Origin of the sequence: Streptomyces sp. NPDC005963, from assembly GCF_040638655.1 — a bacterium.
Taxonomy (GTDB): Bacteria; Actinomycetota; Actinomycetes; order Streptomycetales; family Streptomycetaceae; genus Streptomyces.
Genome location: NZ_JBEXVD010000038.1, coordinates 1 through 56,318 on the forward strand (window position 1 = coordinate 1; position 56,318 = coordinate 56,318).

Consider the following 56,318-nt stretch of genomic DNA (forward strand, 5'->3'; position numbering starts at 1 on the left):
TCCACTCCCTCGCCGACTACCTCGCCAAGGTCAGGCCCGACCACCACACAACCAAGCAGGTCTAACACTGGGGATTTCAGGCGCATCACACTAGAGAGCACTCCCCCACGGCCGGCCTTCGGGCCGGCCGTTTCCCGTGGGTGATCGACGCGCCGTCGCTCCCGCCCGCAACGCCCGATGTGCCCGCCCGTGCCGGGCACATCGAAGGTCAGCAGCCGTCTTGTTCCCTCCAGCTCAGTCGTGCCAGCGCCAGTCGACGACCTCCGGAAGGTCCGTACCGTACCGTCGGATCCAGTCGGCGTGCCGGCTGCGGACATCGGCCATCGCCTGGCGCAGCACGGCGGCCCGCGCGCCCAGCCCCGGCACCCGGTCGACCACGTCCATCACCAGGCGATACCGGTCCAGATCATTGCGGACCACCATGTCGAAGGGGGTCGTGGTGGTGCCCTCCTCCTTGTAGCCGCGGACGTGGAGGTGGGCGTGGCCCGAGCGGCGGTACGCCAGCCGGTGGATCAGCCAGGGGTACCCGTGGTAGGCGAAGATCACCGGCTTGTCGCGCGTGAACAGCGTGTCGTACTCCGCGTCGGTCATCCCGTGGGGGTGCTCGCCGTGCGGGAGGAGCCGTGCCATGTCCACCACGTTGACCACGCGCACGGCGAGTTCCGGCGCGTGCTCGCGCAGCAGTTGCGCCGCGGCCAGGGTCTCCTGCGTGGGTACGTCACCGGCGCAGGCGAGCACCACGTCCGGCTCCCGGCCGGCCACCTCCGTACCGGCCCAGGGCCAGGTTCCCGCGCCCCTGGCGCAGTGGGCGCGGGCCTCGTCCAGGGTGAGCCAGTCGTTGCAGGGCTGCTTCCCGGCGACGATCACATTGACGTAGTCCCGGCTGCGCAGGACGTGGTCGGCCACCGAGAGCAGTGTGTTGGCGTCCGGCGGGAGGTAGACCCGTACGACCTCGGGGCTCTTGTTGAGGACGTGGTCGACGAACCCCGGGTCCTGGTGGGAGAAGCCGTTGTGGTCCTGCCGCCAGACGTGCGACGTCAACAGGTAGTTGAGCGAGGCGATGGGACGCCGCCAGGGCAGTCTGCGGGAGGTCCGCAGCCATTTGATGTGCTGGTTCACCATGGAGTCGACGATGTGGGCGAACGCCTCGTAGGACGAGAAGAGGCCGTGTCGACCGGTGAGGAGATAGCCCTCCAACCAGCCTTGGCACAGGTGCTCGGAGAGGACCTCCATCACCCGTCCGTCGGGTGAGAGGTGCTCGTCGGTGGGGAGCGTCCGTTCCTGCCAGGCCTTGGCGGTGACGTCGTAGAGGGCTTCGAGACGGTTCGATGCGGTCTCGTCCGGTCCGACGACCCTGAAGTCCCGGCGCCGCGCAGTCCGTTCCATCACGGCGGCGAGCAGCCCGCCGAGCACCCGGGTCGGCTCGTGCAGGGTGTCGCCCCGGCGTTCCTCGTCGACGTCGACCGCGTACGGGGCCAGGTCGGGCACGGGCAGTTCACGCAGGAGGAGCCCTCCGTTGGCGTAGGGCACCGCCCCCAGTCGCCGGCTGCCGCTCGGTACGCACGACAGGACCCGGGGTACGGGGCGCCCCTCCGCATCGAAGAGTTCTTCGGGGCGGTAGGAACGCAGCCACGCCTCCAACTGCCGCAGGTGGTCGGGGTTCTCGCGGACTTCGGAGAGCGGTACCTGGTGGGAGCGCCAGGTCCCTTCGACGGGCGTGCCGTCGATCGACCGCGGACCGGTCCACCCCTTGGGCGTGCGCAGAACCACGACGGGCCAGGTCGGCCGTTCGCGCACGCCGTCCCTGCGGGCGGCGCGCTGAATGGTCTCGATGCGGTCGAGGGCGGTGTCCATGGCCAGCGCCATCGCACGGTGTACGGCAGCGGGTTCGTCACCGGTCACGGCGATGGGCTCGTACCCGTAGCCGCGCAGCAGGGCGTCGAGTTCGGGTTCGGGGAGCCGGGCGAGCACCGTCGGGTTGGCGATCTTGTAGCCGTTGAGGTGGAGCACGGGCAGTACGGCGCCGTCGTGCACCGGGTCGAGGAACTTGTTGGAGTGCCAGGACGCCGCGAGCGGACCCGTCTCCGCCTCCCCGTCGCCGATGACGCAGGCGACGAGCAGATGCGGATGGTCGAAGGCCGCGCCGAAGGCATGGGCGAGCGAGTAGCCCAGTTCGCCGCCCTCGTGGATCGATCCCGGTGTCTCGGGTGCCACGTGGCTGGGCACGCCGCCGGGGAAGGAGAACTGGCGGAACAGCTTCTGCATCCCGTCCCGGTCGCGCGTCACGTCGGGATAGGTGTCCGTGTAGGTGCCCTCCAGCCAGGAACCGGCGAGGACCGCGGGGCCTCCGTGTCCCGGACCCCAGACGCAGAGGGCCTGCGTTCCCCGCGCCCTGATGACCCGGTTGAGGTGGGTGTACACGAGGTTGAGGCCGGGCGACGTGCCCCAGTGGCCCAGGAGGCGCGGCTTGATGTGCTCGGGGGTGAGGGGTTCTTCGAGCAGAGGGTTGGCCTGGAGGTAAATCTGACCGGCGGAGAGGTAGTTCGCGGCACGCCAGTGCGCGTCGAGGGCCGCGAGTTCGGTGTCCCCGAGCCGGCCCGGGGCGCCGACCACGGTAGGGGCGTCGGTCATGGGGGTCCTCTCTCCTTCACGGTCGAGCTGCGAGGCCGCCGATGCGGGTCGGCAAAGCCGCGTGCGCCCGCGGCCTGCGTCGATGGTCGGTGGGTGCATGCCCCCGCCGACTACTGCTTGCCGTACCAGAGGGTGGTGACGTTGCAGAACTCCCGGATGCCGTGCGCGGACAGCTCCCGGCCGTAGCCGGATCGCTTGACACCGCCGAAGGGCAGGGCGGGATGGGAGGCGGTCATCCCGTTGAAGAAGACGCCTCCGGCTTCTAGGTCACGGGCGAAGCGTGCCGTCTCCCCCTCGTCGCGGGTCCAGACGTTGGAGCTGAGACCGAACGGCGTGTCGTTGGCGAGTGCGACCGCCTCGTCGAGATCGGCCACCCGATAGACCGTGGCCACGGGGCCGAACGCCTCTTCCCGGTGGATGCGCATCGAGGGGTTCACACCGGTGAGGACCGTCGGTTCGTAGAACCAACCGCGGTCCAGACCGCTGGGGCGACGTCCGCCGCACGCCGCCGTCGCACCGTGGGCCAGTGCGTCGTCCACCAGTTCCTCCACGTCGGAGCGCCCGGCTTCCAAGGCCAGCGGCCCGATCTGTACGCCTTCCTCCAGCGGATCGCCGACGGTCAGCTTGCGCATCCCCTCGGTGAACCGTTCGAGGAACGCATCGTGGACGTCGGTGTGCACGATGAACCGCTTGGCCGCGATGCAGGACTGGCCGTTGTTCTGGACCCGGGCCGTGACGGCGGTGTCCGCTGCCTCCTCGACGGAGGCCGAGGACATCACGACGAAGGGGTCGCTGCCGCCGAGTTCCAGGACGGTCTTCTTCACCTCGTCGCCGGCGATCGCCGCGACCGAGCGGCCGGCCGGCTCACTGCCCGTCAGGGTGGCCGCGGCGATCCGCGGATCGCGCAGCACGCCCTCCACCGCACCCGCGCCCACCAGCAGCGTCTGGAAACATCCGCGCGGCCAGCCCCCGCGGTGGAAGAGGTCATCGAGGTAGAGCGCGGTCTGGGGAACGTTCGACGCGTGCTTGAGCAACCCCGTGTTTCCGGCCATCAGGGCAGGGGCGGCGAAGCGCACGACCTGCCAGAGGGGGAAGTTCCAGGGCATGACGGCCAGCACCACGCCGAGCGGTCGGTACCGCACGGTCACCCGGGCCGCCCCGGCGTCATCGGCGTCCTCGGCCGAGGGGTGCTCGTCGGCGAGGAGTTCCTCGGCGTGTCGCGCGTACCAACGCATCGCCTTGGCGCACTTCGCCGCTTCCGCGCGGGCTGCTGCGATCGGTTTGCCCATCTCGACGGTCATGGTGCGCGCGATGTGTTCCCGGTCCTCGTCCAACAGTGCGGCGGCGCGGTTGAGCAGCCGGGCGCGTGTGTCGAAGTCCAGGGACCGCTGCTCGTCGAATGCCGCCCGGGCGAGGGTGATGCGCCGCTCGATCTCGTCGGGGCCGTGGGCCTCGAACGTCTTGAGGGTCTCGCCGGTGGCCGGGTTGACGGTGGCGATGGGCATGATGGCCTCTCCTGTGCTGCCGCCGGGCTGATCACCGCGGGCGGCTGGGGCGTACGGGTGATGTCAGCGGGACGCCGGTGCGCGGCTCTCCAGGCGCAACTGCACGTCCTTCTCCTGATCCCCGGCGGCCGTGCCCTCGTCCTTGACGTGGAATGCCTCGGCGAGGGTCTCCCTCATGCGGTCGACCGCCCAGTAGCCGCCCTGGAGCTCGGCCTCGACGGGTGCGCTGAGGGTGAGGGGTGTGGCGGTGGTCCTGGGCGCGGCCGTGACGTCGAAGGTTCCCGTCCACACGGTGGTGTGCCCCTCGGAGACGTGCTCCGCGTGTTCGTCGGCGGCGCGGTCGGACGCATAGGACTGCGCCAGGAGGCGAAAGACGGTGTTGGCGTCCTCCGTGGCGCAGCCGCTGATGGTCACCTCGACCGGTGAGCCGGTCTGTTCGGTGTGGTTCACCGTGTTCCTCGCTCTCCCTGAGGGGTGTCACTCAAAGGTTCGCCCGCCCGGGGTCAAGCTGCGAGTCGGGCGGGCCCTGACCCGTGGTCGCGATCAGCCGGACGGCTCGTCGGGAACGGGCTGCTCGGGGTGGACGGAACCGCTGCGCGGTTCACCGCGCCCGGCCCCCGCCTGGTCCGCTTCGGGTAGTTCGTCGTCGGACGGGCGCTGCCCGGGCGCATCGTCCCGACCGTCCCCGCCCGATTCGGAGCCCTTGTCGCCGTCTGACGGGGAGGACTCCTCGGAGGGGCCGGGCGGTGGCAGGTCCAGCGGGTCGTCCTCGTGCACCTGCTGATCGGGCAGGTCCCTGGGCACGGGCTGCTCCTGCTCCTGGTCGGGGTCTGGCCCTTGTCGGTCGCTCATGGTGGTGACTCCTGATGGGTGACTGGGGGCTGTTCAACGCCCCTACCGGCCTGCGTGGGGACCGAGGGTTGCGCCGGGGGTGCTCGGCTCGGTCAGGGGCTTCAGCCCACTCCCGCGCCCTGAATGCGTTCGCGAGGACCGTCGTAGCTGACGGAACGGCGCTGGGTGGCGTTCACCCCGCCCCAGACGCCGCTGCGCTGGCCGGTGCTTCTGGCCCAGTCGTAGCAGGCGACGGCCACCGGGCAGCGGGCGCAGATCGCCTTGGCCCGGTCCACCTGCTCGGCCTCGGGCCCCAGTCCGGTGATCGGGAAGAACAGCTCGGGGTCCTCACTCGCGCAGGCGGCCTCGCGCTGCCATTCCATCGTGTGGGGACCGTCCGGTGTGACGGCTCGAAAGCGCGGGGGCTGGCGCATGGGAATCAGTCCTCGCCCCGGACGACATGGGTCTCGGCTTCGGCGTCCGGGACGGCGTGATCCGGGCGGTCCGCGGGGCGCTCGACGCGCGCCGGGACACAGGTGCGTATCCGCTCCCCGTCCCCTGCCTTTCGCTCACCGGGCCGGTGCAGGACGTGGACACTGCCACTCGGCATCGATCCTCCTCGGTCGTCGGTCGCCGGCGCCTCGCCGACGCTTCGGATACCCGTCTGCCCCAGGAGTCACGAAGAACGCCGAATTCCCCGAATCCACCGCTGGTGGGGGGCGACCGGGCCGCTGGCCCTACCGAACGACGGGCCCGCCCGGGCACCGCGCCCTCAGAAGGCCCCCCGCGGAACGCCGGCCCGACGCGACCCGTTGCGCACCCACACCAACAGGACGACCGACACGATCGCGGCCAGCGCACACCAGGTGGAGACGAACTCGGTGCGCCACAACACGACGCACACCACGGCGCCCGCACCGGTGAGGATCCCCAGCAGCCGAAGGATCGGATCACCACTCAGCAGCAGGGCACCGACCGTCGCCAGGAGATAGCCGGCGACGACCAGGAGGGGTTGGGGGAGATCCAGAAGGTAGCCGACCCGGTTTCCCCTGATCTCGGCCACCACCGTACGGGTGGCGAGTGCATGGCAGAGCACACCTGTGGTCACCACCCCCGCCACCAGGGGGATCAGCAGTCGTGGCCGGGCAGTGCCCGGAGTGACCAGGAGGACGCCGATGGACACCCACAGCGGCAGCAGGGGCAGGGCGATCACCGCCCAGGTGAGGGTGGCCCATCCGGTGCCGCCGCCGTGCCGCCAGACGACGGATTCCACGACCTGATGGGCGCCCAACAACAGCGGCAGCGCGGCGAGCGGCAGTTCCCTCGGGGTGCGCACCCGTACGACGCAGTACACCCCGATGGCGCCGATGGTCGTGCCCGCAACGAGGTCCGCCGTGGCACTCCAGCACATGGGCTCACCCCGGACCGAAGAGAACTACAGGAACCCGAACACAGAGAAGATCCACGCAACACGATGGATTCAGCCATATCCCAAACGGGTCGTCCGTACTCCTCCGTGCACCGGGTGGGGAGCCGCTGGCCATCGCCGACGCGCCAGCTCGGCCGGATGCGTCCCCCGGTCAACCCAGTCGACGGTTGGCCAGTACGGGGACCGCCTTGCGCACGGTCTCCACCTCCGAGAGGTCCAGATCCGCCACCAGCAGCCCCGGGGCCGCTTCGAGCCGCTCGCGTACCGTCCCGTCCGGCCCGACGACCGTGCTGTATCCGATCCCCGCCGGGGTCTTGGGTGCGACCGCCAGGCCCGATGCACCCGGGTCGGCCTGGTCAACGGCCGCCAACCACACCGTGGCGTCGAGTGCCCTCGCGCGCACCAGCAGTTCCCACTGCTCGCGCTTGCCGGGGCCGGCTCCCCAGGAGGCCGGCAGCACGGTGAGGACGGCGCCGGCATCGGCGTGCGCTCGGAACAGCTCGGGGAACCGCACGTCGTAGCAGGTGGCCAGGCCGACGCGGACATCTTCCACATCGATCGTCACCACGTCCGAACCGGCGGCGACCGTGGCGGACTCCAGGAATCCGAAGGCGTCATAGAGATGGATCTTGTCGTATGCCGCTTCGACGCCCGGCCCCGTGGCCAGCAGTGTGTTCGTCACCTTTCCGTCCGGGGCGGGGGTGAACATCCCGGCTACGACGACCAGGCCCGCGTCCTGCGCGATCTGTCGGACCCGATCCGCCCAGGGGCCGTCGAGCGGCTGGGCCAGCGGCGCGAGCCGGGTGCCGAAGCACGCCATCGTCGCTTCCGGGAAGGCGATGAGCCGCGCACCGGCCTCCGCCGCACGGTGTGCCTCGTCCCGTACGACGTCGAGGTTGCGCTCCGGGTCGGGGCCGGTGGTGATCTGGCTCAGGGCGATGCGCATGCGGTGTCCTCGTGATGGGGAGCGGCGTCGGCGGACCGGTCACCGGGGGCGCCATGCACGGTATCCCCGCGGCGGGCCGCCTGGCGATGCTCACCCCTCAAGGGCGTTCGCTCGTCGGTACGCACAAGTCTGGAACCGGCCCATCCGCATATCGGCCGGTTCCGGGCTGCCCATGCCGGGCGCGATCAGCGGGAGCGCCCGCTCACGACGGTGGCTCGTGGAGCCCGAACGGCGAGCCCTGGTCGTCACGGCAGAAGGTGAACCGGCCGAAGCATTCGACCGTGGCCTCGTCCTCGCCCAGATCGAAGTCGTCGACGCTGCCGCCGAGCGCGATCACCCGCTCCCGTGCGGCCGTCATGTCGGCGACCCGGAAGAAGAGGTAGGGGGCGGCCCGTGGATCCCCGCTGTGGACCCCACCGGCGACGTTGGGGGTTTCGATCGCATAGCCGCCCCCGCCGGGCCCCGGAGTGAAGGACCACCCGAACAGCTCACGGTAGAAGGAGCGGGCCTTGTCGGCGTCGGCCACGCCCAGTTCGAAGAAGGAGATCTCACCGGCCATGACGGGACGGCCTTCCCTCGGTGACAGGTCCATCCACCGTACGACCGTCCCGGTGGGCCCGCATGCCCCGACTTCCCCGCCCCCTCGGACAGAGAGCGGCTCGCCCCTTGCCCCGCCGCCTCCACAACCGCTATAGCTCGGACGGAGTAGTCCATGAGACGAAGAGGATCAAGTCCTCACAGAGAGTGCAAGGTCACAGTCCGTGCCCCTGCTGCCCCGCTGTGTCCTTGTCCTAGCATCCGAGCATGACGGTCCTCCCCGATGACGGGTTCTCGCTGGCCGCCGAATTCCCGAACCCCTCCCACGAGCAGTGGCAGCGGCTTGTCGCCGGTGTCCTCAGGAAAACGGGCAAGGACGTTCCGGAGTCGGCAGCTGAGGAAGCGCTGTCCACAGCCCTGGAGGACGGGCTCGCCACCCGTCCCCTCTACACGGCGGACACAGCGGACACAGCGGTCTGTACGAAGGACGCATCGGGCATCGACGCGGGCGGCGGGGGGTTCCCGGGTTTCGCGCCCTTCACCCGCGGCGGGCGCGTCGAAGGCAACGCCCTCGCCGGCTGGGACGTCCGCCAGCGGCACGACCACCCCGACCCGGCTCGGACCAACGAGGCCGTTCTCGCTGACCTGGAGAACGGGGTCACCTCGCTCTGGCTCACCGTGGGCGACGGCGGCATCCCCCTGGACGCACTCGACCGGGTGCTGGACGGCGTCTATCTGGACCTCGCACCGATCGTGCTGGACGCCGGGGCGGACTTCGAGGCCGCCGGCCGCGAACTGCTCCGCATCCACGCGGAACGGGGCACACCGCCGACCGAGGTCCGGGGCAATCTGGGTGCCGACCCCCTCGGGCACTCCGCCCGTACGGGCGCTCACGACGAGGTGCCCGACGCCCTTGCCGCAGCGGCGCGACTCGCCCAGGAGTGCCGGGAGCAGTACCCCGGACTGCGGACGCTCGCGGTGGACGCGTTGCCCTATCACGAGGCGGGCGCATCGGCCGGCCAGGAGCTGGGCTGCTCCCTCGCGGCGGGCGTGGCGGTCCTGCGGGAGTTGACCGCGGCCGGGCTGAGCGTCGACGCGGCGTTGGGGCAGTTGGAGTTCCGCTATGCGGCCACCGCCGACCAGTTCCTGACCATCGCCAAACTGCGGGCGGCCCGGCGCACTTGGGCCAGGATCGCCGAGGCCAGCGGTGCGCCTGCGGCCGGAGCCCAGCGGCAGCACGCCGTGATATCGCCGGTGATGATGACCCGCCGTGACCCGTGGGTCAACATGTTGCGGAGCACGGTCGCCTCCCTCGCCGCGGGCGTCGGCGGTGCGGATGCCGTCACCGTGCTCCCCTTCGACCACGCGCTCGGACTCCCGGACGCGTTTGCCCGGCGGATCGCACGCAACACCTCCACGATCCTCATCGAGGAGTCGCACATCGGACGGGTCATCGACCCGGCCGGCGGCTCCTGGTACGTGGAGCAGCTCACGGATGAGCTCGCCCGGGCGGCCTGGGAGTGGTTCCAGGAGATCGAGGGCGCGGGCGGTCTGCTCGCCGGACTGCGCAGCCGGCTGATCGAGGAGCGGATCTCCGAGACCTGGCAGGCACGTCGCACGAAGATCGCCCGGCGCAAGGAGCCGATCACGGGCGTCAGCGAGTTCCCGCTGCTCGCCGAGACGCCCGTACGACGTGATCCCGCGCCGACCGGGCGGACCGGTGGCCTGCCGCGCGTGCGTCGTGACGTGGACTTCGAGGAGTTGCGCGCACGCTCGGACGCCCATGCCGAGCGGACGGGAGCGCGCCCCCGGGTGTTCATCGCCGCCCTCGGCCCGGCCTCCGCCCACACGGCGCGAGCGGCGTTCGCCACCAACCTCTTCCAGGCCGGTGGTATCGAGCCGGTCCACGATCCGGTTTCGGTCGATGCGTCTGACGTGGCAGCGGCGTTCGCCGCCAGCGGGGCCGAGCTCGCCTGCATCTGTTCCACTGATGCCCTGTACGCCGAGCAGGCCGCTCCGGTCGCCGGGGCGCTGAAGGCCGCCGGAGCGCAGTGGGTCTATCTCGCCGGACGGCCCGGGGAGTTGCGTGAGGCACATCTCCAAGCAGGCGTCGACGAGTTCGTCTTCGCGGGCGGCGACGCCGTCGCTGTCCTCACCTGCGCACTCGACCGGATGGGAGTGGCGTGATGAGCATTCCGGACTTCACCGGGATCGACCTGGGGACCCCGAGCTCCGCGGCCTCGCAGGACCAGTGGCGCACCGCCGTCAAGGAGACCATCGGCAAGGACGCTTCCGAGCTGGTGTGGGAGACGCCGGAGGGCATTCCGGTTCAATCGCTGTACAGCGGGCGGGACTTGGCGGGGGTGGACTTCCTCCACACCTATCCGGGGATCGCGCCCTATCTGCGCGGCCCCTATCCGACGATGTATGTCAACCAGCCCTGGACGATCCGTCAGTACGCCGGTTTCTCCACCGCCGAGGAGTCCAACGCCTTCTACCGGCGCAATCTCGCGGCGGGGCAGAAGGGGCTTTCGGTCGCCTTCGACCTGCCGACGCACCGCGGCTATGACAGCGATCATCCGCGGGTGACCGGTGACGTCGGCATGGCGGGCGTTGCGATCGACTCGATCTTCGACATGCGGCAGCTCTTCGACGGCATTCCGTTGGACCGGATGAGCGTGTCGATGACGATGAACGGCGCCGTGCTGCCCGTCCTCGCGCTCTACATCGTCGCGGCGGAGGAACAGGGCGTACCGCCGGAGAAGCTGGCCGGGACCATTCAGAACGACATCCTCAAGGAGTTCATGGTCCGCAACACCTACATCTATCCGCCGCAGCCGTCCATGCGCATCATTTCGGACATCTTCTCGTACACCTCACAGAAGATGCCGCGGTACAACTCCATCTCGATCTCGGGCTACCACATCCAGGAGGCCGGGGCGACGGCCGACCTTGAGTTGGCGTACACCCTGGCGGACGGCATGGAGTACCTCCGGGCGGGCAAGGGCGCGGGTCTGGACGTCGACGCGTTCGCACCGCGGCTGTCGTTCTTCTGGGCGATCGGGATGAACTTCTTCATGGAGGTCGCCAAGCTGCGGGCGGCGCGGTTGTTGTGGGCGAAGCTGGTGAAGACGTTCGATCCGCAGAACCCCAAGTCGCTCTCGCTGCGGACGCACTCGCAGACCTCGGGCTGGTCGCTCACGGCGCAGGACGTGTTCAACAACGTCACGCGCACCTGTGTGGAGGCGATGGCCGCGACCCAGGGGCACACCCAGTCGCTGCACACCAACGCGCTCGACGAGGCCTTGGCCCTGCCGACCGACTTCTCCGCGCGGATCGCGCGCAACACGCAGTTGCTGCTCCAGCAGGAGTCGGGCACCTGCCGGGTCATCGACCCGTGGGGCGGCAGCGCCTATGTGGAGCGGTTGACCCATGACCTCGCGCGGCGTGCCTGGCAGCACATCGAAGAGGTCGAGGCGGCCGGAGGGATGGCGCAGGCAATCGACGCCGGCATTCCGAAGCTCCGGGTCGAAGAGGCCGCGGCCCGCACGCAGGCACGGATCGACTCGGGGCGGCAGCCCGTCATCGGTGTGAACAAGTACCGCGTGGAGACCGACGAGCAGATCGACGTCCTCAAGGTCGACAACTCGTCGGTGCGCACCCAGCAGATCGCGAAGCTGCGGCGGCTGCGCGCCGAGCGCGACGAGGCGGTGTGCCAGGACAGTCTGCGGGCACTGACCGAGGCGGCGGCGCGCGGTGCGGGCCCGGGCCTTGAGGGCAACCTCCTGGCGCTCGCGGTGTCCGCAGCCCGTGCGAAGGCGACGGTGGGCGAGATCTCGGACGCCCTGGAGAAGGTGTACGGGCGCCACTCGGGACAGATCCGTACCATTTCCGGTGTGTACCGCAACGAGGCAGGAGAGTCCCCGGCCGTGGAGCGCACCCGGGCCGCGGTGGCGGCGTTCGAGGATGCCGAGGGCCGGCGACCGCGCATCCTCGTGGCCAAGATGGGTCAGGACGGCCACGACCGCGGGCAGAAGGTGATCGCCACGGCCTTCGCGGACCTCGGTTTCGACGTCGACGTCGGTCCGCTGTTTCAGACTCCGGCCGAGGTGGCACGGCAGGCGGTGGAGGCTGACGTCCACATCGTGGGAGTGTCCTCGCTGGCCGCGGGGCATCTGACGCTGGTGCCCGCGCTGCGGGAGCAGTTGGCCGCGGAGGGCCGTGAGGACATCATGATCGTGGTGGGCGGTGTGATCCCTCCGCAGGACGTGCCGACCCTGCACGAGGCGGGTGCCGCCGCCGTCTTCCCACCGGGCACCGTGATTCCGGACGCCGCATACGACCTGTTGCAGACGTTGGCCGCCGCACTCGGCCACGAGGTGTGAGTCAGTGCCCCCCGTGCGACCGACGATCGACGTCGACAGGTATGTGACAGGGGTACGGGAGGGGTCCCGGGCCTACATCGCCCGGGCCATCACCCTGGTGGAGTCCACCCGGGCCGATCACCGCGCGTTGGCACAGCAGTTGCTGACGGCATTGTTGCCGTACGCCGGGTCGGCTCGGCGCGTGGGCATCAGCGGAGTTCCGGGCGTGGGCAAGTCCACGTTCATCGATGCCTTGGGCACCATGCTCACGGGCCTCGGCCACCGGGTCGCGGTGCTCGCGGTCGATCCGTCCTCCAGCCGGACGGGCGGGTCCATCCTCGGTGACAAGACGCGGATGGAGCGATTGGCGACGGACCCCGCTGCGTTCGTCCGCCCCTCCCCCACGGCGGGGACGCTCGGTGGGGTGGCGAAGGCGACCCGCGAGACCATCTTGGTGATGGAGGCAGCGGGGTACGACATCGTCCTGGTGGAGACCGTTGGAGTGGGCCAGTCGGAGACGGCGGTCGCCAACATGGTGGACACCTTCCTCCTGCTCACCCTGGCGCGGACGGGCGACCAGCTCCAAGGCATCAAGAAGGGCGTCCTGGAGTTGGCCGATGTGATCGCGGTCAACAAGGCGGACGGTCCGCACGAGCGCGATGCCCGCGCCGCGGCCCGGGAGCTCGCCGGTGCACTGCGGTTGATGCATCCCGTGGATGCGGCGTGGACTCCCCCGGTGTTGTCGTGCAGCGCCCGTGAATCCATGGGCCTGGACACCGTGTGGGAGCGGATCGAGCAGCACCGGGCGCTGTTGGACTCGACGGAACGATTGGCCGCGAAGCGCCGCGATCAGCAGGTCGACTGGGCCTGGTCCATGGTGCACGACGCGTTGACCGATCGGCTGCGCAGCCATCCGCAGGTACGGGCCCTGACTCCCGAGGTGGAACAGGGGCTCCGGGACGGGCGGTTGACGGCGACCCTCGCGGCGGAGCGTATCCTGGACGCCTTCCAGCAGCCCCGGTAGCGAGCAGGCACTGGATGGAGCGGGCAGGGGGTGGGGTGCGGCCCACCCCCTGCCGTTGTGCGTGCACCCGGTCGGCTCATGGCGTCCCGAGCTGATAGAGATTGAAGCGGTAGCCCTGGATCTGACGGCGCATCACCGCCGCCATGGCGCTGAGCATCCCGCGTTGGGGTTGGGAGATGCGACGGCTGACGGCGGCGGGCAGCCGTGCGAAGGTGCAACTCTGTCTCAGGGTGAGGCCCGGGTACCACTGCGCCACTCGGGTGGGGTCGTCACAGCGCCACCGCGGCTGCGCGGCAGCCTTGCCCAGCACCTCGTGGCCGTCCTGGTCGTCAACCAGCCAACTGGAGGCGGTGTCCAGCGCGAGGTACGCCCCGGGCAGCCGCTCCACGATCATGCTGATCACGCTCCGCACGTCGGCCTCGTCGAGGGACATCAGTGCGGCTTCGGCGACCACGAAGTACGGGCCCGGGCTCCGATGCACGACGTCGAGCCACGCGGGGTCGGTGACGGAGGTGGCAAGGGTGCGCCTGCGCTCGGACCCGCCGTGGAAGGTGGGTTGCGGGGTTGCGGCAGGGGCGAGGTCGAACCAGTTGACCGTCCCGTTGTCGAGTCGTTCGAACCGGGCTGCAAGCCCGTCCCCGACGTCGACGACGGTTCCGGCGGGGTGACGGGTGAGAAAGTCGTGCACCCAGGTGTCGAAGAGGAGGGCGCGGACGTTGGAGCCGATCCCGCTGCGCGCACCCTCGAACCGGCTTCCGTCGTCCAGGACGTCGGCCGTCTCCACCGCACGGAGTTCCCCATGGACGCTTCGGAGCGCGGGGGTGGGAGCGAGGTCGACCCGCGGCGGGGCGAGCAGGGTCAGGTGCGGTTTGCCGAGGTCGGGCGCGCGTGCGGTCCGATGCTCCATGTTCATCTCTCCTGAGTGGTGTCGTCGATGCGGTGCGACGACGGAGCGCCAGTGTAGTTAGGTAAGCCTAACTTGCACCTCGGCGGGTGGTCGATTCCGTCCCGACCGGCCGTGGACGAGCGGCTCGGCGCAGGCCCTGACGCCCGGGGACGGGCCCGCGTCGACGTCGAGGCCGCGGTGTCCGGCCCGCCCGGTGGCCGGAACCGATCGGAACGGACGGGTAACGTGCGTCCGACAACGGCACGCCCCCGGAGTTGCCGACACGGCGCACACCGGGCGAGGAAGTGAAGGTGGCTGAGGGATGAGGCTCACGGTCCTGGGCGGCGGAGGCTTCCGGCTTCCGCTGGTGTACTCCGCGCTGCTGGGCGACCGCGCCGAGGGGCGGGTCACCGACGTCGTACTGCACGACGTGGACGGCGACAGGCTCACCGCCATCGCACGCGTCCTCGCGGACCAGGCCGAGGGCGTACCGGACGCACCGACCGTGTCCGTCACGACCGATCTCGACGACGCCCTGCGGGGCGCCGACTTCGTGTTCTCCGCGATCCGGGTGGGCGGCCTCGACGGTCGGGCCGCCGACGAACGCATCGCGCTGGCCGAAGGGGTGCTGGGGCAGGAGACCGTGGGCGCGGGCGGCATCGCCTACGGTCTGCGGACCGTTCCCGTGGCCCGGGAGATCGCCCGCCGCGTGGCCCGCTGGGCTCCCGACGCCTGGGTCATCAACTTCACCAACCCGGCCGGGCTGGTCACCGAGGCCATGGCGCGGGAGTTGGGCGAGAGGGTCATCGGCATCTGCGACTCCCCGGTGGGTCTGGGGCGCCGGGTCGCACGGGTGCTGGGGGTGGACCCGGACCGCGCCTGGTTCGACTACGCGGGCCTGAACCACCTGGGATGGCTGCGCGGAGTGTGGATCGACGGCCGCGACGAACTGCCCCGGCTCCTCGGGGACCCGGCGCTGTTGGGTTCCTTCGAGGAGGGCAAGCTCTTCGGAGCGGAGTGGCTAGGGTCGCTAGGTTCGATCCCCAATGAGTATCTGCACTACTACTACTTCAACCGCGAGGCGGTCCGGGCCTATCGCGAGGCGGACCAGACCCGCGGCGCCTTCCTCCAGCAACAGCAGGCCCGGTTCTACGACCGGATGGCGCAGTCACCGGCCGGAGCCTGGGAACAGTGGGACCGCACCCGGGCGGAGCGGGAGGCGACCTACATGGCGCACAATCGCGAAGCGGCGGGGGCGGGGGAACGGGACGCCGAGAACCTGGAGTCGGGCGGCTACGAGCAGGTGGCACTGGCGCTAATGCGGGCCATCGCCCACCACCAACGCACCTCGCTGATCCTCAACGTCCGCAACCGGGGGGCGCTGGACGCGCTGGACGGGGACGCGGTGGTCGAGGTGCCGTGCTTCGTCGATGCGAACGGTGCCCACCCGGTGGTCACCGCACCGCTGCCCGACGACGCCACGGGACTGGTGCGTGCGGTGAAGGCCGCTGAGCGGGAGGTGCTGGCCGCGGCCGAGAGCGGTTCGGCGGCGCGGGCCGTGAAGGCGTTCGCCGTACATCCGTTGGTCGACTCGGTCACGGTCGCGCGCCGGCTGTTCACGAACTACGCCGCGGCCCATCCGGGTCTGGCCTATCTGCGCTGAGGCACCTCCCCCGACGCCCCGGTGGACCCGATCGGCTCGCACGGGGCGTCAGCAGGGCCTGTGGCTAGCCGAGTTCCAGGGTCGTGATGCCGAAGACCCGATCGGCGCGGATGTCGGGAGCAGGCCCCGTGTACATCCGCACGGTGGGGAACTGGGGCGTCAGTCCGCGCTCGGTCGCCAGCGCGGCGGCGGCCGGCTGGGTGTCGGGCATGTCGACGGCCACCTCGTCCGAGGGCCCGAGGTCCGCGGTGAGCGCGTCCAGCACGGCCGCGGCGTCCTCGGGGGTGTCGGCGAAGAGGGGGCCGATCCGGAAGGTGTCCAGACCCGGCCTGATCACTCCGTACCCGGTGACCGTTCCGTCCCGGAGCCGTAGACGCGCGGTGTGCCCGGGGGCGGTGAGCCAGCGGGCCAGGAAGTCGCGCCGTTCGGCGGGGAAGCAGTGGCGGTCGTAGGCGGCGATCGCATCGAGGTGCCCAGGGGCGGCGGGCACGACTCCGCTTCCGACGTCGACCTTGCGCGGGACTCCCCCGTAACGGACCGTTCCGTAGGCGGGGACGAAGCCGGAGCGCTGGTAGTTGTCCTGCTGCGCCGGTACGGCGTCCAGGCCGACGAGCCGGTCCCCGGCATGGGGGAAGGCCGCCCGCCAGGTCTTCAGCCCCAGGCCCTGACCGCGGAGATCGGGGCGGACGAGGTAGTAGCCGAGGAAGGCGTAGTCGTCCGAGTAGTTGACGACGGAGATCGCGGAGACGGGTTCGTCCGCGATGCTCCCGATGAAGAAGCCCGCGGGATCGGTGGGGTGGAAGCACTCCACGTCACCGGTGCCGGGGTTCCACCCTTCGGTGGCGGCCCAGGCGGCGATGTGCTGCCACTCCTTCGGCGAGGCGCTGCTGACGGTGAGGACGTCGGAGGTCCGAACGGTCTCGTCGAGTGGACGGGTCATGGGCGAAATCCCTTCTGGGGTCGTCTCGATGGCCGGCGCGGTGCGTCCGGTCACACCAGGTCCATGGCGGCGACTTCGTCGGGGCTCCCGTAGCTGACGGGCCCTTGGAAGCGGCGGCGAGCGGCGGCGAACCACCAGGCAGTGGCCACCAGGAGGACCACCCCCAGGGCGATCGGCGCGTAGTTGAAGGTCGTCGGGGTGATCGGTGAGACGTGGGGCAGCATGAACAGCACGCTGCTGAAGACGATCCAGGCCACGGCGGTGCGCGCGACGGGTCTGCCCCAGCGTCCCAGGTGCCAGGGGCCGGGCTCGAATCCCTCGCCCAGCCGCAGTCTGAGGTAGATGGGCACGCCGTAGGCGAGGTAGAGGCCGACGACATTGACGCTGACGATCGCCGCGAACACGGTGTGCGACCACCAGGCGGGGGTGATCAGCAGGAAGGAGCAACCGGCGGCCAGCCAGACCGCCTTGACGGGTGTCCGGGTACGAGGTGATACCGAATGCCACAGCCGGGAACCGGGCATGGCACCGTCGCGCGCAAAAGCGAAGATCTGGCGGGTATTGCTCGTCATGTTGGCGAGGCCGCAGAACAGCATCGCACCGATGACGATGAGGAGGAGGAGTCGCGCGGTGCCCGTGCCCAGAGCATCGATCAGAATCCGTACGGGCGGCGCCGATGAACTCGCTGTAGTCGGGTAATCGCGGATCGCAAACACCAGGGCGATCATGAGAATGAGGCCGGCGGCGGCGGAGCAGCCGATGGCCCACATGATGCCCCTGGGTGTACTCACGGTGGACTTCACCGTCTCTTCGGACATGTGGAAGCTTCCGTCGAATCCGGTGAAGGTCCAACTGGTCACCAGCAGGCCGAGCATTGCGGCGTAGGCCGCATTGGAGAAGCCGGTGCTGTTCACGAAATGAGTGGTGAAGGCGGGTGATTGATGGTGGCTCGGGATCAGGACGAGGCAGAGGACGATGACCGTCACGCCGATGGTCAGCCACCATACGGAGATCCGGTTGAGCGCGGCGACGAGTTGCACGGTGTAGGTGTTGGCGAGCGCCTGGAGGAGCAGGATCGCCGTGGTGATGACCACGGTTCGGTGGCCTGTGACCTGGTAGCCGGGCCACTGCATGACGATGAACGCCTGGATGAAGGTGGCCGCGGCGTATCCGGTGGCCGCCGTTCCGCCGATCTGGCCGACGAAGTTCAGCCAGCCCGTGTACCAGGACCAGGCGCCGCGGTGCCGTTTGGCGAGTTTGCCCGCGGAGAAGTAGAGGGCACCGCTCGTGGGATAGGCGGATGCGATTTCACCCATGGCTGCCCCGACGAACAGGACCATGATGGAGACGCCGATCCAGCCGAACACCAAGATGAGCGGTCCACCCGAGACCATGCCGAATCCGAAGGCCGAGAAGATACCGGAGATGACATTGATGATGGTGAACGAGATCGCGAAGTTGTCGAACGTACGGAAACGCCGGGTGAGTTTTCGCGGATACCCCATCGCATGAAGTGTCGCGTCATCGTCGAGAACGACGGCGCCATCATCTCGATGACGTTTCCTCGGCCGGGTGGCAGTCATTCTCTCGGACACGACCGCGTCATTTTCCTTTCTGACTTGGCAAACGGGCAGATCAATGCTCAGTGGGAGCCGGGAACGGGAAGTCCACAGGCTCTTCTCGCTCGGGACAATTGGTCCTCGGGTGAACCGAAGACACTCCACGGCATGCGTGCGGCAAAGGGCCCCATGGCCGCGAGGACTTCACGGGCTTCGAATTCCCGCCGTCCCAGGTAGAGCGCGTGCGCGAGATAGGAGAGGTCGAGGACGGGCGTGAAGGGGTAGTCGCCGAGTCGGGGGAACCAGTGGGTGTAGCCGGCTGCCGCCGTCGCCACGCACTGCGGCTGCCGCCAGGCGTGGTGGGCCAGCAGCGAGTTGGGGTCGTACTCCTCGGCCAGGGCCACCAGGGGCAGGAGTCGCACGGAGGAGTTGAGGGGGGCACGGTTGCTCAGGAAGGCGGCCACGTCCCAGCGCGCGCTCGCCGTGCCGCCGTACCGGGTGAAGAAGAAGGCGAGAAAACGGTGGTGCGCCTCGCGGTTCCAGGGGTCGAGGCGCAGGATGCGGGCGAAGAGTTGCCAGGGTCCGGGCGGTGCGGTCAGCAGGCCGAGGGGGGCCCGGTCCATGGGACGTCTGATGCGGGTAACGGCCAACTGGGCGACCCAGGGGGTCGGATCCTTCGGCAGCAGGCGGGCGGCCCGTTCGGCTGCGGCGTTGGCGATGTCCACCAGGGCTTCGGTGTGCGGTCCCCCCTCGTCGGCCGAGCGCAGCGCCCGGAGCATGGCGACCCGCGCCCACAGCAGGGACGATTCGGGACCGGGCTCCTCGGCCAGCCAGCGTTCGGCCAAATCGGAGTCCGCCGCCTCGGACGCCAGCACCAGCGAACGGTGCGCCCTGACCTCGAAATCCCCTCGTGCTTCCCGGAGTGCCTCCTGAGCACCGAGGTATCGCCCCGCCCGTACGTCGATGCAAGCACGAGCGAGCTGGTGATCATCAGCTGCCGGATGCCAAACGTACTGCCCATGGAACGGGCCAGCGGCCACGGTCTGTCCCCCTTCCCCCCGGACGGCGCCGTCCGCCCGCATTCCGGCCGTGCCGGACAATGCCGGATCTCTGTGGATCACGGACTGCGGGATCACACCCTACTCAGGACCCAGTGACAGGGAAAACACTCGGTCGGCGAACGTTGGCCGGGTCTATTGCACATCACTGAGAGCGCTGGCATATGCCGTCTCTCATACACCTGGTGATAGCCGGCCGCTTCTAGAACATCTGCTCCATAGTGGGGGTGTCGGTTCGTCTGGGCGAAGCGGAAATGGGGCGCGGGAGACCGCGGGTTCGATCGGCAAGTTGACCGAGCGTCGAAATGGCGGGCGACTCACCCGTTCGCACGGAGCGACGACACCTCAAGGATGGACACTCGTTGGGCAGGCATGATCATCCAACGACACTCAGCGTTCATTTTCTCGGCCTGTATCGCCACGGCTCTCGTGGTCGGCCCCCTATCCGCCAGCGCAGGCGCCCACCTCGTATCGAACACCGTCACGGTCGATCAGGTGGGAAGGGTCGCCTCCGACGGGGCGATCACCCTCACCGGCACCTACCGCTGCTCGTCCCAGCGCCTCGGCCCGGTCCTCATCGGCTCCCAGGCGGTCCAAGGAGACACCCGGACCCATCTCGACGGGGTGGTGGCGACCTGCGACGGAAAGGAGCGCACCTGGCGGGCGACGGGCCAGGGCTCCGCAATCCTTCGCCCGGGGGCGGCCCGCAGCGAAGCGACACTGCTCCACCTGGACTTCTCGAACGGGCTGGTGCCCTTCCCCGCGGTCCTGGCATCGGACACCGGGTCGCTCACGCTCCAACAGAGCTGACCGGCCGTCGACTCACTCCCAGCGCGAGGCGAGTAGCAGCGCGATGTCGTCCGGACGGTCGGTCGCCGCCCTCGCCTCACGGATCAAGCGGTCGGCCGTCTCGGGCAGCGGGGACGAGCCGCACTCGGCGAGGGTGCTGCGCAGCCGCTCCACTCCGAGATCGATGTCGATGCCTGGCTGTTCCACCAGTCCGTCGGTGTAGAGGGCGAGCACGGCCCCGGACTCCAGGCGCAACTCGGTCACCGGATAGGTGGCTGACGCATCGACGCCGAGGACGACGCCTCCCGCCAGGTCGAGGACTTCCGTCACGCCGTCCGGGCGGTGCAGCAGCGGCTGGGGGTGACCGGCCCGTACCGCCTGGGTGTGGCCGGTCAGGGGGTCGACGACGATGTAGCAACAGCTCGCGAACTGCCCCGGGTCGAGATCGATGAGCAGTCGATTGGTACCGCTCATCACCTCCTCGGGAGCTTCCCCGCTCAGTGCGAACGCCCGGACCGCGCTTCTGATCTGCCCCATGGTGGCCGCCGCGGACACCCCGTGGCCCTGGACGTCCCCGATGACGAGGGCGAGCCGGTCACCGGTCTCGACGACGTCGTACCAGTCCCCGCCCACGTCCATGCCCTGAGTGCCCGGCAGATAGCGGCCGACGGTGGCAGCGTTGTCGAGTACGGGCAGTTGGTGCGGCAACAGGGCGTCCTGAAGTCCGCGGGCGAGCGCCGCCTCGGTGTCGTAGCGCTGGGCGCGGGCGAGGGCCTGCGCGATCAGTCCGGCGAGTGCGGTGAGGACGGCGCGCTCCTCGGGACTGAAGCCGCGCGGCTGGTCGAACCCGAGGATGCAGGAACCCACCGGTCGGCCGGAGGCGATCAGGGGGAGGAAGGCCCGGGCACCGACGTGGGCGTCCAACGGAATGCCCGGATACGCGGACCCCAGTTGCTCCATCGATTCGAAGAAGATGGGCCGGCCGGAAGTGAGCGTTTCCACGCCGGGAAGCCGCGAGTCGAGCGCCACCCCGTCGAAGCGGTCCAGGAAACCCTGAGGGAATCCGGTCTCCCAGGCGAGGAAGAGATGGCGCTCGTGCAGGAGGTAGATCGCCAGTTGTCGGCCGCCGAACGCGGGAAGCAACTCCTCGGTTACCACGGCTGACACTTGACGTGCCGTCACCGCCTCCGTCAGGGCGATCGCCAGCGCCACCGGACGGTAGAGCGCCGAGGCCCGGTCGGCCGGCGAGCCGGCTCCGGGACCGAGCACGGTTCCAGGTGCGGCATCGGGCTCGGGTTCCGGTACCTGGGTGGGCTCCTCGGCCGCGACGACGGTGGCCGTCAGTCCGTCGTGGCCCGAGTAGAGCGAGAACGCCAACCACTCCTGGGGCGCGCGGCGCGCCACGAAGTGGACGGGGGTGTCGGACATCAGGGCCGCGCGGAAGTGGTCTTCGTAGACCGTGTGTCCGAGCCAGGGCAGCGCGTCCCACAGGGGCCGGCCGGCCAGTTCAGTGCGGGCACGGCCCAGGAGCGTCTCCGCGCTGTGGTTGAGATAGGTGATCCGGCCGAGCCGGTCGAGGGAGAAGACTCCCCGCGGCAGCCGGTCCGTCGCCTCGAAGACGAGCGGGGCCGACCCGAGGTCGACCAGGCAACCGCTGAGCCGTACCGGGTCCTGCGCTCCGGGCTGCTGCTCCGTCGTGGTGGAGAGTTCGAAGAAGTACGGTCGGCCGTCCGGTCCGCGCACCTGGATCCTGCGTCGCGCTCGACGACCGGACGCGGCGATCTGACGGGCCAGGGCCCAGATGCCCAGCACGTCCTCGTGGAGCAGTCGTTCGGTCAACGCCTGTACGGTGCCGCCGAAGTGCGCGGGGTCGAGTCCCAGGATGGCGCACAGTTCGTCGTCGGCGGTCAGGGTTCCACTGTCGAGTTCCCAGGTGAAGTGCCCGATGCGGACCAGTGGCGTGGTGACGGAGGGACGTTGGACGGGCTGGGGTTCGCCGTCCCAGGTGACCGGGACGCCCCGTCGCTCCAGATCTCCGAGGGCCGACGCCAGCCGTCGGGCGACGTTGTGGATGCGGTGGCGGTCGCTGTTCTCGACCGGATGGCCCGGCGTGGCCCGCCTCAGTACGGAGAGCACCCCGAACTTCTCCTTGCCGCTGACGACCGGGACGTACAGCGAACTGAAGGGGAACGGCAGTCCCGCCATCAACTGCGGGAAGCGCCGCATGGACTCTTCGGCGTCGGCCAGATGGATCGCCCGCCCCGAGCGGTATGCCTCGGCGACCGGGAAGGGGCGGTTGGCGTGCATCCGCCACCAGGGGTGGAAGAGCCTGGCCGGCAGCCCGGCGAGCACGGCCAGTCTCAGCAACCCCTCCGTCGACGAGCGCAGATAGACGCCACCTGCGTATCCGCCGACGGCCTCCGCCGCGCTCACCGCGGCCTGGGCGAGCACCACGTCCAACTCTCCGGGGGCGCGGTGAACGCTCGGGGACGCCTCGGGGAACTCCTGCGCATCGGACCGCCGGGGCGGAAGGCGCCCCGCCTCGCCGTACCAGGTCATCTGAAGCGTTCCTCCGGATCACGGGGGACGGACGGACGGGGGCCCCGAAGACCCGCCCCAAAGTGCCCCGGCCCCGCCACCGAAGCCATCGCAGGGCGCCGGTCTACAACCAGGTGGACCTGCTCCTCCGCCTTGCGCTGCACGACACAGCCCCCGCTCGTTCGATCCTGACCGACCAAAGACACGCCCAAGCCCAATATGCTCCTCAGCCACCACACCGCGCATCTCATGACGGAGTGCGCAACCCGGATGCCCCACCACGGCAGCTGGTCCGGCGCGGCGGCGATCGACTGGTCCACGTCCACCGGTCCAGCCGTTGTCCGCTATCTGAGACAACAGGTAGGGGCCGAACGTACATCCGTCGTACGGCAAGGGCTCCTGGGCTATGTTGAGCCGGGAGTGGGACGAGAAGGAGTGACACCGGTGCCATCAGATCAGCAGACACGCGCACAGGCGTCTGCGATCACGCCGGGAAGACCGGCTCCCGACGTGGAGCCCGCCCCCACGGACAGGGTCCTCGCCCTGTTCGGAGGCCATCGGCTCTCTCCGGGGCAGCGGCGCATCGCGCAGTACATCACCGAACACCTCACCGAGGCAGCCTTCTTGTCGATCACCGATCTGGCGGATCGGGTGGGAGTGAGCCAGCCGTCGGTCACCCGGTTCGCAGCCTCCGTGGGCTTCAGCGGGTATCCCGCACTGCGCGAAGCACTGCAACCGATCGCCCTCAGCGCAGTGGCGGCCTCGCCGGAGTCGCGCGAGGAGAACCGCCGCAACGAGTTGCAAGCCGCAGTGGACGCCGAGATCGACAATCTGGAGAGCCTGCGCAGGCTGCTCGCCGACACCCAACAGATGCTCGACGTCGGCGGGGAACTGGCCCGATCGGTCCCCCTGACGGTCCTCGGGCTGCGCATCTCGGTCTCCCTCGCGGAGTACTTCGCCTACGCGGCCCGACGCATCCACCCCGATGTCCGGACGGTGCTCCGGGGCGGCAGCGTCGCCTACGACGCCCTCCTCCAGTCACGGGAAGCGGGCGGGACCTGGGTGCTGGCCTTCGCGATGCCGCGGCACGCCAAGGAGACCCTCGCGGCCATGCGGGCCGCGCGCAGCGCCGGGCTCCGCATCGCGCTGATCACCGATCTGGCCCTGAGCCCGCTGACGGACGAGGCCGACGTGACGTTCGCCGCCGCCACCGGCTCCCGCCTCGTCTTCGACTCCTATGCGGCGCCCGGCGTGCTCTCCGCCGCCCTGCTCCAGGCCATGGCGGACGCTGACCCCCAGCGCACTCAGGCACGGCTTGAGGGCTATGAACAGGCAGCGGAGCACCACGACTTCTTCCTGGAGGACTGACCCCCGCCGTCCGGGGGTCGGAGGTTCGTTGATGAACCAATATGCATGAATTTTTTCATACCCTTGATTACTCAACGGTATATATATTTACTGAACCGGTAACCGGAGGTCCTCGGACCCCCGGACCGGTCCCCCGCCATCGAGGATTCGGCAGTTCGCAACGATGCTCATCACCCCTCGTGCCGCCTTAAACGGTGCGTACCGCCTCCCGGAGCCGGGACCCGTCCCGTCCGTGGGCGACATCGGCGATGCCGCTTCCCCCTGGCCCCTGCGGGCCCACTAGAGCCGGACCCCACGAAGGAACGCTTGTCCTCCTCGCGTTGCCTTCGCGGTAGTCCGTGAGGGCACTCCGTCCCCTGCGGATGCCCCCTTCGGCGGCCTCGGTCTACCCCTGGATCGAGGCCGCCGCAATCACCGACGGGCGGGTTCAACCGCCTTGCGCGGCGGCGAGAGCTTCCACGACGTACGCCTCCGCTGCGGCCCAGTCCACACCGGCCGCCGCAAGGACCCCAGCCCCGTTCTCCTGTTCCAACAGCGCGAGCAGTACGTGCTCGGTACCGATGCGCTGATGGCCCAGTCGCAACGCCTCGCGATAGGTCAACTCCAACGCCTTGCGGGCGCCGGGACCGAAGGGCACCAGCGAGGGGGCCTCCTCCACCGCGGCGGGAAGGGCTTCGGCCGCCACCTGCCGCACCGAATCCAACAGCACCCCCTGGGCCCGGAGCGCACGAGCGGCCAGGGACTCGGGCTCGCTCAGCAGCCCGAGGACCAGATGGGCCGGGGCGATGTGCTCGTTGTGCGCCGCGTGGGCCTCGTTCTGAGCGGCTACGACCGCGTTCTTCGCGCGGACCGTGAACCGACTGAACCCCTGGCCGGGGTCGAGATCGGACGACTCGCCCCCCTTGGCGACGAACCGCTTCTGGGCGGCCTGACGGGTCACCCCCATGCTCTTGCCGATCTCCGCCCAGGAGGCGCCCGAGCGGCGCGCCTGGTCCACGAAGTGGCCGACGAGGTGGTCGGCCACTTCGCTGAGGTGGTCGGCGGCGATGACCGCCCCCGAGAGTTGGTCGAGTTCGTTCGTGTGGGCGTTCTTGATCGCCTCGATCAGATCGTCGAGGCGCACCGGATGGATCATCTGCGCAGGCTTCTCCATGCGTCAACCGTAGGTTGACAGAGAGATAGCGTCAACCTTGGGTTGACATATGGAGACGCCCGGTCAGACTGACGAACACCACTGCCGCATCCGTCCGTGCGGAAGCCCTAGGAAAGCGTGCCCGGAGCCGGTGGCACCGCAGTGCCCGCGGGTTGGAACCACGAGGACCCACCGGCCACGGCCCGCTCCACCTGGAAGCCCTCCCACGGCGGGAGCACGGGCAGGGCGTCCACGGAGAACCAGCCCACCTCCAGTGACTCATCGTCGTTCACCCGCGCCTCACCCCCGATTGCGCGGCAGCGGAAGGTGATGTCGAGGTACTGACAGCGATCCCCGTTGGGGTAGACGACCGGCTCCGGCATCGCCCGGACCAGGACCACGTTCTCCGGCACGCAGTGCACGGCGGTCTCCTCGTACACCTCACGGACGGCGGTGTCCGCAGGCTCCTCACCGGGCTCGGGGATCCCGCCGATGGTCGACCAGCGTCCGTCGTCGGCGCGCCTGCCCAACAGGATCCGTCCCCGTTCGTCGAAGACGACGGCGGACACTCCCGGCAGCAACAACAGCTGGTGGCCCGCGTCTGCCCGAATGTCACGGATGAAGTCAGGGGTTCCCATGGCGCGACCCTAACCCTCCCGGGCGGTTCCCCCGTCGCCAGCGGCCCGGGACGAACGCCTCGCCTGCACCGCGCCCACGGCCACCCGACCGAGACCGCCGGCCGCAAGGAGCAGCAAGAACACTTCGGGCCAGACCCCGAGCCGGGTGGCGGGAGTCAGCGAGGAGCGCAGCGGCACCTCGGCCACCAGTGCGTCCGGTGTGAACATCCGCGTCTTCTGGACGACCTCGCCGTCCGGCATGATCACGGCGCTGACCCCGCTGGTCACGGGAACCACCACGGACCGGCCGTGCTCGACCGCCCGCACCCGGGACATCGCCAACTGCTGGTACGTCATCTCGCTGCGCCCGAAGGTGGCGTTGTTGCTCGGTACGGAGATGAGCTGTGCGCCTTCCGTCACGGTGTCCCGCGCCATGTCGTCGAAAGCGGCCTCGTAGCAGGTGACCAGACCGACCTTGGTGCCGGCGAGGTCGAAGACACCCACCTTCTCCCCCGGGCCGAAGTCCCGGCGGACCCGGTCGACGTCCGAGCTGAAGATCCGCACCACGGAGCGCATGGGAATGTACTCGCCGAAGGGCTGTACGTGGCGCTTGTCATAGGTGTTGACGGGGCCGCGTTCCGGGTCCCACTCGATAAGGGTGTTGCGGAGCTTGCCGGTGTCCGGGGTGAGCACCGCCCCCACGACGGTCGGCACACCAATGGCCCGCACCGCCCGGTCGATCACCATGCGGGCGTCCGCGTTGCGGTAGGGATCGAGGTCGGACGAGTTCTCCGGCCACAACACGAAGTCGGGCTGTCCCACCTTGCCGGCCTTCACGTCCGCCGCGAGTTCCTCGGTGCGCCGCGCGTGGTTGTCGAGGACTGCGCGCCGCTGCGCGTTGAAGTCCAGACCCAGCCGGGGCACGTTGCCCTGAATCGCCGCCACCGTTGCGGTGCCGTCCTCGGCCGAGTCGTCGACGAGGGGCAGCGCGGCCAGCGCGGCGGTGACGGGCACCAGGACCGTCAGGAGCGCCGCGGCCATCGGGCCCTTCGGCAGGACGCCGGTGCGTCGGTACGCCAGCACGCGACGCACCGTTTCGAACAGGCCGAAACCGCAGAGCACCACGGCGAACCCGAGCACCGGCGTCCCGCCGAGCGCTGCGAGCGGCAGGAAGACCCCGTCCGCCTGACCGAACGCCACCTTGCCCCAGGGGAATCCGCCGAAGGGCACCCGGGCTCGCGCCGCCTCGCCCAGGATCCACACCGCAGCCGCCCAGACGGGCCACGCGGGCAGTCGGCCGACCCAGGCGATCCCCACGGCGGCCGTGGCGATGAAGAGTGCCTCCACCGCGGCCAGTGCGATCCAGGGGACGGGGCCGACCTCCTCGCCGGTCCAGATCAGCAGGGGCAGCAGGAACCCGAGGCCGCCGAGGTAGCCCAGACCGAACGCGGCCCTGGCCCGGCGCCCGTACAGGCTCCAGCCGAGGAGGGCGATCGCGGGCACCGCGAGCCACCACAGCGGACGGGGCGGGAAGCTCAGATAGAGGAGGACCCCCGAAAGCGCGGCGGCGCCCGGCCGCACGATTCGGCGGAGCAGTGGCCGCCGCTCGACGGGGGCGGACTCCGGTGCGTCGACGGGTGTCATGGTGGCGCTCACCTGGCGGAGTCTACGGCGAGGGAGCGTCCGGGCGGCAGGCTGGGCAGCGGGGGCGGTTACGAGAGCGCCTCGGGCACCCCTTGCAGCACGACTATGAGTACTCCCCTGCCCGGAGCGGACACACCGGTGCCGTACCGCCCGACAGTGGGGCGGTACGGCACCGGTGTGCGGTTCAGCCGAGCTTCTTGACCTGCGCGTCGATGATCGCCTTGGGCTGGTCCGCGGAGCCGGCGAGGCTCTGGGCGAAGAAGGTGGCGACGTTCGCACCCTTGCGGACCGCGACCAGGTGCGCCGTGGAGGGCTTGCCCTCCAGATCCAGGGTGAAGGCGTAGGCGAGCGCTTCGTCGCCGGCGGTGTAGGCGCCGGGCTCCACCTTGGAGATCTTCACCTTGTCACCGGGGACGTTCAGGGTGAAGCCGCCGGCACAGTCGGTGCCGGCCTTCTTGATGGCCGCGACCGCCTCGGTCGCGCCCTGGCCGTCGTACGAGCCCACGACGTCGCTGGTGATCGTGCCGGACAGGGCGTCCACAGCCGCCTTGAGCTTCTCCTCCGGCGACGCGTCCTTCGCGGGGTCCTGCGGAATGCCCATGATCTTGCGGCTTGCCGATGCGGCCGGCTTGCCGGGGGCGCGCAGGGACATGGCGTCGACGAGGAGGGCGCACTCCGTCTTGTCGGCGGTGGTTCCCTTGGCCGCGGCGAGATCCACCTTGCTGGCAGGAGTGATCTTGTGGTTGGCCAGGTCGGCCTCCGTCAGCATCAGTTTGTCCAACTCCGCCTGGGACAGCGCCTTGGCAGCCGGTGCGGCGGGCGCCCCCTTCGACTCCTCGGACTTCGCCTTGTCCTTGGCCGCGGGCTCGTCGGAGCCGCACGCGGTCACCAACAGGGCGAGCGAGACGGCGGAGGCGGCCAGGGCGGTACGGCGGATGGTGATGCGACGCATGAGAACGGCAATCCTTCGATTCGATGAACGACGCTCCCCCCTCGGAATGCGTCGTGGGCCGAATCTATGGCCCTCCGGGAACGAACGATCACCATACGGATCCCCCCGGGCAATCGTGATGCCAGTGCAATCGCACGTCCGCGGAATCGAGATCCTGATGTGTACAACCCTCCGGCTGTTGTCCAGATATGGGGTGCAACAGCCGATTCCGTGCCCCACAGGCATCAGCGCCCATGTCCACCCATCGGGACTTCCCTCACCCCAGTCCACAAAAACCGTGTCCCTGCCGTTACCGTGTGCGCCAGCCCTGCTGAGACTCCGCGTCGATACGGCAGGACACAACGGGGGTTCCGTCATGGATCGGGGGGTCGGCGGAGTGGCTGGACCAGGCGTGTGGAGCAGGCAAGAACGGGGGCGGGCGGCCGATGCGGTCGGGGCCGTCGTCCTCGGTGGCTGTGCCACGTGGTCGCTGATCAGCGCCGCGGGCCGGGACGCCAGACCCGAGGGCGTGCTGTTGGCCGTGTTCGCGGTGGCCGCCGGTTACGCCTGCGGAAGGATCAGCGGCACGCTCCTTCCGGTGGCCGCCGCATCGGCGATCTCCGTCGGCGCGCTCGGTCTGGCGATCGTCTCCCCGGTCGGTGTGCCCGGTGTCTACACGAGCGCCCCCGTCCAACCCGGACATCTGGGGGCCACCGCGGGACTGCTGGTCCTCGCGGCGGGCGCCGCCTGCTCCGCGGCAGCGGCAGCAGGTCCTCGTGCTGCACGTCGCGGGCTGCGGCTGCTGGCCCTCGCGGTCGTCGTTACAGCGGTCACCCTGGAGTCGGTGACCGGTGCGGTGGCCGCAGCGGGCGTCCTGCTCTGCGCGCTGGCCACCGCCCGGATGCAACGGCGGGCGCTGGCCCTGGTGGGACTCGCACTGGCGGCAGCCCTGGTGACCGCCGTTTCCTGGGGAGTGGCGAAGAACGCACTGCCCGATGGGCTGACCGGCTCGCTGAAGGGCGGGTTGACCCACCACCGGGTGGCCCTGTGGCACGACGCGGTGGAACTGGCCGAGGACGATCCCATTCGAGGTGCCGGGCCGGGACGTTTCGGTGTGCTGAGCCCGACCGCCCTGGATTCGGTGGGCTCGGACGGCAAGCCCCATTCGGCGCCCTTGCAGCAGGCGGCCGAGCAGGGCGTGCCGGGCGTGGTCCTGCTCGCTACGGCATTCGGGTGGTTGTTGTACGGGCTGTGGCGCTCCCCGCGACCCACGCCCGTGGTGCTCAGCGCGGCGGCGGCCCTGACGGCCCTGGCCGTGGTGGCATCGGCCAGCAACGCACTGAGCTTCGCTCCGGTGACGGCGGGGGCGGGGCTCCTTGCGGGGCTGGCGACCGCGCGGGTAGCGGGCAGCCACCCCCCGGAGGGCAATCGCAGCTCCCCGGCGGCGTTGGGTCTGGCCTCGCGGTCCTGACGGCCCCAGGTACTCCTCACACTGACGGCAGCTCCAGACGGCGGCGGGAAAGCGAGGGGCCGCGGGACGGTCCGTACCGTCCGGCCGTTGTGCTCAGCCTTGGACGGCCGCTGCGTGCCCCGGGTGCCCGGGGGTCAGCAGATCGCGCACGGCACGCACGGCGGCTTCGGCGTCGTCGACGGTCACCGTGAAGGTCCTGCCGTCGCCGAGTGTGAAGACGACGGCCTCCCCTCGACGGACGATGACCGCAGTGCCCCGCTCGGGACGCCAGCGATAGCCCCAGCCGCCCCACTGACGCGGAGTGACTCGGGGCGCGAAGTCCGCGCCCACCACGTGGGAGAGGGGAATCCGCCGGCGGGGCAGCCCCATGTGACCACAACGGACCTCGACGAAATCACTGTCGACGGTGACCGCCACATGGACGAAGGCCAGGGTTCCGTAGAGCATCAGCAGGCCGGCGGCGACACAGCCGACGACGGACATCACCAGGGGGACGATCCCCGCGGTCCAGTTGGAGTCGACGGCGAGTTCCACGCCGAGTGCGATACACGCGGCGCCCGCGACGGCGAGCAGCCACTGGATCCGATTGGTGGCACGGCCGGTCCACACCGCGGGCACGGGTTCGACGGAGTGCGCGGTGGGACGCATCGAGTCATCGAAGTGGTCCCTCATGCCAGCAGAGTACCCAGCTTCCCGCAGGTCGGCCCGTGTCCATGAGCAACGTCACCATGGCGCGTCTGCACTGCCGGAGCCCGTCGGTCGACTCAGCGCACCGGGGTGGCCGCATGCAGTGAACGGGCCTCCACATAGCTCATGGCCTGCACGGACAGTACGGACTCCCGACCGCTGTGCAGCACGGTGACCCTCCCGGCGGGGGCGGCGGCCCGTGCCCTGGCACCCGTACGAACCGCGCGGCGCAACGCCTGCGCCGCAACGGCCTCGGCCGAGCCGTAGAGGGCGACCGGCACCCCGACGGCCGTGCGGATGCGCTCGGCCACGAGCTCGTAGTGGGTGCAGCCGAGGACGATCGCCCGGACGTCGCGCGGGGTGAGCGCTGCGGCGGCGGCGATGGCACGGTCGATCATGGTGTCGTCCGCGTGCTGGACGCCGTCGGCGAGCCCGGGGCAGGGCACTTCGGTCACGGCGGACGCACCGGCGAAGTCCTTGATCAGTCGGCGTTGGTAGACGCTGCCGGTGGTGGCCGGCGTGGCCCAGATCGCCACCGGCCCGCCGCCCGCGGCGGCCGGCTTGATCGCGGGAACGGTACCGATGACCGGGACGGCGGGCTCCAGCTCCGCGCGGAGCGTGTGCAGGGCGTGCACCGAAGCGGTGTTGCAGGCGACGATCAGTGCGTCGGGGGCGTGGGAGACGGCGGCTCTGGCAGCGGCGAGGGCCCGCTCGGTCACGTCGTCCGGCGTGCGCGGTCCCCAGGGCATTCCCTCGGGGTCGGAGGAGAGTACGAGGTCTGCGTCCGGCCGGAGTCTGCGTACCGCAGCCGCCGCCGCGAGGAGGCCGATTCCGGAATCCATGAGCGCGATCTTCACCCGGTCACCATAGTCGACACCGCTGGTGGCGCCGTTTGCCTGCGGCAGACTTTCGGTCATGACCGCCCTTGCCTGGATCGCCGTCGGATCACTGGTCGTGTGGGGGTGGCTGCTGTTGGGCCAGGGGTTCTTCTGGCGCACGGACCAGCGGCTGCCCCACCGTGTTCCCGGGTCCGATCCTTGGCCCGATGTCGCCGTCGTCGTACCCGCCCGGGACGAGTCCGAAGTGCTTCCCCAAACCCTGCCGACCCTTCTGACCCAGGAGTATCCGGGACGGGCCCGGGTGATCCTCGTGGACGACGGAAGCACCGATGGCACGAGCGAGTTGGCCCGGGAGCTGGCCGTACGGTACGGAGGGCTGCCGCTGAGCGTGGTCCATGCGGGTGAGCCGGAGCCCGGCTGGACGGGAAAACTGTGGGCCCTGCGCCACGGGATGGCCGTGGCCCGGCCGGACGGACCCGAGTACCTGCTCCTCACGGACGCCGACATCGCCCATGCCCCCGACAGCCTGCGTGCCCTGGTCGAAGCCGCGCGCACCGGCGGTTGGGACCTGGTCTCCCAGATGGCACGCCTGCGGGTGGTGAGCGGTTGGGAGCGGCTGATCGTGCCCGCCTTCGTCTACTTCTTCGGTCAGCTCTATCCGTTCCGTCGGGTCAATCGGCCGGGGGCGAGGACCGCGGCGGCGGCCGGCGGCTGCGTGTTGTTGCGCAGGGCGGCGGCGGAACGCGCAGGTGTGCCGGAGTCGATCCGCCAGGCGGTGATCGACGATGTGTCCCTGGCGCGTGCGGTCAAGCGGTCGGGCGGGCGCATCTGGTTGGGGCTCGCCGACCGGGTGGACAGCGTGCGGCCGTACCCGCGGTTGGCGGACCTGTGGCAGATGGTGGCGCGCAGTGCGTACGCACAGTTGGCGTACAGCCCGCTGCTGCTGGCGGGGACCGTGGTGGTGCTCGCGCTGGTCTATCTGGTGCCGCCGATCGCCGTGTGTACGGCGCTGCTCACCTCGGATCCGGTGGTGGGCTGGGCCGGTGGGCTGGCGTGGGCGGTGATGGCGGGGACCTATCTGCCGACCCTGCGCTACTACCGGCAGTCCGTGTTGTTCGCTCCGCTGCTGCCGTTCACCGGGCTGCTCTATCTGTTGATGACGGTGGACTCGGCGGTGCAGCACCATCGCGGCCGGGGCGCGGCGTGGAAGGGGCGTACGTACGCCCGTCCCACGCCGGCGCCGGAACAACGCTGAGCGGACCGGCCCGCATCGCAACCACAACGCATACAACGGTCACAACGGCTCAGCAGGAGCGGTCACTTGCGACCCGGGGTCCAGTTCATTCCCCAGCCGTAGGTGTGGTCCATGGTCCGCTGGGGACTCACACCGCGTTCCGGGACGAGGAAACGGGCCTCGCGCTGGACGACGAGGTCGGAACCGGTGTTGGTGATCAGCGCCAGGGAGCAGACGGTGGAGGGGACCGTGCACTCGCCGAGCGAGAACTCGATGGGTGCCCCGTGTTGGGGTTGGAGGGTGACCGTCGCGTCGAGGTCGGCGAAACTGCGCGCGCCCTCGTAGATGGTGACGAAGATGACCACCCGGCGGAGTTGGTCCCGGTGGTCCAGGTTGATGGTCAGGTTCTCACCCGACGTACCGCCCGTGCGGTCGTCGCCGTCGAGGTGGATGTAGGGAGCCTGGTGCAGGGAACCGAAGGCGTTGCCGAGTGACTGGACGACGCCCTTGCGCCCGTCGGTGAGTTCATAGAGGGCGCAGAGGTCGAGATCGAGGTCGCCGTGCATGGCGATGGCCCGGCCGAGCTTGGCCCCCCAGCCCTTGAACTGCTTGCGCACCTCCCAGCTGAGGTTCACGCGCAACGCCCCGGAAGTGCCGCCCTGCTTGGTCAGGGAGACAGACGGGGTCTCCTTCGTCAGGGTCACCTTGGACAACCGTACGGGTGTGGGCGCGGCGGCCGGAGGGGTCGCGGGCGCCGGGGCAGCCGCAGGGGCCGCGGGGGCCGGGGCGGGGCTGCGGAGGTGCATGGTGGCGGTGGAGGTGCCGGGGGCGGTGTTGACGGGCGGCGGTGGCGTCGACGGGGGTTCGTCGACGCTGATCCCGTAGTCGGTCGCCAGCCCGGCCAGACCGGTGCCGTACCCCTGCCCCACCGCCCGGAACTTCCAAGCCCCTTGCCGCCGGTACAACTCGCCCAGCACGAAGGCCGTCTCGACGGTGGCGTCCTGGCTGTCGTAGCGGGCGATCTCGGCCCCGGTGGACGCATCGGTGACCCGGATGTAGAGCCCGGGCACCTGGCCGAAGGTGCCGCCGTCGGCCGAGGCCGCGAGCACGATCCGCTCGATGGAGGGCTCGACGGCGGTCAGGTCCACATGGAGGCGGTCGGTCACCGGATCGGAGCCGGACTGCTTCCCTTCGTGCCGGACCGCCCCGGAGGCGTGGGTCGGTTGGTTGTAGAAGACGAAGTCCGCGTCCGAGCGGACCTTGCCCGAACCGGAGTCGAGCAGCAGTGCCGAGGCGTCGACATCGGGAACGGCGGAGCCCGCCCCCCAGCCCAGTTCGACCCGGACCTGCGGTGCAGGCACCGGAGTGTTGCCCCCCTTGTGCATGGACATGCTTGCCCCCATCACGGGTTCCGACGTCAGAATTGGTTCACCGAGGCTCAAACCTAGCCCTCATCTGCCCCGTCAGGCTTCCACGGACCCACCGGTAACCCTCTCTCAGCTCGCCCTTTACACGATTCTGGCGCCATGGCGCGACCGTTTTTCCCGGGTTCGGTCCCATTGGAGCTCAGCAGTCGGTCATATCTCCGGAAACAACCCTCTTATCGGGCTCCCCAAATCCACATCGTGGGCTTAACTTATGTGCCATGACCTCCCCCCGCTCCACTTACGGCGGCGGCTACTACTCCGCTCCGTCGTTCGCTGACACCCCGATCTACGACTCGCTGGTCGCAGAGCGGGGCACGCCTCAGATCGCCCCGATCCGAGTGCCTGCCGCCTACGACACCGGCAACAGCTATCTGCCGGCGCTCCCCGCGGCGCTCCCCGCTCTTCCGGCCGGGCCTTCGGCTCCCCAGCCCGCCTACGGCTATGGGCAGCAGGCTCCGCAGCCCATGCCACTGCAACAGGCCCCCGCGCCGTACATCCCCCAGCAGCAGCCGGTGCCGCCCCGCGGCTACCCCGCCCAGCAGGGCTACCCGCAGCAACGACCGCCGGCCACGGGCTACGAGGCGATGCGCCCCGCTGCCCCTCGCCCGGCTCCGGCGCCCGGTCCGGGTTACACCGACCCGTACAACCGCCCCTACCCGGGGCAGGGTTACTAGGGCCGTTCCCTCCGGGGTCCTGCCGACCCGAGGACGGACGGTCCGTCAACCCTCTGTCGTTCCCGTCTTCCTCCGCCTCACCCATGCCCGGACTGCCTCCGGTCGGACGGCCCGTGGGTGCGAAGTGTTCCCTTCTGGTGAGGTCTGTGGGAACACGACACCCCCTGCGCACGTTGGAGAGAAGGGGCACGAAGGCAAGCGGGCTCGCCGCACCACACCAGGACGCAAGCGCTCCACCGGGACTCGTAGGATGCGTGTTGGTGTGGTGCGGCACCGTGCTGTCCAGACGGCAAAGGGGGTGCGGGCATGCATGCGGCACGGGGTGTGTGGCGTTGGCGCGGCAATCCCCTGCGCCGAGCCACCGATCAGATCGAGGCATGGATGGCGCTGAGCGCCGCCCTCCTCCTGGTCACTCTCGCCCCCGCCTTCGGTTGGCTGGTCGGCTCGGCCACCGATGACTCGCTCCGCCAGTCGATGCGGCTCCAGCGACAGCAGCGCCACCAGACGACCGCGACGGTGGTGAGTCCCGCCCCTCCCGCCAAGGCGCGCTCGTACGATCCCGACACCAGCGCGGCGGACCATCAGCAGCGTACGGTGACGGCACAGTGGCGCGCGGTCGACGGGCGCCGGCACACCGGGGCGATCGCCACGGTCGAGGACCGGCCCCGAGCCGGTGATCGGGTCACCATCTGGACCGACGATCGGGGTCATGTCGTCACCCGTCCCCTGGACTTGGCGACCGTCCGGGTGCACGCGGCACTGACCGGAGTCGGCGCTGCCATCTCCGCGGCAGGAGCGCTCGAATGCGCCAGACGGCTGGTGCTGTGGCGCCTGGTGCGGCGTAGACACGACCGTCTGGACCGGGCGTGGGCTGCCGTCGGACCTGATTGGGGACGTACGGGTACGGGCAGCTGACCTCCTGATTCGTCAACTCCCCACCCGTGCGCGCGCTACGGTGGGGAGACCTGTCGAGAGGTGTCCGGGCAGCGGGCCTGTCGCGCGTCAGGACGCACTCAGGACAGAGTTCGACACGGGCGCGGTCGTCGCGGGCGAGTCGGTCACGATGGAGGCAGGCCCGTAGGGGGCGTTCCCCTCCCCGAGGCGCGCCGAATCCGAACACACGAGGTGGGGGCAGAGCAGCACGATGGCACAGGGCACGGTCCAGGTGACCCACACGGGCACATCGCGGTGGCGGCGCCGCACGGGCGAGTACGCCTCCTTGGCGGCAGCCCTGGAGGCCGCCGGGGACGGCGACGTCCTCACCGTCGCCCCGGGGACATATCGCGAGAACCTCGTGGTCCAACGGGCGGTGACGCTGCGCGGCCCGGAGGGGTCGCTGGGCTCGGTGCGGATCGCACCGGCCGACGGCGTACCGCTGACGGTGCGGGCTTCCGCCACGGTGCAGGACCTGTATGTGGAGGGCCAGGACACGACGGCGCCCGCGTTGCTCGTGGAGGACGGCACCCCCGAGTTGATCGACGTGCGCATCTCGACCCGTTCGGCCTCCGGCCTGGAGGTGCGGGGAGCCGCCCGGCCCACCGTCCGCCGCTGCACGATCGACAATCCTGCGGGCGTCGGCATAGCCGTACTGGAGGGTGCCGGGGGCGTGTTCGAGGAGTGCGAGGTGGTCTCGGCCGGCCAGTCGGGCGTCTCTGTGCGCGGGGGCGGACACCCTCGGTTGGAGCGTTGCCGGGTGCACCACACCTCGGGCGCCGGCCTGGCCGTCACCGGTGAGGGCAGCGGTCTGGAAGCCATCGGGTGCGAGATCTACGAGATCAAGGGCGCAGGAGTGCAGATCGCGTCCCGTGCGACGGCGCATCTGACCGACTCCCGGGTACACCGCACGTCGGCCGATGGAATCACGCTCGACACCGATGCCGTGCTGACGCTCTCCGACTGCGACATCCACGACATCCCGGAGAACGCGATCGACCTCCGTTCGCGCTCCGTACTGACCCTCACCCGGTCCACGGTCCGACGTTTTGGCCGCAACGGTCTGTCCGTGTGGGATCCGGGAACCCGGGTCGACGCCAACCAGTGCGAGATACACGACAGCACGGGCGACTATCCCGCCGTCTGGATCAGCGACGGGGCGACGGCCGTACTGGACTCCTGTCGGGTGCACGACGTGCCGGACGCGCTGTTCGTCCTCGACCGGGGCTCCCGGGTCGACGTAGTCGACAGCGATCTCTCCCAGATCCGCAACACCGCCGTGTCGGTGAGCGACGGCGCGAGCGCACAGCTCGACGACTGCCGGATCAGGGAGGCGTCCACCGGCGCGTGGTTCCGTGACCACGGCAGCGGCGGCACCCTGAACTCCTGCACCATCGACGCGGCCCAGACGGGCGTCATCGTCACCAAGGGCGCGGATCCGCTGATCGAGCGCTGTACGGTCACCTCTCCCGCCGAGGCGGGGTTCTATGTGTCCGCCCAGGGGCGGGGCACCTTCCGGGGCTGTCGGGTGACCGGCAGCGGCGGCTACGGCTTCCATGTGATGGACGGCTGTCGGGCCACGCTCAGCAAGTGCCGCACCGAGCGGTGCGCACGCGGTGGTTACGAGTTCGCCGACCCGTCGTTGCCCGTCGTCGAGGAGTGCACGAGCGACGAGTCGGCGGTGCTCGCGTCCTCCGGCCGGACCGCCGCGGACCTCGGGGCGGATCGGCTGACGTCCACCCAGTCGTCGGGGCTGTTGGCGCCGGCGCCGTCTTCGATCACCACGACACCCGCCACGACGACCACGGCAGAACCCGAGGCCGTTCCGGCACGGACATCGGACGCTGTTCTCGGCGATCTGGACGCCCTCGTCGGGCTGGACAGCGTCAAGCGGGAGGTCCGCTCGCTGACCAACATGATCGAGGTGGGGCGACGGCGCAAGGAGGCCGGGCTGAAGGCGGCTTCGGTCCGCCGGCACCTGGTGTTCACCGGCTCTCCCGGCACCGGGAAGACCACCGTGGCCCGGTTGTACGGCGAGATCCTGGCGGCGCTCGGTGTGCTCGGCAGCGGTCATCTCGTCGAGGTCTCCCGCGTGGATCTGGTCGGCGAGCACATCGGCTCGACCGCGATCCGGACGCAGGAGGCGTTCGACCGGGCGCGCGGTGGGGTCCTGTTCATCGACGAGGCGTACGCGCTCTCGCCCGAGGACTCCGGCCGGGACTTCGGCAAGGAGGCCATCGACACGCTGGTGAAGCTGATGGAGGACCACCGGGACGCGGTCGTGGTGATCGTCGCCGGCTACACGGCCGAGATGGAGCGCTTCCTCACGGTCAACCCTGGCGTGGCCTCCCGGTTCTCCCGGACCATCACCTTCCAGGACTACGAGGCCGACGAGTTGCTGAGCATCGTCCAGCGGCAGACCGACGAGCACGAGTACCGGCTGGCGGAGGGCACGGGTGAGGCTCTGTTGAAGTACTTCGCCGAACTGCCCAAGGGTCCGGCGTTCGGCAATGGACGGACCGCCCGCCAGACCTTCGAGTCGATGGTGGAGCGCCATGCGGGGCGGGTCGCCGAACTGATCGAGGTCAGCACCGACGATCTGACGCTGCTCTACCCGGAGGATCTGCCCGAACTTCCCTGAGCCGGCTCCTCATGCGGGCGGGACTGGCTCGGAATGGTGGGGAGCAACCGCTCCAGCAGTCGTTGGCGCTCGGCGGCGAAGACCGGGTCGGCCTGGTAGTCGGAGTGGCCGCGGATCGGTTCGGGCAGCGGATGGCTGCGGGAGCGCCCGTAGACGACCGGATCGTGGAGGGGTGCGCCGTCGACGGGGCTCTGTCCGGCCGCGGGCGTCAGCAGCACGGGACCGCCTATGGGATCGGTGGGTCGCCAGAGGTTGCGCCAGCCCTCGACCTCGCCCCGGAGGTCTCCGAGTGCGGCGGGGCCGAAGTAGGCGGGGAACCAGCGCCCGTAGAGCCGCTCCAGCGGTGAGCCGTAGGTCAGCAGAGCGACTTGGTTGCGGGTGGCGGCCGGTAGTTGCCACACTGCCGCCGCGGCCAGCACGCTGCCCTGGGAATGCCCGGAGATCACCAACCGCCCACCGGTCTGCTCGGTCCAGGTGCACATTCGCCAGGTGAGGTCGGGCACCGCTCGTTCCGCGTAGCAGGGCGGGGCGAAGGGATGGGCGGCGCGGGGCCAGAAGGTGCCGACGTCCCAGAGGATGCCGATGGTGCGCCGGGCGGAGGCGTCCCGATAGGCGCGGCGGCCCCAGGTGACGAACAGTATGAAGCCGAAGCCGACCAGCCAGGAGCCCAGCGCCTGCGCGGTCTCGGCACAGGACTCGACCCAGCCGTCACCCGCGAACGCCCGACCGGGCACCTCGCCGCTGACCCAGGCGCCCAGGACGGCGCCCACCCCCAGGACGAGAGTGGTGCCGGCGATGATCCCCACCATCCGGGGCGCGGCGTCGGTGATGTCGGCGCGGGCCCGTGCACTGGCGATCCGTCGGGTGCGGCCCCGATCGGGTCGCCACACGTCGGTCGGGCGGGTCCGCTCCCTCGCCTCGTACTCGGCCTCGATGCCCGGCCCGGTTCGGCGCGTGGCGAGGAGGACGCGGACCGCGAGGACGGCGGCGGGCACGATCAGGACGAGCAGCAGTACGGGGATGACGGAAGCCTGCCAACTCAGCAGCACGGGCGGGCCGGGGATGCTGCCCTGCCCGTCCATTCCCGGAGTGCCGGGCCCGTCCAGCCAGTCGGCGACCCGCTGGGCGACGCCTCCGGTCATCACCCCGCCGAGCGCGCACGCGAGCATCGCGACCGCCGGGCCGGCGACTCCCCGCAGGGCCGTGCGCGGATGGCGGGCCCGTCGTTGGAGGATGGCGGCGACGATCGCCAGGGCCATGACCAGGACGACCTGGGTGAGCGCGATCAGTCGAAAGGCGGCGTCCCCGGGCAGCGTCCCCTGCGACGCCCACTCGGGTCGGGGCCAGCCGGCGTACAGCAGGGCGAGCACCCACAACCCGATCGCAACGGCGGGCAGTCGACGGACCGCGGCGCGGTCCAACCGGGCGTCGAACCGCCGTTCGCTGCGGCCCCGGCGGAAGACGACGGCGAGGACGGCGAGGAATCCGAGCGCGAGCAGGGTCTCCAACACCCCTCCGCAGATCGCCATCAGGACACTGTCAGCGGCCCGGTCGTGGCGGGCGGCGGCCCCGGTGACCGCGGCGGCGACGGTGAGCAGGCCGGCGGCCGTGTGGGCGGCACGCAGTCGTGCGACCAGTCGGCGGCCGTACCAGAACCCGGGTCGTCCGAGGGCGGACGGTCCTGCCCGCCGCGCACCCGAACCTGAGGCATCGTCCGTATCCGCGTCACCCGTCCCAGCCGGGCCGTCTGCTTCGGACGGGTCGTCTACTTCGGACGGGTCGTCCGTTTCATCGGTGTCATCGACATCGCGTGTGGCGCCTGGGTCGTCTGTGTCAGCTGGGCCATCTGGGCTATCTGGGGTGTCGGCCTCGATCGCCCCGATGACGGCGGTGCTTCCGTCGGGCTTCCCCTTCTCCGGGTGCGGGCCGGTTCCGGCCTCGCCGTCCGCCACATCGGCCCCCGTCGGCGGGCGCTGGGACTCGTACGCGTTCCACGTCCGATGGGAGAGGTACCAGAGCAGGCCCACCAGGGCGGCCGGAACCAGTGAGGCGAGGGCCAGCCGTCGGCCAGGCTGGGACCACCAGCCGCCCTGCTCCGCGGAGAGGAATCCCAACCAGGAGCGGCTGTTCGCACACGAAGCGACTCCGGCACACTGCCAAGCCACCAGATCGAGCGCCACCTCGCACGCGGCGGCGGTCAGCAGCACGGTGAGACTCAGCGCGACCAGGCGCACCAGGACCCCGTACGCCCTGCTCGCTCCTGGACGCCCGGCGGCACGCGGACGCATCCAGTGCGCCAGGTTGACGACCATGAAGGGCAGGAGCAACAGCCACAGGGCACGCGCGCTGTTGCCGGAAGTGAGGTTGGACCAGCAGTACGCCTCGGGAACGGGTTGATCACGCCCGCGCCCGGGATCTCTTTCGGCCGTCTCGTCATCGCAGCGCCGAAAGATCGCGGCCTTCTCGTCACCGGAGATCCGAACGGTCCGGGGATCGCCCAGTATCTCCTGGGGGCTGGCCCCGCCCACACCGTGGACCAGCAGTTCCAGCGCTGGTCCTTCGTTCCTCGGGGCCGACATCGCAGATGGCACCGGTGTGACTCGCTCTCTGGACGGGGGCGACGACCGCACGGCCGCACGCGTCGTTCCTCCTAAGAATCCCGGATGACGGCGTCTTGTCACAGCGCCCTCACCGAATCTCCGCGACATGGCGCCCGGGGCTCCGTGGGAGTATGGGGCGCCTCGAAAACAGGCGGCGCAGGACGACATGGAAGGACCGGCCACGGAAGTGACCGACAATCAGAACCTGCTCGCGGAGCAGCGGCGTGCCCTCATTCTCGACGAGGTGCGCAGGCGTGGCGGGGTTCGGGTCAATGAACTCACCCGCAAGCTCAGCGTTTCCGACATGACCGTACGTCGTGACCTCGACGCCCTCGCCCGACAGGGCGTCATCGAGAAGGTGCACGGGGGTGCGGTGCCCGTGGTCGAGGCCAGTACGCACGAGCCGGGCTTCGAAGCCAAGTCCGCACTGGAGTTGAGCGCGAAGGAGGACATCGCCCGGGCTGCCGTGACGATGGCCGTGCCCGGTACCGCGATCGCGCTGTCGGGCGGAACCACGACGTTCGCGCTGGCCCATCACCTGCTCGACGTGCCGGATCTGACCGTGGTCACCAATTCGGTTCGGGTGGCCGACGTCTTCCACACGGCGCAGCGCGGCGGCGCGGGCGGGGTCGCACGTCCCGGGGCGGCCACGGTGGTGCTGACCGGCGGAGTGCGGACCCCGTCCGACTCGTTGGTGGGCCCGGTGGCCGACCAGGCGATCCGCTCGCTCCACTTCGACGTGCTCTTCCTCGGAGTGCACGGGATCTCGGTCGAGGCCGGGCTGTCCACTCCCAACCTCGCGGAGGCGGAGACCAACAGGCGTTTCGTACGGGCGGCACGCCGGGTCGTGGTGGTCGCCGATCACACCAAGTGGGGGACGGTGGGGCTCAGTTCCTTCGCGCGGCTGGCGGAGGTCGACACGCTGGTGACCGATGCGGGGCTGTCCAAGGAGGCCCAGGAGCAGATCTCGGAGCATCTACCGGGACTCATCGTCGCCGGTGGCACCGATGTGCAGGGCGGTTGAGGACCGGTGGCGGTCTTCCGATTGACGCGGGCGGTCACCCTGCCGGTCGACGAGGTGTGGCGGCGGGTGGCCGACTGGCGGGCCCATGCGGCTCGGATGCCCTTGACCCGGCTCTCCGTCACGACCGAGGGGCCCACCGGCGTGGGGAGCGCGTTCACCGTGCGCACGGCGCTGGGGCCGGTGGGCGTCGACGATCCGATGGAGGTCGTGGAGTGGAGGCCTCCCGAGGGAGGCGCCGCGGGACGCTACCGGTTGGAGAAGCGGGGGCGGGTCGTTCGGGGATGGGCGGAGGTCGAAGTCCTGGGGCAAGGATCGGGCACCGTCGTGGTGTGGACGGAGGAGTTGCGCATCTCCCTGGTGCCCGGATTCCTGGACCGGCTCGTTGCGCTGACGGGTCGGATGGTCTTCGGCCGTGCGCTCAACGGTCTGTTGGGAGGGTAGGGCGGCGCCCGCGCACGGTGAGGGTGGACCTGTTCCAGTCCGCCGTCGTACGTCCGCTGTTCGACGCCCGGCCGTACGTCCCACCCACGGGTGCGGGTCAGCCCGGCCAGTTGCCGGTCGCCAGGAAGGTGTCGATCTGGCGCGCGTAGGGGGCGATGTCGAGGCCCTGGTCGTGGAGCCACTCGTCCGAGTAGTACTTGTCGAGGTAGCGGTCGCCCGGGTCGCAGATCAGGGTGACCACGCTCCCCCGTTCGCCGGTGGCGACCATCTCCGAGACGATCTTCCAGGCACTCCACAGGCCCGTACCGGTGGAACCGCCGGCCTTGCGCCCGAGGACCCGGTCGAGTGCGCGAACGGCCGCGATGCTCGCCGCGTCGGGCACCTTCATCATCCGGTCGATGGCTCCGGGGACGAAGCTCGGTTCCATGCGGGGGCGGCCGATTCCCTCGATGCGGGAGCTGGCGGGGCTCGTGGCCCGCGGGTCACCGGTGGTCCAGCCGTCGAAGAAGCAGGAGTTCTCCGGGTCGGGCACGCAGACCCGGGTGTCGTGCTGCATGTAGTGGACGTACCGGGCGATGGTCGCCGAGGTGCCGCCGGTGCCCGCGGTGGCGACGATCCACGTGGGCTCCGGGTACCGCTCCCGCTGCAACTGCTGGTAGATGGATTCGGCGATGTTGTTGTTGCCCCGCCAGTCGGTGGCCCGCTCGGCGTAGGTGAACTGGTCCATGTAGTGCCCGCCGGTCCGCTCCGCGAGGGCGGCGGACTCTTCGTACATCCGCTGGGAGTCGTCGACGAAGTGGCACTGTCCGCCGTGGAATTCGATGAGCCGGATCTTCTCGGGGCTGGTGGTGCGGGGCATCACGGCGACGAAGGGAACGCCCACGAGCTTGGCGAAGTACGCCTCCGAAACGGCTGTGGAGCCGCTGGACGCCTCGATCACCGGCTTACCGGGCCTGATCCATCCGTTGCAGAGGCCGTAGAGGAAGAGGGAGCGGGCGAGCCGGTGCTTGAGACTGCCGGTCGGATGGGTCGACTCGTCCTTGAGGTAGAGGTCGATGCCCCACTCTTCCGGCAGGGGGAACTTGAGCAGATGGGTGTCGGCGGAGCGGTTGGCGTCGGCTTGGACCTTGCGAACGGCTTCTTTGAGCCAGGCTCGATAGGCCGGATCGCTACGGTCCACATCCACCGTCGCCTCGGCCCCACCGGTCACCTGGTTGTCATCGGTACTCATACCCGTCGCCCCTCACCGTGCTGGGAACTCTTGTGCCTCCCCGTCACAGTAAGCCCCTCACCTGCACAAACATTAACTTTGGGTAGCCATAGGAGTCCGTTGTGGACAAAGCGTCCGGGGCGGGAGCGCTTCGTACTGGTGTGAGCGGCCGGAGTTGGGCAGACTGCCAGCAGGGACGACACGACGAAGGGGGATGAGGGTCAATGGACATGGTTGAACCCGAGTTCCGGGCCACGGGGGTACGCATCGAGCGCTGGCCGCGCTCACTGACCAAGTCCGGCCAGGTGCTGATCAAGAAGGGTCGGTTGGAGCTGTTGACCAGCTACGGCCGGGTGATCGACAGCGCCCCCGTACGAGCGGTGCGGGCTGGAAAGGCGTGGTTCACCGATGAGGCGAGCACCGCGCTGACGGTCAACGGCAAGCGGTACCGGCTGACCATGGGACAGCGCGATCACCACCAGTCCGAGGCCGAGGCGCTGAACGGCCAGTTCCTGAAGGCGGTCCACGGGGCGGGCGTCGCCGACGACTGAGTCACGGGCCGGCTCCTCGCCCGTCTACGGGCTCCGCCCGAGGGCGGGCGTCGGCCCCTGAGTTGCAGGACCGGCTTGGCTGGTTCACGCTGGTGTCACATGACTCAGGGTGCATCGCCGGTGACGCTGGGATGAGGTCACCGTCGACCAAGAATCAGCAGACATCAACTGCTGGATCGGACTTTCGCCTTCTTCCGACTCATTTCGGGGAGTCGCAGTCGTGATCAGCGAGCCAAGCAGGCACTGCACGGTGGAGCTCCAGGCCCTGCCGTCGCGGATCGGCCAGGTCCGCAGAATCGTATCGGCGCAATTGCGCTACTGGCATCTCGACCCTCTGGTCGACCAGGCTGCCCTCGGTGTCACCGAGTTGCTGGCCAACGTCCATCAACACGCCGAACCGGACAAGAGCTGCGTCGTCGACGTGGAATGGCTCCTCGACCGGCTCACCATCTCGGTCCACGACACGGACCCACGGCTTCCGGTGGTCTCCTCCGCACCGGACCGCGATCTGTTCGCCACCTCCGGCCGCGGGCTCGATCTGATCGCCGCGATGAGCGACGCCTGGGGCACACGTCCGCGGGGCGACTCGGGCAAGAGCGTTTGGTTCACGCTCGCCCTGCCGTCGCTGACCGCGACGCCAAGGGCGGAGGTGTCCTCCTGCCCCCAGGTGCACGAGTCCGGCGCCGCGGTGACGGAAGACGAACTCGCCGGGGCCGTTCAGCCCTGACGGCCTCTGGATCGAGGACGCGATCGGAGCGGACGGCCGGGCCGGGCGCCCCCGCTCCCGGCCGTCCGCACCGCCCCCCTGCTCGATCGCTCCGGACGGGGTCGCGCTGCCGTCAGTCGTCGCCGCCCCGGACCGGCCGGCCGAACTGCTCGTCGAGGACGGACAGCCGACGCCAGTACTCGTCCTCGTCGATCTCACCGGCGGCGAACCGTCGGCCGAGGAGGGCGATCGGCGAGTTCTCGCCCGGTGCGTCCCGTCCCGGGTGGCCGGTCCACCCCGGCAGGGGCGCGCGTCCGCCGTACCCGCGGTGCCCGCCCGCCGTGCGCCACAGGCCCGTACGGCGCACCACGGCGACCAGGACGACGATCACCGCACACCAGATCAGCGGCATCAGCAGGATCCAGGGCCCGGGGCCGGGCCCGTACGCCAGTGTGTTCATCGTGGTTCAGCTCCTTGCGAGGTCGTGCCTCCGAGTCCCGTGCGTTCCCTTTCGAGGCTCCCTCGGGACGCCGGCACCGTCGTCATACGGTCAGCGGCCGTACGCGTACCTCCCGGGGAGTAGTCGACGGCCCGGAGCCGTGCTCCCTGCGGCTGTGGAGGGGGATGCCGCAGCGGCGCTCACCCGGGCCGGGGAATGTGGAACTCGCGGTCCAGCCGTCGCCGCAGGCGCTCTTCGTGGTACAGCCGGCCGACCAGGGCACCGCCGTAGACGACAACCCCCACTCCGACCAGCCAGGACTGGAGCACCAGGACCGTCCCGAAGGGGCCGTAGGTGACGGCGTTCGACGCGATCAGCGGCGAGAAGACCAGTTGGGAGAAGATCCGCAGCCCCAGCATGGCGAGGGCGGTCGCCACGGCGCCGGGAAGCAGGGCGCGCCAGCGGACGCGACCGCCCAGGAGCAGCCGTTGGGCGACCCAGAAGAAGAGGAAGGTGCCCACGAGGTCGGCGAGCGCGCCGCCGACGGTGCCAAGGACCGATCGGGAGGGTTCCGGGGTCGGGGTGTTGACGAAGAGGAGCAGGGAGAAGACGAGGAGGGCGAGGAAGATGATGTGGCGCCACATGGTGTGCCAGCGGGCGGTGGGGAGGTCCCAGACCTTTTCGTAGCCGGTCTGCACGGCGGAGCCGAACGTCAGACCGAAGACGGCGAGTGCGGCGAGACCGAAGGCGGTGGTCCGCTGGAGCGCCTCGCCCGGCACCCCGAAGAGACGTTCGACCTCGTCCTGTGAGGCTTCGGAGACACCCAGCGCCTGTCCGAGCCAGCGGGCGAAGCCCTGGCTGCTGGCGGGATCCGCCGCGGCGACCACCACCAGGAGCGGTACGAGGGTGAGGAAGCCGAGTGCGGCGAAGCCCATGGCGCGGTGCAGCAGCTCGATCTCCCGTCCGCGGTTCCAGGCGAGAGCGACGGGCGAAGCGAGGATTCTTCGGTGGAGGCGCTGGAGCCGATGCGGCTGACGGCCCGCGCCGGAAGGCTCAGGGGTCATGGGTCGTGGCCTACCCGCTCCTCCGTGACGGGGCGCCCCGATGCCCCCGAACGAGTGGTGCGGGCCGTTGCTGCGCCGTTGTCGAGCGTCTCAGGCTCCACCCGTGCACCCGGGTCACGACACACCGACCCACACCGTCAATCGCGTCAGACGAGGGCACCGAGCGGGTCGTCCAGCACGGGCTGCCAGGCCAACTCCGCCGCACCCACCAAGGTGTTGTGATCGAGGGTGCAGGCGAGGATCGGAACCCCACCGCTGCGCCCCCACAGGCTGCGGTCGGCGACCACTTGCCGCAGTCGGTCCGGGTCCGCGTACAGGAGTTCGCGGTGGAGTCCCCCCAGGATGATGCGGTCGGGATTGAGGATGTTGACCAATCCCGCGAGTCCGAGGCCGAGGCGGTCGATCAGGGCGTCGGCCGCAGCGCGGACCGTGGGGTCGTGGTACTCGGAGCGCAACAGTTCCCTGCATTGGTGCAACAGGCCGACCTCCGGGCCGGGTGCCCGACCGGCCGCGCTGAGGAAGGCCATCGGGTCGGTCTCGACATCGAGGCAACCGCGGCTTCCGCAATGACAGGGCCGCCCCTCGGGGTTGACGATGAGATGGCCGACTTCGAGGGCCAGACCCGAACTGCCCGTGTGGAGGCGTCCGTCGAGGACGAGCGCCCCGCCGGCACCGCGGTGGCCCGTGGCGACGCAGAGCAGGTGGTGGGCTCCACGACCGGCGCCATGGCGGTGTTCGGCGAGAGCGGTGAGGTTGATGTCATTGGCGGTGAAGGCGGGTCCGGTGATGCCCGCCGCCCGGACCTGCTCGGTGAAGATGTCCCGTACGGGTGCACCGGCGGGCCAGGCGATGTGCAGGGGGTTGAGTGCGGTGCCCTCGGGCTCGGCGACCGCGGACGGGACGGCGAGACCTGCGCCCACGCATCGCCTTCCACTGTCGCGCCATAGGCTCGCGCCCGCGGCGACGACGGCGCCGAGCACCTGTGCGGGGTCGGAGGAGACGGTGACGCATCCGGGGGCGGTGGCGACGATGCGACCACCGAGCCCCACCAGCGCGGCCCTGAAGCCGTCGGCGTGGACCTGGGCGGCGAGGACGACCGGACCCGAGTCGTCGACCGAGAGCCGGTGCGACGGTCTGCCCTGGGAGCCGGCCGCCGCCGCGGGTCGGGAGTCGACACGGATGAGACCGAGCGCTTCCAACTCGGCGGCCACGGCACCCGCGGTGGCGCGTGTGACACCGAGTTCGGCAGTGAGGACGGATCGGGTGGGGGCCCGGCCCGTGTGAACCAGTTCCAGGGCGGGGCCGAGTACGCCGCGGCCCCGTTCCAACTTCGTCCTGGCGTTCGTCACCTTGCCGTTCATGGGGGCGAGTCTCCCATGGTCCGCGGGGTGTGCAGCCGGCTTGTCCGGATCGCGCCCCTCCCTCTACACTCACTTTGTGCCGCAACTAAACAAACTCAAGTCGGCCGTTCCGGGGGGATCGCACGGGGACACCGTGGCCTCCTCCCTGACCCGCCTTCGCACCGCACTGACCGTGTTCTTCGTCGTGGACGGGTTCCTCTTCGCCGGCTGGGTCGTCCGCATCCCGGCGATCAAGGAACAGACAGGAGCCTCACCAAGCGCACTAGGACTCGCCCTGCTGGGAGTGTCCGCGGGTGGCATCGTGACCATGTCCGTCACCGGACGGCTCTGCCGACGCTTCGGCAATGCGCCCGTCATCGTCACCAGCGCTGCCCTGATGTCCTTGAGCATCACCCTCCCCCCGCTGATGCACTCGGCGCTCACGCTCGGCCTGGTGCTCCTGCTGTTCGGCGGGCCCTACGGAGCACTGAGCGTCGCCTTGAACAGTGCGGCAGTCGATCTGGCCGCCGCCCAACGCCGTCCGCTCATGCCCGTCTTCCACGGCGCGTTCAGCGTCGGCGGGATGGTCGGTGCCGGACTCGGCGCACTCCTCGCCGGTGGCCTCTCCCCCACCGTCCATCTGACCCTGCTCGCCCTGGTGGGGCTGACCACCACCGCCTGCGCAGGTCCGGTCCTCCTGCGCCACCGCCTACCGGCACCCACACGGACCGAGCGCACCTCCGCCCCCGGGCGTCTGACGGGTGGTACGCGCCGACTCGTCCTGCTCTGCGGCGCGATCGCGCTCTGCACGGCGTACGGGGAAGGAGCGATGGCCGACTGGGGCGCGCTCCATCTGGAACAGGGGCTCGGTGCGTCGCCCGGCGTCGCGGCACTCGGATACTCCCTCTTCGCCGCCACCATGACGGTGGGCAGACTGTCCGGAACCCTTCTGCTGGAACGATTCGGCCCCACTCCCACTCTGATCGCCAGCGGCACCACGGCGGCACTCGGCATGTTGTTGAGCGCATGGGCACCGACCGTGGCATGGGCGTTGACGGGCTTCGCCGTGGCGGGCCTCGGTCTGGCGAACGTCTTCCCCGTCGCCGTGGCCCGGGCGGGTGCGATCGCGGGTCCGGCGGGAGTCGCGGCCACGTCGACGCTCGGGTACACGGGCATGTTGTTGGGACCGCCCGTGATCGGTTTCGTCACCGACTGGTTCTCGCTCCCCGTGGCCCTCACCACGGTCGCGGCTGCCTGCGCGGTCGCGGCACTCATCGGATACACGGCTCGCCGATCGTCCGGCCCGGCCCGAAGGAGCCGCCCGGTGCCGGTGTCCAGCCGCTGATCTGGCCCGATGCAATCACATGACCGCATCGGGCAGACGGTCCGCACGGGCGCCCGATGGCAGAATCGCGCCATGAAGACGGCAGAACACATCACGTCGCTCGTTCAGGACGGCCGGGCGCTCGCCATCGCAGCCCGTACGGCCGGCCCGGAGGCTCCCGTACCGACCTGCCCCGAGTGGCAGGTGCGGGACGTCCTGCGCCACACAGGCGCGGTGCACCGTTGGGCGACGGCGTTCCTGATGGAGCGGCACACCGCGTTCCGGCCGCTGGTCCAGGAGCAGGCGCTGGACGGGGATGACCTGCTCGTCTGGTTCCTCGAAGGGCATGAGGCACTCGTGGACGCCCTGGTCACCGCGGACCAGGAAGTCGAGTGCTGGGCCTTCTTGCCGGCTCCGTCACCGCTAGCGTTCTGGGCGCGACGACAGGCCCACGAGACGGCGATCCACCGGGTGGACGCGGAGTCGGCGTTGGGGGGTGCCCCCGGCCCGGTGGCGGCCGAGTTCGCCGCGGACGGCGTCGACGAGTTGTTGACCGGATTCCACGCACGCGCCAGGAGCCGGGTGCGCTCCGATGCACCGCTGCGCCTTCGCGCACGCACCACCGACACCGACGACGTGTGGACGATGCAGATCTCCACCGACGTTCCCTCGACGGTCAGGAACGCGCAGGGCCCGGCGGACTGCGAGTTGATCGGCACCGCCCAGCAGCTCTATCTGGCGCTGTGGAACCGGCTGCCCCTGAGCACGCTCACCCTCAAGGGGGATCCCGAGGTGGCGCTGTTGTGGCGCAGGACGTCGGCGGTCTGACACCCACCGCACCCGCTGGACGCTGTGGTACGGCTCGGCGGCCTGCACATCGGCGGTCCAGGATTCCCAGGAGGGAGTTCGGGGTCACCGATCACGCAGGCAGGGCGGTGGCGTCCCGTCACCGCGTCGACGGGTGTCCGGTGGGTTCCTTGTCCGTCGGTCGCCCCCGTACGACACTGGGGCCATGGGGGAACAACCACCACCGGACCACATGGCGCGGCGCACAGCGGCAGACCGGGACGCGATCACCATCGAGATCGGCTACGCGCTGCTCAGTGCCGCTTTCGCCGCCGCCGTGGTGTTCGGTGCCGTCGCAGCACCAAAAGTGGCGTTCAGCGCGCCGTACGTCGTCGAACGGGGGCTGCTCCTCCTGGCGTCCGGGGGCGCCGCCCTGGTCTTCGTCGTCCGGGTGGTGACCGTGCTCCGGCGGTTCGGCAGGACGCAGCGCGAAAGTCGATCGCCGGGTCAGCCCAACCAACCGGGCCGCACCAGGCCCGACTCGTAGGCGAGGACCACCAACTGCGCCCGATCGCGGGCCCCCAGCTTCACCATCGTGCGGCTGACATGGGTCTTCGCCGTCAGCGGTGAGACGACGAGCCGACGGGCGATCTCCTCGTTCGAGAGGCCGATTCCCACCAGGGCCATGACTTCGCGCTCGCGCTCGGTCAGTTCGGCCAGCCCTTCGGCGTCCGTGGGCGCCTTGGAACGGGCGGCGAACTCGGCGATCAGCCGGCGGGTCACTCCGGGCGACAGGAGTGCGTCGCCCGCCACCACGGCACGGACCGCACGCAACAACTCCTCGGGCTCGGTGTCCTTGACCAGGAAGCCCGAAGCCCCCGAGCGGATCGCTTCGAACACGTACTCGTCGAGCTCGAAGGTCGTCAGCATCACGACCTTGACCTCGCTCAGCCGTTCGTCAGCGGTGATCTGCCGGGTGGCGGCGAGTCCGTCGCACACGGGCATCCGGATGTCCATCAAGACCACGTCAGGGCGCAGTTCGTGCACCAGGCGCACGGCCGTCTGGCCGTCCGCGGCCTCACCGGCCACGGAGATGTCGGGCTGGGCGTCCAACAACGCCCGGAATCCCGCACGCACCAACAGTTGGTCGTCGACCAGCAGTACGCGGATCACCGTGCCTCCCCATCGTTCGAACCCGTCGTCCCGGAACGCAACGGCAGATCGGCCACCACGCGGAAGCCGCCGTCGGTGCGCTGCTCCGCGTCGATGGTCCCACCCAGTGCGGCAGCCCTCTCCCTCATCCCGGCGAGCCCGTTGCCGCTGCCTCCGGCGTCCGTGCCCGTGGCCGGCCCGTCGTCGTCGATCCTCAGGACGAGTCGGGCCTCGCCGTGGACGATGTGCACGCGTGCCACGCGTGAGCCGGAGTGGCGTACGACATTGGTCAACGCCTCCTGGACGATGCGGAAGGCCGCCAGATCCGTCCCCGGCGGCAGCGGTACGGCGTCGCCCTCGGTCTCCACGCTGACATGCAGACCCGCGCGAGCCGCCTGTTCGGCGAGTTCGGAGAGTCGGCCGAGGCCGGGGGCCGGGGCCCGCGGCGCACTGCCGGGCGTCCGCAGCCGGTCCAACACCTGACGTACGTCTCCCAAGGCCTCCTTGCTCGCCGCCTTGATGGTGGTGAGCGCGGTCCGTGCCTGCTCGGGGTCGCTGTCGAGGAGGGCGAGGCCCACTCCCGCCTGGACGTTGATGACCGAGATGGAGTGGGCGAGCACATCGTGGAGTTCGCGGGCGATGCGCAGCCTCTCCTCGTCGGCCCGGCGCTGCTCCGCGCGGGCACGCTCGGCACGTGCCCGGGCGAGCGCCTCTCCCCGTACCCGTACCAACTCGGATGCGGCGAGGACCGCCGCGATCCATGCGGCGAAGGCGACCTCGCGCCCCCAGGGGGCGCTGCCGTCATCAGACGGCGGTAGATAGTGGTAGAGCCAGTGGGCGAGCAGCAGACTGCCCGACCAGAACCCGCCGAGCGCCCACCAGGCCGCCGCTCTGTGACCGGAGACGACCGCGGCGAAGACCGCAACGGCCAGGGGGACGAAGACGGGACCGTACGCGTAGCCCGCACCGAGGTAGACCAGCGTTGCAGCGGCGACGCCGACCACACAGACCACGGGCCAGCGATTGCGCAGCAGCAGGAGGGCGGGGCCCACCAGCAGCAGTGCGGCACCGGTCGCGTCCAACGGCGAACGGTCCTGGCCCTTCGCCGCGAAGGCGGTTCCGATCAGGACGAAGACGGTGACGACCAGGGTGGACGGCCAGGGAACGGCTCCGGCGCAACGTCTGGCCTCCCACACGCGCAGCACGGGCGAGCCCACCCCTTCGGACTCCTGCGCCTCGGGCGGGTCGCCCTCCGCCCAGGGGGCACGGCAACGGTGGCGGGAGCGCGGGTGTTCCATGACGGCAACGCTAGACCGGGGCCGCCGGCCTGGCGTCCGCTCCACGTGGTGCTCTCGGATACTCCCCACGCAGTACGCGGACGACGTCGCACGGATCGCCGGCGCCGAGTTCCTTCCTCCGCCGAGTGACAGAGGTCAGCACCGAGTGACAAAGGTCAGCGCTGAGCCTCGCGCACGGATGGGGGGCCGGGGAGGCCGACCCCGTCGGCGAGGCGTCCCACGGCCTGGGTGAAGAAGGCGTCACGCTCCTCCACCACCCGGTGGAACTGGCCGAAGAGTTCGAAGGAGATCAGCCCGAAGACCTGCGACCAGGCCGCGATCAGCGCCACCGCGACGGACGGCGGGAGGTCGGGCGCGAACCGGTCGGCGAGCCGTCGGGCCTCGTCGTGCAATGCGTCGTCGAGCGGGGGCAGCGCCAGGCCACGCATGCGGTGTGCATCTCGGGCGACGGAGATCATGGCGGCCCCCACCCGGGAGGCGGGAACGACGGTGTCGTGGGGTGCGGCATAACCGGGTACCGGGGAACCGTAGATCAAGGCGTACTCATGGGGATGGGCGAGCGCCCACCCGCGAACCGCCGAGCAGAGCGCGATCCAACGGGCACGGTGATCGGTCGTGGCGGTGCCATCGGTTGCTGCGGCCTGATCGGGTGTTGTGGCCTGATCGGGTGCGTGTTGCAGAGACACAAAGGAGTGGGAGGAGTCGGAGGTGGCCGGTGGGGCGATGGCCGACTCCGCAGCCGCGCCGACGGCTTCATATGCGTCCACGATCAGGGCCGTCAGCAGTTCGTCACGGCTGGGGAAGTAGCGGTAGAGGGCCGAGGAGACCATGCCGAGCTCACGGGCGACCGCCCGCAGCGAGAGCTTCGCCGCCCCGTCAGCCGCCAACTGCCTCCGGGCCTCGTCCTTGATGGCCGCGGTGACTTCGATGCGGGCTCGTTCCCTGGCCCCTCGGATCTTGGTCATGGGTGGAGTCTTTCATGATTCGGAGCAGTGACCAATAACGAGAGCACTGCTCTTGCTTTGGATCGAAGATCCGTGCACACTGCTCTCAAGAGAGAGCACCGCTCTCGCAAGCGCATCCCTAACCGTGTGGGTCAGAGTCGGTTCATGGCCACCGGCCCACCTCGTCGCTCCCGATACATCGTTCACATGGCTCGCACCGTTCACCTCACTCAAGGAGTTCTCATGACGCAGCGTCACTACATCAAGCCCAACCGCATCGACACCGTCATGAACAAGGCGATCGCCTGGCTAGCCCGCCGCGGCATCAGCCTGATGGGCACCGCCGAGTTGTCCGTACGGGGGCGCACGAGCGGCGAGTGGCGAAGCGTTCCGGTGAACCCCCTCCCTTACGAAGGAGGCCCCTACCTCGTGTCCGCCCGCGGAGAGTCCCATTGGGTGCGCAACATGCGGTCGGCGGGAGGGGGACGGCTCAAGGTGGGGCGGAAGGTCCAGCAGTTCTCAGCCGTCGAACTCGCGGACGAGGAGAAGCCCGTCGTGCTGCGCACCTATCTGGAGCGCTGGGGCTGGGAGGTCGGCCGGTTCTTCGGCGAGGTGAACGCGAAGTCGTCCGACGCCGAACTGCTCTCGGCCGCCCATCGGCACCCGGTCTTCCGGATCACGATCACCCGATGAGCGGCGTCCCAATGGGCGAAGGCCCCACTTCGAACGCCGCTCCACCGCCCTCACACCGGCGATGCCCACGCCCCACCCACTGATCTCAGCCCTGCGTACGACGGTCCAGGGTCTCCAACGCCCGCCGCGCCACACCGCTGGTGCGCACGATGCCGGCCAGGGTCGTTGAACCGCGCGTGATGTCGGCGAAGACGCGCCACGCCGGCCGCAGTCCGGTGATCACGGCATGGATGAAACCCGGGCGGCGCTCGAACACACCGAGCAGCCGGCGCCCGACCGCCATCTCGACTCCCAGACCCGCCTTGATGGCGAAGGCGTAGTTCAGCGCCTGCCGACGGGCGTCCACGGCATCGTGGGACTCGGAGATGCGGACGGCCCACTCCCCCGCGAGCCGGCCCGAACGTAGCGCGAAGGAGATCCCTTCCCGAGTCCAGGGCTCCAGCAGCCCCGCTGCGTCCCCACACACCAGGACCCGACCGCGCGACAGCGGCGAGTCATCGCTGCGACAGCGGGTCAGATGCCCGGAGGAGATCGCAGGTTCGAAGCCGGCGAGCCCGAGCCGGGCGATGAAGTCCTCCAGATAGCGCTTGGTTGCCGCGCCCTCACCTCGGGCGGAGATCACGCCGACCGTCAGCGTCTTGCCCTTGGGGAAGACCCAGCCGTAACTGCCCGGCATCGGACCCCAGTCGATGAGCACCCGGCCCGCCCAGTCCTCGGCAACGGAATCAGGGACCGGAATCTCAGCCTCCAAGCCGAGGTCGACCTGGTCGAGCTTGACCCCGACATGGGCTCCTATCCGGCTGGCGCTCCCGTCCGCGCCGACGACGGCCCGGGCGAGGACGGTCTCGCCGTCCGACGTGACCACGGCGACCGTGCGCCGGTCCGGCACGGCGGGCCCGTGTTGTTCGACGCGCGAGACCGTGACCCCGGTCCGCAGTTCGGCCCCGGCCTTCTGTGCGTGCTCGACGAGCTGGGCATCGAACTCCGGACGGTTGATCAGCCCGAAGAGCATCTTCTTCGAACGGCGGGTGCGGGTGAGCCGGCCGTTCAAAGAGAAGGTGACGGCATGCACACGGTCACGGAACGGGAGTTCGAATCCGGGTGGCAGGCTGTCTCTCGACGGGCCGATGATGCCGCCGCCGCATGTCTTGTACCGCGGGAGTTCGGCCTTCTCCAACAGGAGCACCTGACGGCCCGCCACGGCCGCCGCGTACGCCGCTGACGCCCCGGCGGGCCCAGCGCCGACGACCACGACGTCCCATACCGGGCCGTCGTGCCCCTGTGCTTCCGCCTCTGCCCCGGTGCCGCCGTTCTCGCTGCTCACGATGTGCTTCTGCTCCCGATCCGACGCGTGCCCCATGCTCTTGACGGCATCCTACGGCGCGTTCGTCCCGCATCGCTGTGGGAGGATCGACCGCACATTCGCCGTACACACACTCATAACGTCGCACCCACGAGGAGCGTGCCCATGACTGCCGATCCGATTGCCGAGACCATCAGCGCCCTGCTCCCCGCAGCCAGGGCGGAGCTGGCGGAGCTGGTGGCCTTCCGATCGGTTGCGGATCCGGCTCAGTTCCCCCGGAGCGAGTGCGAAGCCGCCGCCACCTGGTGCGCGGACGCGTTGCGCGCCGAGGGCTTCCAGGACGTCGCACTCCTCGACACTCCGGACGGCACCCAGTCCGTGTACGGATTCCTGCCCGGGCCCCAGGGCGCGCCGACCGTTCTGCTGTACGCCCACTACGACGTACAGCCCCCCTTGGATCTGGAGTCGTGGGTCAGTCCGCCGTTCGAGCTCACCGAACGCGACGGCCGTTGGTACGGCCGGGGCGCCGCGGACTGCAAGGGCGGCTTCATCATGCATCTCCTCGCGCTGCGGGCGCTCAAGGCGAACGGTGGAGTGCCCGTCGGGGTCAAGGTGATCGTCGAAGGCTCCGAGGAGCAGGGCACGGGCGGTCTGGAGCGGTATGCCGAAGCCCACCCGGACCTCCTGCGCGCCGATTCCATCGTCATCGGGGACTCCGGCAACTTCCGGGCCGGTGTGCCGACGGTGACGGCGACCCTGCGCGGAATGACGATGGTGCGCGTCCACATCGACACGCTCGAAGGCAACCTCCACTCGGGGCAGTTCGGCGGTGCGGCGCCCGATGCCCTGGCCGCACTGATCCGTGTCCTCGACTCCCTGCGCGCCGAGGACGGTTCCACCGTTGTGGACGGTCTCGACGGCGGTGGCACCTGGCAGGGGATCCAGTACCCGGAGGAGGACTTCCGTCGGGACGCCAAGGTGCTCGAAGGGGTCGAGCTGATCGGCTCGGGTTCGGTCGCGGACCGCATCTGGGCCCGGCCGGCGGTCACCGTACTGGGCATCGACTGTCCACCGGTGGTCGGGGCGACTCCTTCCGTACAGGCGAGCGCACGCGCCCTGGTGAGCCTGCGGGTGCCGCCGGGCCA

Annotated in this window: 50 protein-coding genes (1 of these 50 running past the window's edge); 20 read left to right on the forward strand and 30 right to left on the reverse strand. The window is 70.1% G+C overall.

Translation table 11 applies throughout. The features are described 5' to 3' along the window. Positions 1-234: 234 nt before the first annotated feature. The 9 genes from ABZ348_RS32100 to ABZ348_RS32140 all read right to left on the reverse strand — a co-directional run bounded on the left by ABZ348_RS32100 (position 235) and on the right by ABZ348_RS32140 (position 7,934). Complete coding sequence (locus ABZ348_RS32100; protein WP_358939087.1) at positions 235-2,631, reverse strand: phosphoketolase family protein; 2,397 nt, start codon at positions 2,629-2,631, stop codon at positions 235-237. Positions 2,632-2,741: 110 nt separating this feature from the next. Next, positions 2,742-4,136, reverse strand: a complete 1,395-nt coding sequence (locus ABZ348_RS32105) for an NADP-dependent succinic semialdehyde dehydrogenase (protein ID WP_358939089.1) — start codon at positions 4,134-4,136, stop codon at positions 2,742-2,744. Positions 4,137-4,199: 63 nt separating this feature from the next. Beyond that, positions 4,200-4,586, reverse strand: coding sequence for a hypothetical protein (locus ABZ348_RS32110; RefSeq protein WP_358939091.1), 387 nt, complete (start codon positions 4,584-4,586; stop codon positions 4,200-4,202). 93 nt (positions 4,587-4,679) lie between these two features. After that, the gene (locus ABZ348_RS32115; protein ID WP_358939093.1) at positions 4,680-4,988 is read right to left on the reverse strand and encodes a hypothetical protein; all 309 of its coding nucleotides are present in this window, start codon (positions 4,986-4,988) and stop codon (positions 4,680-4,682) included. Positions 4,989-5,089: 101 nt separating this feature from the next. Continuing rightward, the gene (locus ABZ348_RS32120) at positions 5,090-5,350 is read right to left on the reverse strand and encodes a WhiB family transcriptional regulator (RefSeq protein ID WP_358939180.1); all 261 of its coding nucleotides are present in this window, start codon (positions 5,348-5,350) and stop codon (positions 5,090-5,092) included. A 56-nt stretch (positions 5,351-5,406) separates the two neighbouring features. Then, on the reverse strand, positions 5,407-5,577 hold the full coding sequence (locus ABZ348_RS32125) for a hypothetical protein (RefSeq protein WP_358939094.1): 171 nt from the start codon (positions 5,575-5,577) through the stop codon (positions 5,407-5,409). 162 nt (positions 5,578-5,739) lie between these two features. Continuing rightward, the gene (locus ABZ348_RS32130) at positions 5,740-6,378 is read right to left on the reverse strand and encodes a DUF6629 family protein (protein ID WP_358939096.1); all 639 of its coding nucleotides are present in this window, start codon (positions 6,376-6,378) and stop codon (positions 5,740-5,742) included. Positions 6,379-6,547: 169 nt separating this feature from the next. After that, the gene (locus tag ABZ348_RS32135; RefSeq protein ID WP_358939098.1) at positions 6,548-7,342 is read right to left on the reverse strand and encodes a carbon-nitrogen hydrolase family protein; all 795 of its coding nucleotides are present in this window, start codon (positions 7,340-7,342) and stop codon (positions 6,548-6,550) included. 202 nt (positions 7,343-7,544) lie between these two features. Continuing rightward, positions 7,545-7,934 carry a VOC family protein gene (locus tag ABZ348_RS32140; protein ID WP_358939099.1) on the reverse strand — a complete coding sequence of 130 codons (390 nt, stop codon included), beginning with the start codon at positions 7,932-7,934 and terminating at the stop codon, positions 7,545-7,547. Positions 7,935-8,146: 212 nt separating this feature from the next. Here ABZ348_RS32140 and ABZ348_RS32145 point away from each other — a divergent pair, with 212 nt between their 5' ends. Genes ABZ348_RS32145 through meaB form a run of 3 tightly spaced genes read left to right on the forward strand, consistent with a single transcriptional unit; the run spans position 8,147 to position 13,267 of the window. Beyond that, a complete protein-coding gene (locus ABZ348_RS32145) occupies positions 8,147-10,066 on the forward strand; it encodes a methylmalonyl-CoA mutase family protein (protein ID WP_358939101.1) in 1,920 nt (639 codons plus the stop codon). Further along, positions 10,066-12,264: a methylmalonyl-CoA mutase gene (scpA, locus tag ABZ348_RS32150; protein ID WP_358939103.1), complete on the forward strand. Its 2,199-nt coding sequence runs from the start codon at positions 10,066-10,068 to the stop codon at positions 12,262-12,264. Before ABZ348_RS32145 ends, scpA begins: the two co-directional genes overlap by 1 nt. Before the next feature lie 13 nt (positions 12,265-12,277). Continuing rightward, positions 12,278-13,267, forward strand: a complete 990-nt coding sequence (meaB, locus tag ABZ348_RS32155; RefSeq protein ID WP_358939105.1) for a methylmalonyl Co-A mutase-associated GTPase MeaB — start codon at positions 12,278-12,280, stop codon at positions 13,265-13,267. Between the two features lie 76 nt (positions 13,268-13,343). On the opposite strand, the gene ABZ348_RS32160 is transcribed toward meaB, so the two are convergent. Beyond that, positions 13,344-14,174, reverse strand: a complete 831-nt coding sequence (locus ABZ348_RS32160; protein ID WP_358939107.1) for a hypothetical protein — start codon at positions 14,172-14,174, stop codon at positions 13,344-13,346. A 301-nt stretch (positions 14,175-14,475) separates the two neighbouring features. Here ABZ348_RS32160 and ABZ348_RS32165 point away from each other — a divergent pair, with 301 nt between their 5' ends. After that, positions 14,476-15,816, forward strand: a complete 1,341-nt coding sequence (locus ABZ348_RS32165) for a 6-phospho-beta-glucosidase (protein WP_358939109.1) — start codon at positions 14,476-14,478, stop codon at positions 15,814-15,816. Between the two features lie 64 nt (positions 15,817-15,880). On the opposite strand, the gene ABZ348_RS32170 is transcribed toward ABZ348_RS32165, so the two are convergent. Genes ABZ348_RS32170 through ABZ348_RS32180 form a run of 3 tightly spaced genes read right to left on the reverse strand, consistent with a single transcriptional unit; the run spans position 15,881 to position 19,355 of the window. Then, positions 15,881-16,756, reverse strand: coding sequence for a GNAT family N-acetyltransferase (locus ABZ348_RS32170; protein WP_358939111.1), 876 nt, complete (start codon positions 16,754-16,756; stop codon positions 15,881-15,883). 50 nt (positions 16,757-16,806) lie between these two features. After that, positions 16,807-18,339, reverse strand: coding sequence for an amino acid permease (locus tag ABZ348_RS32175; protein WP_358939182.1), 1,533 nt, complete (start codon positions 18,337-18,339; stop codon positions 16,807-16,809). 59 nt (positions 18,340-18,398) lie between these two features. Next, positions 18,399-19,355, reverse strand: a complete 957-nt coding sequence (locus tag ABZ348_RS32180; RefSeq protein WP_358939113.1) for a hypothetical protein — start codon at positions 19,353-19,355, stop codon at positions 18,399-18,401. A gap of 390 nt (positions 19,356-19,745) precedes the next feature. Between ABZ348_RS32180 and ABZ348_RS32185 the strand changes: the two genes are divergently transcribed. Continuing rightward, positions 19,746-20,183 carry a DUF6299 family protein gene (locus ABZ348_RS32185; RefSeq protein ID WP_358939115.1) on the forward strand — a complete coding sequence of 146 codons (438 nt, stop codon included), beginning with the start codon at positions 19,746-19,748 and terminating at the stop codon, positions 20,181-20,183. A 12-nt stretch (positions 20,184-20,195) separates the two neighbouring features. On the opposite strand, the gene ABZ348_RS32190 is transcribed toward ABZ348_RS32185, so the two are convergent. Beyond that, positions 20,196-22,721 (reverse strand): SpoIIE family protein phosphatase, encoded by a 2,526-nt coding sequence (locus ABZ348_RS32190; protein ID WP_358939117.1) that lies wholly within the window; start codon positions 22,719-22,721, stop codon positions 20,196-20,198. Positions 22,722-23,144: 423 nt separating this feature from the next. Here ABZ348_RS32190 and ABZ348_RS32195 point away from each other — a divergent pair, with 423 nt between their 5' ends. After that, positions 23,145-24,068 carry a MurR/RpiR family transcriptional regulator gene (locus tag ABZ348_RS32195; protein ID WP_358939119.1) on the forward strand — a complete coding sequence of 308 codons (924 nt, stop codon included), beginning with the start codon at positions 23,145-23,147 and terminating at the stop codon, positions 24,066-24,068. A gap of 427 nt (positions 24,069-24,495) precedes the next feature. Here the strand turns inward: ABZ348_RS32195 and ABZ348_RS32200 are convergent, their stop codons facing one another. From ABZ348_RS32200 to ABZ348_RS32215, 4 genes are all read right to left on the reverse strand, one after another. Continuing rightward, complete coding sequence (locus ABZ348_RS32200) at positions 24,496-25,221, reverse strand: Clp protease N-terminal domain-containing protein (RefSeq protein WP_358939121.1); 726 nt, start codon at positions 25,219-25,221, stop codon at positions 24,496-24,498. A gap of 107 nt (positions 25,222-25,328) precedes the next feature. Further along, a complete protein-coding gene (locus ABZ348_RS32205) occupies positions 25,329-25,838 on the reverse strand; it encodes an NUDIX domain-containing protein (RefSeq protein WP_358939123.1) in 510 nt (169 codons plus the stop codon). A 9-nt stretch (positions 25,839-25,847) separates the two neighbouring features. Further along, positions 25,848-27,473 carry an apolipoprotein N-acyltransferase gene (gene lnt / locus ABZ348_RS32210; protein ID WP_358939125.1) on the reverse strand — a complete coding sequence of 542 codons (1,626 nt, stop codon included), beginning with the start codon at positions 27,471-27,473 and terminating at the stop codon, positions 25,848-25,850. Between the two features lie 172 nt (positions 27,474-27,645). Continuing rightward, positions 27,646-28,413, reverse strand: a complete 768-nt coding sequence (locus ABZ348_RS32215) for a hypothetical protein (RefSeq protein ID WP_358939127.1) — start codon at positions 28,411-28,413, stop codon at positions 27,646-27,648. 355 nt (positions 28,414-28,768) lie between these two features. Between ABZ348_RS32215 and ABZ348_RS32220 the strand changes: the two genes are divergently transcribed. Continuing rightward, positions 28,769-29,863, forward strand: coding sequence for an O-antigen ligase family protein (locus tag ABZ348_RS32220; RefSeq protein ID WP_358939129.1), 1,095 nt, complete (start codon positions 28,769-28,771; stop codon positions 29,861-29,863). A 93-nt stretch (positions 29,864-29,956) separates the two neighbouring features. Here ABZ348_RS32220 and ABZ348_RS32225 read toward each other — a convergent pair whose 3' ends face one another. Together ABZ348_RS32225 and ABZ348_RS32230 are read right to left on the reverse strand one after the other, a co-directional pair. After that, entirely contained in the window at positions 29,957-30,511 is a 555-nt protein-coding gene (locus tag ABZ348_RS32225) for a hypothetical protein (RefSeq protein ID WP_358939184.1), read from the reverse strand. Between the two features lie 116 nt (positions 30,512-30,627). Continuing rightward, positions 30,628-31,467, reverse strand: coding sequence for an aspartate/glutamate racemase family protein (locus tag ABZ348_RS32230; RefSeq protein ID WP_358939131.1), 840 nt, complete (start codon positions 31,465-31,467; stop codon positions 30,628-30,630). Here ABZ348_RS32230 and ABZ348_RS32235 point away from each other — a divergent pair. Next, the gene (locus ABZ348_RS32235; RefSeq protein WP_358939133.1) at positions 31,466-32,644 is read left to right on the forward strand and encodes a glycosyltransferase; all 1,179 of its coding nucleotides are present in this window, start codon (positions 31,466-31,468) and stop codon (positions 32,642-32,644) included. The two genes, ABZ348_RS32230 and ABZ348_RS32235, sit on opposite strands and share 2 nt — an antisense overlap. 62 nt (positions 32,645-32,706) lie before the next feature. On the opposite strand, the gene ABZ348_RS32240 is transcribed toward ABZ348_RS32235, so the two are convergent. Next, the gene (locus tag ABZ348_RS32240; RefSeq protein ID WP_358939135.1) at positions 32,707-34,014 is read right to left on the reverse strand and encodes a TerD family protein; all 1,308 of its coding nucleotides are present in this window, start codon (positions 34,012-34,014) and stop codon (positions 32,707-32,709) included. A 254-nt stretch (positions 34,015-34,268) separates the two neighbouring features. On the opposite strand from ABZ348_RS32240, the gene ABZ348_RS32245 reads away from it, so the two are divergent. The 3 genes from ABZ348_RS32245 to ABZ348_RS32255 all read left to right on the forward strand — a co-directional run bounded on the left by ABZ348_RS32245 (position 34,269) and on the right by ABZ348_RS32255 (position 38,298). Beyond that, positions 34,269-34,724, forward strand: a complete 456-nt coding sequence (locus ABZ348_RS32245) for a DUF6643 family protein (protein WP_358939136.1) — start codon at positions 34,269-34,271, stop codon at positions 34,722-34,724. A gap of 306 nt (positions 34,725-35,030) precedes the next feature. Continuing rightward, positions 35,031-35,639 (forward strand): hypothetical protein, encoded by a 609-nt coding sequence (locus tag ABZ348_RS32250; RefSeq protein WP_358939138.1) that lies wholly within the window; start codon positions 35,031-35,033, stop codon positions 35,637-35,639. A gap of 229 nt (positions 35,640-35,868) precedes the next feature. Next, positions 35,869-38,298, forward strand: coding sequence for a right-handed parallel beta-helix repeat-containing protein (locus ABZ348_RS32255; RefSeq protein ID WP_358939140.1), 2,430 nt, complete (start codon positions 35,869-35,871; stop codon positions 38,296-38,298). On the opposite strand, the gene ABZ348_RS32260 is transcribed toward ABZ348_RS32255, so the two are convergent. Then, positions 38,268-40,877 (reverse strand): hypothetical protein, encoded by a 2,610-nt coding sequence (locus ABZ348_RS32260; protein ID WP_358939142.1) that lies wholly within the window; start codon positions 40,875-40,877, stop codon positions 38,268-38,270. The genes ABZ348_RS32255 and ABZ348_RS32260 overlap by 31 nt on opposite strands. A 208-nt stretch (positions 40,878-41,085) precedes the next feature. Between ABZ348_RS32260 and ABZ348_RS32265 the strand changes: the two genes are divergently transcribed. Continuing rightward, the gene (locus ABZ348_RS32265) at positions 41,086-41,922 is read left to right on the forward strand and encodes a DeoR/GlpR family DNA-binding transcription regulator (protein ID WP_358939144.1); all 837 of its coding nucleotides are present in this window, start codon (positions 41,086-41,088) and stop codon (positions 41,920-41,922) included. 6 nt (positions 41,923-41,928) lie between these two features. Beyond that, positions 41,929-42,363, forward strand: coding sequence for an SRPBCC family protein (locus ABZ348_RS32270; protein WP_358939146.1), 435 nt, complete (start codon positions 41,929-41,931; stop codon positions 42,361-42,363). Positions 42,364-42,460: 97 nt separating this feature from the next. On the opposite strand, the gene ABZ348_RS32275 is transcribed toward ABZ348_RS32270, so the two are convergent. Next, a complete protein-coding gene (locus ABZ348_RS32275; protein ID WP_358939148.1) occupies positions 42,461-43,594 on the reverse strand; it encodes a PLP-dependent cysteine synthase family protein in 1,134 nt (377 codons plus the stop codon). Positions 43,595-43,797: 203 nt separating this feature from the next. Here ABZ348_RS32275 and ABZ348_RS32280 point away from each other — a divergent pair, with 203 nt between their 5' ends. Further along, complete coding sequence (locus ABZ348_RS32280) at positions 43,798-44,124, forward strand: hypothetical protein (RefSeq protein WP_358939150.1); 327 nt, start codon at positions 43,798-43,800, stop codon at positions 44,122-44,124. Positions 44,125-44,344: 220 nt separating this feature from the next. Then, complete coding sequence (locus ABZ348_RS32285) at positions 44,345-44,851, forward strand: ATP-binding protein (RefSeq protein WP_358939152.1); 507 nt, start codon at positions 44,345-44,347, stop codon at positions 44,849-44,851. Between the two features lie 112 nt (positions 44,852-44,963). On the opposite strand, the gene ABZ348_RS32290 is transcribed toward ABZ348_RS32285, so the two are convergent. The 3 genes from ABZ348_RS32290 to ABZ348_RS32300 form a co-directional block, all read right to left on the reverse strand. Next, positions 44,964-45,290: an SHOCT domain-containing protein gene (locus ABZ348_RS32290; protein WP_358939153.1), complete on the reverse strand. Its 327-nt coding sequence runs from the start codon at positions 45,288-45,290 to the stop codon at positions 44,964-44,966. Positions 45,291-45,469: 179 nt separating this feature from the next. Beyond that, entirely contained in the window at positions 45,470-46,333 is an 864-nt protein-coding gene (locus tag ABZ348_RS32295) for a YhjD/YihY/BrkB family envelope integrity protein (RefSeq protein WP_358939155.1), read from the reverse strand. Between the two features lie 146 nt (positions 46,334-46,479). After that, positions 46,480-47,694 carry an ROK family protein gene (locus ABZ348_RS32300; RefSeq protein WP_358939157.1) on the reverse strand — a complete coding sequence of 405 codons (1,215 nt, stop codon included), beginning with the start codon at positions 47,692-47,694 and terminating at the stop codon, positions 46,480-46,482. A 76-nt stretch (positions 47,695-47,770) separates the two neighbouring features. On the opposite strand from ABZ348_RS32300, the gene ABZ348_RS32305 reads away from it, so the two are divergent. The 3 genes from ABZ348_RS32305 to ABZ348_RS32315 all read left to right on the forward strand — a co-directional run bounded on the left by ABZ348_RS32305 (position 47,771) and on the right by ABZ348_RS32315 (position 50,330). Next, positions 47,771-49,018: an MFS transporter gene (locus ABZ348_RS32305; protein WP_358939158.1), complete on the forward strand. Its 1,248-nt coding sequence runs from the start codon at positions 47,771-47,773 to the stop codon at positions 49,016-49,018. Between the two features lie 72 nt (positions 49,019-49,090). After that, complete coding sequence (locus ABZ348_RS32310) at positions 49,091-49,825, forward strand: maleylpyruvate isomerase family mycothiol-dependent enzyme (RefSeq protein ID WP_358939159.1); 735 nt, start codon at positions 49,091-49,093, stop codon at positions 49,823-49,825. A 184-nt stretch (positions 49,826-50,009) separates the two neighbouring features. Then, entirely contained in the window at positions 50,010-50,330 is a 321-nt protein-coding gene (locus ABZ348_RS32315) for a DUF6332 family protein (RefSeq protein WP_358939160.1), read from the forward strand. On the opposite strand, the gene ABZ348_RS32320 is transcribed toward ABZ348_RS32315, so the two are convergent. The 3 genes from ABZ348_RS32320 to ABZ348_RS32330 form a co-directional block, all read right to left on the reverse strand. Further along, the gene (locus ABZ348_RS32320; protein ID WP_358939162.1) at positions 50,291-50,956 is read right to left on the reverse strand and encodes a response regulator transcription factor; all 666 of its coding nucleotides are present in this window, start codon (positions 50,954-50,956) and stop codon (positions 50,291-50,293) included. The genes ABZ348_RS32315 and ABZ348_RS32320 overlap by 40 nt on opposite strands. Beyond that, complete coding sequence (locus ABZ348_RS32325) at positions 50,953-52,233, reverse strand: sensor histidine kinase (RefSeq protein ID WP_358939164.1); 1,281 nt, start codon at positions 52,231-52,233, stop codon at positions 50,953-50,955. Before ABZ348_RS32325 ends, ABZ348_RS32320 begins: the two co-directional genes overlap by 4 nt. 155 nt (positions 52,234-52,388) lie before the next feature. After that, positions 52,389-53,198, reverse strand: a complete 810-nt coding sequence (locus ABZ348_RS32330) for a TetR/AcrR family transcriptional regulator (RefSeq protein WP_358939166.1) — start codon at positions 53,196-53,198, stop codon at positions 52,389-52,391. A gap of 222 nt (positions 53,199-53,420) precedes the next feature. Here ABZ348_RS32330 and ABZ348_RS32335 point away from each other — a divergent pair, with 222 nt between their 5' ends. Further along, a complete protein-coding gene (locus ABZ348_RS32335) occupies positions 53,421-53,870 on the forward strand; it encodes a nitroreductase/quinone reductase family protein (protein WP_358939167.1) in 450 nt (149 codons plus the stop codon). An 85-nt stretch (positions 53,871-53,955) separates the two neighbouring features. Here the strand turns inward: ABZ348_RS32335 and ABZ348_RS32340 are convergent, their stop codons facing one another. Continuing rightward, complete coding sequence (locus tag ABZ348_RS32340) at positions 53,956-55,230, reverse strand: geranylgeranyl reductase family protein (RefSeq protein WP_358939169.1); 1,275 nt, start codon at positions 55,228-55,230, stop codon at positions 53,956-53,958. Positions 55,231-55,338: 108 nt separating this feature from the next. On the opposite strand from ABZ348_RS32340, the gene ABZ348_RS32345 reads away from it, so the two are divergent. Continuing rightward, positions 55,339-56,318 carry the 5' portion of a dipeptidase gene (locus tag ABZ348_RS32345; RefSeq protein ID WP_358939171.1) on the forward strand. 388 nt of this gene lie beyond the right edge of the window, so 980 of the gene's 1,368 nt are visible here — the first part of the coding sequence; the start codon lies at positions 55,339-55,341; its stop codon lies beyond the right edge, outside the window.

Excerpts from the sequence above, each read along its gene's own strand:
- ABZ348_RS32220 (WP_358939129.1), top strand. The coding sequence starts at position 28,769 with ATGGATCGGGGGGTCGGCGGAGTGGCTGGACCAGGCGTGTGGAGCAGG.
- ABZ348_RS32335 (WP_358939167.1), top strand. The coding sequence starts at position 53,421 with ATGACGCAGCGTCACTACATCAAGCCCAACCGCATCGACACCGTCATG.
- ABZ348_RS32165 (WP_358939109.1), top strand. The coding sequence starts at position 14,476 with ATGAGGCTCACGGTCCTGGGCGGCGGAGGCTTCCGGCTTCCGCTGGTG.
- ABZ348_RS32250 (WP_358939138.1), top strand. The coding sequence starts at position 35,031 with ATGCATGCGGCACGGGGTGTGTGGCGTTGGCGCGGCAATCCCCTGCGC.
- ABZ348_RS32340 (WP_358939169.1), bottom strand. The coding sequence starts at position 55,230 with ATGGGGCACGCGTCGGATCGGGAGCAGAAGCACATCGTGAGCAGCGAG.
- ABZ348_RS32255 (WP_358939140.1), top strand. The coding sequence starts at position 35,869 with ATGGCACAGGGCACGGTCCAGGTGACCCACACGGGCACATCGCGGTGG.
- ABZ348_RS32240 (WP_358939135.1), bottom strand. The coding sequence starts at position 34,014 with ATGTCCATGCACAAGGGGGGCAACACTCCGGTGCCTGCACCGCAGGTC.
- ABZ348_RS32225 (WP_358939184.1), bottom strand. The coding sequence starts at position 30,511 with ATGCGTCCCACCGCGCACTCCGTCGAACCCGTGCCCGCGGTGTGGACC.
- ABZ348_RS32235 (WP_358939133.1), top strand. The coding sequence starts at position 31,466 with ATGACCGCCCTTGCCTGGATCGCCGTCGGATCACTGGTCGTGTGGGGG.
- ABZ348_RS32215 (WP_358939127.1), bottom strand. The coding sequence starts at position 28,413 with ATGCGTCGCATCACCATCCGCCGTACCGCCCTGGCCGCCTCCGCCGTC.
- ABZ348_RS32130 (WP_358939096.1), bottom strand. The coding sequence starts at position 6,378 with ATGTGCTGGAGTGCCACGGCGGACCTCGTTGCGGGCACGACCATCGGC.
- ABZ348_RS32145 (WP_358939101.1), top strand. The coding sequence starts at position 8,147 with ATGACGGTCCTCCCCGATGACGGGTTCTCGCTGGCCGCCGAATTCCCG.
- ABZ348_RS32115 (WP_358939093.1), bottom strand. The coding sequence starts at position 4,988 with ATGAGCGACCGACAAGGGCCAGACCCCGACCAGGAGCAGGAGCAGCCC.
- scpA (WP_358939103.1), top strand. The coding sequence starts at position 10,066 with ATGAGCATTCCGGACTTCACCGGGATCGACCTGGGGACCCCGAGCTCC.
- ABZ348_RS32315 (WP_358939160.1), top strand. The coding sequence starts at position 50,010 with ATGGGGGAACAACCACCACCGGACCACATGGCGCGGCGCACAGCGGCA.
- ABZ348_RS32105 (WP_358939089.1), bottom strand. The coding sequence starts at position 4,136 with ATGCCCATCGCCACCGTCAACCCGGCCACCGGCGAGACCCTCAAGACG.
- ABZ348_RS32120 (WP_358939180.1), bottom strand. The coding sequence starts at position 5,350 with ATGGAATGGCAGCGCGAGGCCGCCTGCGCGAGTGAGGACCCCGAGCTG.
- ABZ348_RS32135 (WP_358939098.1), bottom strand. The coding sequence starts at position 7,342 with ATGCGCATCGCCCTGAGCCAGATCACCACCGGCCCCGACCCGGAGCGC.
- ABZ348_RS32280 (WP_358939150.1), top strand. The coding sequence starts at position 43,798 with ATGGACATGGTTGAACCCGAGTTCCGGGCCACGGGGGTACGCATCGAG.
- ABZ348_RS32205 (WP_358939123.1), bottom strand. The coding sequence starts at position 25,838 with ATGGGAACCCCTGACTTCATCCGTGACATTCGGGCAGACGCGGGCCAC.
- ABZ348_RS32185 (WP_358939115.1), top strand. The coding sequence starts at position 19,746 with ATGATCATCCAACGACACTCAGCGTTCATTTTCTCGGCCTGTATCGCC.
- ABZ348_RS32290 (WP_358939153.1), bottom strand. The coding sequence starts at position 45,290 with ATGAACACACTGGCGTACGGGCCCGGCCCCGGGCCCTGGATCCTGCTG.
- ABZ348_RS32125 (WP_358939094.1), bottom strand. The coding sequence starts at position 5,577 with ATGCCGAGTGGCAGTGTCCACGTCCTGCACCGGCCCGGTGAGCGAAAG.
- ABZ348_RS32170 (WP_358939111.1), bottom strand. The coding sequence starts at position 16,756 with ATGACCCGTCCACTCGACGAGACCGTTCGGACCTCCGACGTCCTCACC.
- ABZ348_RS32260 (WP_358939142.1), bottom strand. The coding sequence starts at position 40,877 with ATGTCGGCCCCGAGGAACGAAGGACCAGCGCTGGAACTGCTGGTCCAC.
- ABZ348_RS32190 (WP_358939117.1), bottom strand. The coding sequence starts at position 22,721 with ATGACCTGGTACGGCGAGGCGGGGCGCCTTCCGCCCCGGCGGTCCGAT.
- ABZ348_RS32140 (WP_358939099.1), bottom strand. The coding sequence starts at position 7,934 with ATGGACCTGTCACCGAGGGAAGGCCGTCCCGTCATGGCCGGTGAGATC.
- ABZ348_RS32200 (WP_358939121.1), bottom strand. The coding sequence starts at position 25,221 with ATGGAGAAGCCTGCGCAGATGATCCATCCGGTGCGCCTCGACGATCTG.
- ABZ348_RS32300 (WP_358939157.1), bottom strand. The coding sequence starts at position 47,694 with ATGAACGGCAAGGTGACGAACGCCAGGACGAAGTTGGAACGGGGCCGC.
- ABZ348_RS32160 (WP_358939107.1), bottom strand. The coding sequence starts at position 14,174 with ATGGAGCATCGGACCGCACGCGCGCCCGACCTCGGCAAACCGCACCTG.
- ABZ348_RS32100 (WP_358939087.1), bottom strand. The coding sequence starts at position 2,631 with ATGACCGACGCCCCTACCGTGGTCGGCGCCCCGGGCCGGCTCGGGGAC.
- ABZ348_RS32175 (WP_358939182.1), bottom strand. The coding sequence starts at position 18,339 with ATGACTGCCACCCGGCCGAGGAAACGTCATCGAGATGATGGCGCCGTC.
- ABZ348_RS32310 (WP_358939159.1), top strand. The coding sequence starts at position 49,091 with ATGAAGACGGCAGAACACATCACGTCGCTCGTTCAGGACGGCCGGGCG.
- ABZ348_RS32330 (WP_358939166.1), bottom strand. The coding sequence starts at position 53,198 with ATGACCAAGATCCGAGGGGCCAGGGAACGAGCCCGCATCGAAGTCACC.
- ABZ348_RS32275 (WP_358939148.1), bottom strand. The coding sequence starts at position 43,594 with ATGAGTACCGATGACAACCAGGTGACCGGTGGGGCCGAGGCGACGGTG.
- ABZ348_RS32295 (WP_358939155.1), bottom strand. The coding sequence starts at position 46,333 with ATGACCCCTGAGCCTTCCGGCGCGGGCCGTCAGCCGCATCGGCTCCAG.
- ABZ348_RS32245 (WP_358939136.1), top strand. The coding sequence starts at position 34,269 with ATGACCTCCCCCCGCTCCACTTACGGCGGCGGCTACTACTCCGCTCCG.
- ABZ348_RS32230 (WP_358939131.1), bottom strand. The coding sequence starts at position 31,467 with ATGACCGAAAGTCTGCCGCAGGCAAACGGCGCCACCAGCGGTGTCGAC.
- ABZ348_RS32325 (WP_358939164.1), bottom strand. The coding sequence starts at position 52,233 with ATGGAACACCCGCGCTCCCGCCACCGTTGCCGTGCCCCCTGGGCGGAG.